Origin of the sequence: Streptomyces mexicanus, from assembly GCF_902506575.1 — a bacterium.
Classification (GTDB): domain Bacteria; phylum Actinomycetota; class Actinomycetes; order Streptomycetales; family Streptomycetaceae; genus Streptomyces; species Streptomyces mexicanus.
Genome location: NZ_LR732544.1, coordinates 4778219 through 4835032, shown reverse-complemented (window position 1 = coordinate 4835032; position 56814 = coordinate 4778219). Strand labels below are relative to the sequence as shown.

Annotated in this window: 53 protein-coding genes, 1 tRNA gene and 1 riboswitch; of the genes, 23 read left to right on the top strand and 31 right to left on the bottom strand. The window is 72.2% G+C overall.

Annotated elements, in window-relative coordinates; translation table 11 throughout:
• Positions 1-57: 57 nt before the first annotated feature.
• Positions 58-1650 (bottom strand): Na+/H+ antiporter, encoded by a 1593-nt coding sequence (locus GV126_RS21755; protein WP_159669439.1) that lies wholly within the window; start codon positions 1648-1650, stop codon positions 58-60.
• A 78-nt stretch (positions 1651-1728) separates the two neighbouring features.
• On the opposite strand from GV126_RS21755, the gene GV126_RS21750 reads away from it, so the two are divergent.
• The 3 genes from GV126_RS21750 (at position 1729) to GV126_RS21740 (ending at position 3973) form a co-directional block, all read left to right on the top strand.
• Positions 1729-1989: a UBP-type zinc finger domain-containing protein gene (locus tag GV126_RS21750; RefSeq protein ID WP_159669437.1), complete on the top strand. Its 261-nt coding sequence runs from the start codon at positions 1729-1731 to the stop codon at positions 1987-1989.
• 248 nt (positions 1990-2237) lie between these two features.
• Positions 2238-2654, top strand: coding sequence for an ATP-binding protein (locus GV126_RS21745; protein WP_159673963.1), 417 nt, complete (start codon positions 2238-2240; stop codon positions 2652-2654).
• Between the two features lie 17 nt (positions 2655-2671).
• Positions 2672-3973, top strand: a complete 1302-nt coding sequence (locus GV126_RS21740) for an RNA polymerase sigma factor SigF (RefSeq protein WP_419796074.1) — start codon at positions 2672-2674, stop codon at positions 3971-3973.
• Between the two features lie 65 nt (positions 3974-4038).
• Here GV126_RS21740 and GV126_RS21735 read toward each other — a convergent pair whose 3' ends face one another.
• Entirely contained in the window at positions 4039-4497 is a 459-nt protein-coding gene (locus tag GV126_RS21735) for a hypothetical protein (protein ID WP_159669436.1), read from the bottom strand.
• Between the two features lie 117 nt (positions 4498-4614).
• On the opposite strand from GV126_RS21735, the gene GV126_RS21730 reads away from it, so the two are divergent.
• Both GV126_RS21730 and GV126_RS21725 read left to right on the top strand, forming a co-directional pair.
• Positions 4615-5583 (top strand): diacylglycerol/lipid kinase family protein, encoded by a 969-nt coding sequence (locus GV126_RS21730; protein WP_159669434.1) that lies wholly within the window; start codon positions 4615-4617, stop codon positions 5581-5583.
• Positions 5584-5902: 319 nt separating this feature from the next.
• Positions 5903-6160, top strand: coding sequence for a WhiB family transcriptional regulator (locus GV126_RS21725; protein WP_003992873.1), 258 nt, complete (start codon positions 5903-5905; stop codon positions 6158-6160).
• A 242-nt stretch (positions 6161-6402) separates the two neighbouring features.
• On the opposite strand, the gene GV126_RS21720 is transcribed toward GV126_RS21725, so the two are convergent.
• Both GV126_RS21720 and GV126_RS21715 read right to left on the bottom strand, forming a co-directional pair.
• A complete protein-coding gene (locus GV126_RS21720) occupies positions 6403-7869 on the bottom strand; it encodes a PAS domain-containing sensor histidine kinase (protein ID WP_185948036.1) in 1467 nt (488 codons plus the stop codon).
• Between the two features lie 517 nt (positions 7870-8386).
• Complete coding sequence (locus GV126_RS21715; RefSeq protein ID WP_159669430.1) at positions 8387-9049, bottom strand: TetR/AcrR family transcriptional regulator; 663 nt, start codon at positions 9047-9049, stop codon at positions 8387-8389.
• A 93-nt stretch (positions 9050-9142) separates the two neighbouring features.
• On the opposite strand from GV126_RS21715, the gene GV126_RS21710 reads away from it, so the two are divergent.
• Positions 9143-9925, top strand: coding sequence for an SDR family oxidoreductase (locus GV126_RS21710; protein ID WP_159669428.1), 783 nt, complete (start codon positions 9143-9145; stop codon positions 9923-9925).
• A gap of 169 nt (positions 9926-10094) precedes the next feature.
• Positions 10095-10880, top strand: coding sequence for a glucosamine-6-phosphate deaminase (gene nagB, locus GV126_RS21705; protein WP_159669426.1), 786 nt, complete (start codon positions 10095-10097; stop codon positions 10878-10880).
• A 256-nt stretch (positions 10881-11136) separates the two neighbouring features.
• On the opposite strand, the gene GV126_RS21700 is transcribed toward nagB, so the two are convergent.
• The 4 genes from GV126_RS21700 to GV126_RS21685 all read right to left on the bottom strand — a co-directional run bounded on the left by GV126_RS21700 (position 11137) and on the right by GV126_RS21685 (position 15926).
• Positions 11137-12645, bottom strand: a complete 1509-nt coding sequence (locus tag GV126_RS21700) for a glycoside hydrolase family 3 protein (protein WP_159669424.1) — start codon at positions 12643-12645, stop codon at positions 11137-11139.
• 9 nt (positions 12646-12654) lie between these two features.
• Positions 12655-13539 (bottom strand): carbohydrate ABC transporter permease, encoded by an 885-nt coding sequence (locus GV126_RS21695; RefSeq protein ID WP_236570062.1) that lies wholly within the window; start codon positions 13537-13539, stop codon positions 12655-12657.
• A 5-nt stretch (positions 13540-13544) separates the two neighbouring features.
• Positions 13545-14531, bottom strand: a complete 987-nt coding sequence (locus tag GV126_RS21690) for a carbohydrate ABC transporter permease (RefSeq protein WP_159669421.1) — start codon at positions 14529-14531, stop codon at positions 13545-13547.
• 111 nt (positions 14532-14642) lie between these two features.
• Positions 14643-15926: an extracellular solute-binding protein gene (locus GV126_RS21685; RefSeq protein WP_159669418.1), complete on the bottom strand. Its 1284-nt coding sequence runs from the start codon at positions 15924-15926 to the stop codon at positions 14643-14645.
• A 464-nt stretch (positions 15927-16390) separates the two neighbouring features.
• On the opposite strand from GV126_RS21685, the gene GV126_RS21680 reads away from it, so the two are divergent.
• From GV126_RS21680 to GV126_RS21655, 6 genes are all read left to right on the top strand, one after another.
• Positions 16391-17155, top strand: coding sequence for a GntR family transcriptional regulator (locus GV126_RS21680; RefSeq protein ID WP_028420368.1), 765 nt, complete (start codon positions 16391-16393; stop codon positions 17153-17155).
• A 184-nt stretch (positions 17156-17339) separates the two neighbouring features.
• On the top strand, positions 17340-17621 hold the full coding sequence (locus GV126_RS21675; protein WP_185947995.1) for a DUF3311 domain-containing protein: 282 nt from the start codon (positions 17340-17342) through the stop codon (positions 17619-17621).
• Positions 17618-19228 (top strand): monocarboxylate uptake permease MctP, encoded by a 1611-nt coding sequence (gene mctP, locus GV126_RS21670; protein WP_159669412.1) that lies wholly within the window; start codon positions 17618-17620, stop codon positions 19226-19228. The genes GV126_RS21675 and mctP overlap by 4 nt, the downstream gene beginning before the upstream one ends.
• A gap of 76 nt (positions 19229-19304) precedes the next feature.
• Complete coding sequence (locus GV126_RS21665; RefSeq protein ID WP_159669409.1) at positions 19305-19811, top strand: GNAT family N-acetyltransferase; 507 nt, start codon at positions 19305-19307, stop codon at positions 19809-19811.
• A gap of 81 nt (positions 19812-19892) precedes the next feature.
• A riboswitch (cobalamin riboswitch) is annotated at positions 19893-20053 on the top strand.
• Positions 20054-20174: 121 nt separating this feature from the next.
• Positions 20175-22538: a ribonucleoside-diphosphate reductase subunit alpha gene (locus GV126_RS21660; RefSeq protein ID WP_159669406.1), complete on the top strand. Its 2364-nt coding sequence runs from the start codon at positions 20175-20177 to the stop codon at positions 22536-22538.
• Complete coding sequence (locus GV126_RS21655; RefSeq protein WP_159669403.1) at positions 22538-23563, top strand: ribonucleotide-diphosphate reductase subunit beta; 1026 nt, start codon at positions 22538-22540, stop codon at positions 23561-23563. The genes GV126_RS21660 and GV126_RS21655 overlap by 1 nt, the downstream gene beginning before the upstream one ends.
• On the opposite strand, the gene GV126_RS21650 is transcribed toward GV126_RS21655, so the two are convergent.
• Positions 23476-23748: a hypothetical protein gene (locus tag GV126_RS21650; RefSeq protein WP_159669400.1), complete on the bottom strand. Its 273-nt coding sequence runs from the start codon at positions 23746-23748 to the stop codon at positions 23476-23478. The two genes, GV126_RS21655 and GV126_RS21650, sit on opposite strands and share 88 nt — an antisense overlap.
• 93 nt (positions 23749-23841) lie before the next feature.
• Between GV126_RS21650 and GV126_RS21645 the strand changes: the two genes are divergently transcribed.
• Positions 23842-24807: a GlxA family transcriptional regulator gene (locus GV126_RS21645; RefSeq protein WP_159669397.1), complete on the top strand. Its 966-nt coding sequence runs from the start codon at positions 23842-23844 to the stop codon at positions 24805-24807.
• Positions 24808-24826: 19 nt separating this feature from the next.
• Here GV126_RS21645 and GV126_RS21640 read toward each other — a convergent pair whose 3' ends face one another.
• From GV126_RS21640 to GV126_RS21595, 10 genes are all read right to left on the bottom strand, one after another.
• A complete protein-coding gene (locus GV126_RS21640) occupies positions 24827-26203 on the bottom strand; it encodes a bifunctional albaflavenone monooxygenase/terpene synthase (protein WP_159669394.1) in 1377 nt (458 codons plus the stop codon).
• Positions 26200-27285, bottom strand: coding sequence for an epi-isozizaene synthase (gene cyc1 / locus GV126_RS21635; protein ID WP_159669391.1), 1086 nt, complete (start codon positions 27283-27285; stop codon positions 26200-26202). Before cyc1 ends, GV126_RS21640 begins: the two co-directional genes overlap by 4 nt.
• Positions 27286-27583: 298 nt before the next feature.
• Entirely contained in the window at positions 27584-28234 is a 651-nt protein-coding gene (gene def, locus GV126_RS21630) for a peptide deformylase (protein WP_028420377.1), read from the bottom strand.
• A gap of 109 nt (positions 28235-28343) precedes the next feature.
• Positions 28344-29324: a tetratricopeptide repeat protein gene (locus tag GV126_RS21625; RefSeq protein ID WP_028420378.1), complete on the bottom strand. Its 981-nt coding sequence runs from the start codon at positions 29322-29324 to the stop codon at positions 28344-28346.
• 103 nt (positions 29325-29427) lie between these two features.
• Positions 29428-30684: an HD-GYP domain-containing protein gene (locus GV126_RS21620; protein WP_159669389.1), complete on the bottom strand. Its 1257-nt coding sequence runs from the start codon at positions 30682-30684 to the stop codon at positions 29428-29430.
• Entirely contained in the window at positions 30681-32195 is a 1515-nt protein-coding gene (locus GV126_RS21615; protein WP_159669386.1) for an HD-GYP domain-containing protein, read from the bottom strand. The genes GV126_RS21620 and GV126_RS21615 overlap by 4 nt, the downstream gene beginning before the upstream one ends.
• 164 nt (positions 32196-32359) lie before the next feature.
• On the bottom strand, positions 32360-32695 hold the full coding sequence (gene rsrA / locus GV126_RS21610; protein ID WP_028420380.1) for a mycothiol system anti-sigma-R factor: 336 nt from the start codon (positions 32693-32695) through the stop codon (positions 32360-32362).
• The gene (locus tag GV126_RS21605) at positions 32692-33375 is read right to left on the bottom strand and encodes a sigma-70 family RNA polymerase sigma factor (RefSeq protein WP_201299863.1); all 684 of its coding nucleotides are present in this window, start codon (positions 33373-33375) and stop codon (positions 32692-32694) included. The genes rsrA and GV126_RS21605 overlap by 4 nt, the downstream gene beginning before the upstream one ends.
• Before the next feature lie 256 nt (positions 33376-33631).
• On the bottom strand, positions 33632-34285 hold the full coding sequence (locus GV126_RS21600) for an alpha/beta hydrolase family protein (RefSeq protein ID WP_159669382.1): 654 nt from the start codon (positions 34283-34285) through the stop codon (positions 33632-33634).
• A gap of 1 nt (position 34286) precedes the next feature.
• On the bottom strand, positions 34287-35102 hold the full coding sequence (locus GV126_RS21595) for an SOS response-associated peptidase (RefSeq protein WP_159669380.1): 816 nt from the start codon (positions 35100-35102) through the stop codon (positions 34287-34289).
• A 50-nt stretch (positions 35103-35152) separates the two neighbouring features.
• Here GV126_RS21595 and GV126_RS21590 point away from each other — a divergent pair, with 50 nt between their 5' ends.
• The 4 genes from GV126_RS21590 to GV126_RS21575 all read left to right on the top strand — a co-directional run bounded on the left by GV126_RS21590 (position 35153) and on the right by GV126_RS21575 (position 38872).
• Positions 35153-35875 (top strand): M50 family metallopeptidase, encoded by a 723-nt coding sequence (locus GV126_RS21590; protein WP_159669378.1) that lies wholly within the window; start codon positions 35153-35155, stop codon positions 35873-35875.
• 191 nt (positions 35876-36066) lie between these two features.
• Positions 36067-37395, top strand: a complete 1329-nt coding sequence (aroA, locus tag GV126_RS21585; RefSeq protein WP_159669376.1) for a 3-phosphoshikimate 1-carboxyvinyltransferase — start codon at positions 36067-36069, stop codon at positions 37393-37395.
• Positions 37396-37412: 17 nt separating this feature from the next.
• Positions 37413-38423, top strand: a complete 1011-nt coding sequence (gene rsgA / locus GV126_RS21580) for a ribosome small subunit-dependent GTPase A (protein ID WP_159669374.1) — start codon at positions 37413-37415, stop codon at positions 38421-38423.
• A 125-nt stretch (positions 38424-38548) separates the two neighbouring features.
• A complete protein-coding gene (locus GV126_RS21575) occupies positions 38549-38872 on the top strand; it encodes a DMT family transporter (RefSeq protein ID WP_159669372.1) in 324 nt (107 codons plus the stop codon).
• Between the two features lie 37 nt (positions 38873-38909).
• Here the strand turns inward: GV126_RS21575 and GV126_RS21570 are convergent, their stop codons facing one another.
• Positions 38910-39518: a TetR/AcrR family transcriptional regulator gene (locus GV126_RS21570; protein WP_185947998.1), complete on the bottom strand. Its 609-nt coding sequence runs from the start codon at positions 39516-39518 to the stop codon at positions 38910-38912.
• Between the two features lie 199 nt (positions 39519-39717).
• Between GV126_RS21570 and hisN the strand changes: the two genes are divergently transcribed.
• Positions 39718-40518, top strand: a complete 801-nt coding sequence (hisN, locus tag GV126_RS21565; protein ID WP_159669368.1) for a histidinol-phosphatase — start codon at positions 39718-39720, stop codon at positions 40516-40518.
• Positions 40519-40904: 386 nt separating this feature from the next.
• Here hisN and GV126_RS21555 read toward each other — a convergent pair whose 3' ends face one another.
• Complete coding sequence (locus GV126_RS21555) at positions 40905-42356, bottom strand: catalase (protein ID WP_159669366.1); 1452 nt, start codon at positions 42354-42356, stop codon at positions 40905-40907.
• A 143-nt stretch (positions 42357-42499) separates the two neighbouring features.
• Here GV126_RS21555 and GV126_RS21550 point away from each other — a divergent pair, with 143 nt between their 5' ends.
• Positions 42500-42916: a Fur family transcriptional regulator gene (locus GV126_RS21550; protein WP_028420391.1), complete on the top strand. Its 417-nt coding sequence runs from the start codon at positions 42500-42502 to the stop codon at positions 42914-42916.
• A 183-nt stretch (positions 42917-43099) separates the two neighbouring features.
• Here GV126_RS21550 and GV126_RS21545 read toward each other — a convergent pair.
• The 3 genes from GV126_RS21545 to GV126_RS21535 all read right to left on the bottom strand — a co-directional run bounded on the left by GV126_RS21545 (position 43100) and on the right by GV126_RS21535 (position 48221).
• Positions 43100-43173, bottom strand: a tRNA-Met gene (locus GV126_RS21545).
• A 60-nt stretch (positions 43174-43233) separates the two neighbouring features.
• Positions 43234-45060, bottom strand: coding sequence for a tetratricopeptide repeat protein (locus tag GV126_RS21540; protein ID WP_201299862.1), 1827 nt, complete (start codon positions 45058-45060; stop codon positions 43234-43236).
• Between the two features lie 230 nt (positions 45061-45290).
• Positions 45291-48221: a UPF0182 family membrane protein gene (locus GV126_RS21535; protein ID WP_159673957.1), complete on the bottom strand. Its 2931-nt coding sequence runs from the start codon at positions 48219-48221 to the stop codon at positions 45291-45293.
• Between the two features lie 196 nt (positions 48222-48417).
• Between GV126_RS21535 and GV126_RS21530 the strand changes: the two genes are divergently transcribed.
• Entirely contained in the window at positions 48418-48960 is a 543-nt protein-coding gene (locus GV126_RS21530; protein ID WP_159669362.1) for a PPA1309 family protein, read from the top strand.
• Between the two features lie 163 nt (positions 48961-49123).
• Here GV126_RS21530 and GV126_RS21525 read toward each other — a convergent pair whose 3' ends face one another.
• The 4 genes from GV126_RS21525 to GV126_RS21515 form a co-directional block, all read right to left on the bottom strand.
• A complete protein-coding gene (locus tag GV126_RS21525) occupies positions 49124-50215 on the bottom strand; it encodes a YlbL family protein (RefSeq protein ID WP_159669339.1) in 1092 nt (363 codons plus the stop codon).
• A gap of 63 nt (positions 50216-50278) precedes the next feature.
• Complete coding sequence (locus tag GV126_RS37210) at positions 50279-50410, bottom strand: hypothetical protein (RefSeq protein ID WP_268977508.1); 132 nt, start codon at positions 50408-50410, stop codon at positions 50279-50281.
• Between the two features lie 208 nt (positions 50411-50618).
• Complete coding sequence (locus GV126_RS21520; protein ID WP_028420396.1) at positions 50619-51080, bottom strand: molybdenum cofactor biosynthesis protein MoaE; 462 nt, start codon at positions 51078-51080, stop codon at positions 50619-50621.
• Between the two features lie 138 nt (positions 51081-51218).
• Positions 51219-52331 (bottom strand): SDR family oxidoreductase, encoded by a 1113-nt coding sequence (locus tag GV126_RS21515; RefSeq protein ID WP_159669336.1) that lies wholly within the window; start codon positions 52329-52331, stop codon positions 51219-51221.
• 192 nt (positions 52332-52523) lie between these two features.
• Here GV126_RS21515 and GV126_RS21510 point away from each other — a divergent pair, with 192 nt between their 5' ends.
• A complete protein-coding gene (locus GV126_RS21510) occupies positions 52524-53999 on the top strand; it encodes a zinc-dependent metalloprotease (protein WP_159669333.1) in 1476 nt (491 codons plus the stop codon).
• Entirely contained in the window at positions 53996-54511 is a 516-nt protein-coding gene (locus GV126_RS21505) for an NUDIX hydrolase (RefSeq protein ID WP_159669329.1), read from the top strand. Before GV126_RS21510 ends, GV126_RS21505 begins: the two co-directional genes overlap by 4 nt.
• A 74-nt stretch (positions 54512-54585) precedes the next feature.
• On the opposite strand, the gene GV126_RS21500 is transcribed toward GV126_RS21505, so the two are convergent.
• The 3 genes from GV126_RS21500 to GV126_RS21490 form a co-directional block, all read right to left on the bottom strand.
• A complete protein-coding gene (locus GV126_RS21500; protein ID WP_159669326.1) occupies positions 54586-55341 on the bottom strand; it encodes an AIM24 family protein in 756 nt (251 codons plus the stop codon).
• Positions 55342-55359: 18 nt separating this feature from the next.
• Positions 55360-56040 carry an AIM24 family protein gene (locus GV126_RS21495; protein WP_159669323.1) on the bottom strand — a complete coding sequence of 227 codons (681 nt, stop codon included), beginning with the start codon at positions 56038-56040 and terminating at the stop codon, positions 55360-55362.
• Positions 56041-56052: 12 nt separating this feature from the next.
• Positions 56053-56814, bottom strand: a 762-nt coding sequence (locus tag GV126_RS21490) for an AIM24 family protein (protein WP_201299861.1), incomplete at its 5' end; no start/stop codon positions are given.

Genomic DNA, 56814 nt, shown 5'->3' with positions numbered 1-56814 from the left:
CTGCCGGCACCGGACCGGCAGGCCCCGCCCGTGCCGCTCAGGCGCCCCCCGTGCCCCTCAGGCGGCCTCCCGGTAGGCGGCCGCTTCCTCCAGGTCCAGCCGGCGCAGCAGGGTGCGCAGCATCTCGTCGTCGATGTAGCGGCCGTCCCGCAGGCGCACGAAGACGGCGCGCTCGGCGCTGATCATGTCCCGTGACAGGCGGCGGTAGGTGTCGTCCACCGACTCGCCGGTGACCGGGTTGGTCTGCCCCAGGCGCTCCCAGACGGCGTTGCGGCGGCGCTCCAGGACCGCGCGGAGCCGGTCGGCCAGCGGCGGGGGCAGCGCGGTGCGCCCGTCGGCGAGGGGTTCCTCCAGGGGCCGTTCGGCGGCCGGGGAGGCCTGCGCCTGGGCGTTGGCCTCGGCGAGCGTGGCGGCCCGCGGGTCGCGGCCGGGGAACTTCAGGAAGCGGATCAGCGGCGGCAGGGTCAGCCCCTGCACCACCAGGGTGCCGATGACCGTGGTGAAGGTCAGGAACAGGATCATGTTGCGCTGCGGGAACGGCGCCCCGCCGTGCACCGTCAGCGGGATCGAGAAGGCGATCGCCAGCGACACCACGCCCCGCATCCCGGCCCACGCGGTCACCATCGCGCCCCGCCAGGTGGGGTTCTCCTCCCGCTCCCGGACCCGGCGCAGGAGCCGGGGCACGAACGCCGACGGGTACACCCACACGAACCGCACCGCCACGACCACCAGGAAGACGACGATCGCGTACCAGGCGGCATCGGTGCCCCGGTAGGCGCCCAGCCCCCGCAGCACCACCGGCAGCTGCAGGCCGATCAGCGCGAACACCGCCGACTCCAGGACGAAGGCGACCATCTTCCACACCGCCTCCTCCTGGAGCCGGGTGGCGAAGTCGACCTCCCAGGCGCGGTGCCCGAGGTAGAGGGCGACCGTGACGACCGCGAGCACCCCGGAGGCGTGCAGCTGCTCGGCGACGCCGTAGGCGACGAACGGGATCAGCAGCGAGAGCGTGTTCTGCAGCAGCGCCTCCTTCAGGTGGGTGCGCAGCCAGTGCAGCGGTGCCATCAGCACCAGGCCGACGCCCACCCCGCCGAACGCGGCGACGAGGAACTCCTGCACTCCCCCGGCCCAGGTCGCGCCCTCGCCGACGGCCGCGGCCAGCGCGACCTTGTAGGCGGTGATCGCGGTGGCGTCGTTGAGCAGCGACTCGCCCTGCAGGATCGTGGTGATCCGCGAGGGCAGCCCCACCCGGCGGGCCACCGCCGTCGCCGCGACCGCGTCCGGCGGCGCCACCACGGCGCCCAGCACCAGCGCCGCCGTCAGGGGCAGTCCCGGCACGATCAGGTAGGCGGCCCAGCCGACCGCGAAGGTCGCGAACAGCACGTACCCGACCGACAGCAGCGCCACGGGTCGCAGTTGCGCGCGCAGGTCCAGGTAGGAGCTGTCCACGGCCGAGGTGTACAGCAGCGGGGGCAGCAGCAGCGGCAGCACCACGTGCGGGTCGAGCGTGTAGTCGGGGACCCCGGGGAGGTAGGCGACCGCCAGGCCGACGGCCACCAGCAGCAGCGGCGCCGGCACCGGGGTGCGCCGGGCCGCCCCGGCCACCGCGGCGCTGCCCGCCACCAGCAACAGCAGCGGCATCACGTCCATCGTCCTCGCCCACCCATCGTCGCTCTCCACCCCGCTCGACCACGCACCGAGCCGTGCGCGCGTCGTAACCTGGCAATCATGAAACAGTGCACGCACGCCGGCACGCTGCCGCACCCGGAACCCGATCCGCGCAGCGAGACGTGCCTGCAGTGCCTGGCCGACGGCACGCATCCGGTGCAACTGCGGCTGTGTCTGACCTGTGGCAAGGTGGGGTGCTGCGACTCCTCCCCGGGGCGGCACGCGACCCGGCACCACGAGGAGACCGGACACCCGGTGATGCGGAGCTTCGAGCCCGGCGAGGACTGGCGCTGGTGCTTCGTGGACCACGTCCTGGTGTGAGCCCGCACCGGGACGGTTCGACCCGCTGACGTCCGGGTACGTCAACCCGGCACGCGCTGTTCCCATTTGGGCCCGCCGAACCTCTAGCCACGGAGCGTATCCGTGTGTTTACCATGAGTGACAGAGCAGGGTTGGGGTCCCGGGACAGGAATGCCGGGAGCGCGGTAGCGTCACCGCTGAACCACGCATCGCGTGACCCGGGGGGTGACCCTCGGCCCCGAGAAGCTTGTACCACCTTGGAGGTGAGGGTGTCCCAGATCGACGGCGAACCCGCGGCGAACCAGGACTTCGTGGAAGTCCGGCTGCCGGCTGCGGGTGCCTACCTGTCGGTGCTGCGGACGGCCACGGCCGGCCTCGCGGCCCGTTTGGACTTCACCCTCGACGAGATCGAGGACCTGCGCATCGCGGTCGACGAGGCCTGCGCGATCCTGCTGCAGCAGGCCGTGCCCGGCTCGGTGCTCAGTTGTGTCTTCCGACTGGTCGACGACTCGCTCGAGGTCACCGTCTCGGCTCCGACCACGGACGGTCACGCCCCCTCGCGGGACACCTTCGCATGGACCGTCCTGTCCGCCCTCGCGGGCAAGGTCTCCTCCGCCGTGGACGAGGACAAGACCGTGTCGATCAGCCTCTACAAACAGCGCGGCGCCGGACCCGGTCCGGCGTGAGGAACGGGGACGGGCCGGTGCGGGACGAAGAACACGGCACACGGGAACTGCCGACGGAGGGCGCCATCCCGCCCTGTGCGGACGGGGCCGGGAGCCGGGGCCAGGACGGCCCGACCGGTCCGGGCGACCCCAGGGGCAGGGGTGACACGGCCCGCCGCGGTGGCACGGCGAACCGCGCCGGTGCCGCCGCCGCGGCGGGACAGGCAGGCACGACAGGGCAGGCCGGTCCCGGCGGGCCGGGCGGGGACGGCAGGCCGCCGCACCCTGCGGGCGGCATCGAGGGCATCCCCGAACAGGCCAGGCCGCACCCGGACGACGACCCGCTGAAGCTCGCTCTTCCGGGCGAGACACGGCAGGGACGCGACACCGTGCGGGGCACGCCGGCACCGGCGCGCGGCGGCGTCCGCGCCGGCCATGGGGGACCTCCCCCTCCGGACGGGCCCGGCACGGGGGAGGAGGCGAGGGCTCGGGGAAGGGCGACGGGCGGGACGATGAGCGAGCACGAGCGACACTCCGAGGACGCCGCGCAGAGCGTCCCGAGCGTGCCCGGTACGCGGCACGACTCCCATGACCGCAGTGGCGCACGCGCGCTGTTCGTCCGGCTGCGCACCCTCGACCAGGGCAGCGAGGAGTACGCCGAGCTGCGCAACCAGCTGGTCCGCATGCACCTGCCGCTCGTCGAGCACCTTGCGCGCCGCTTCCGCAACCGCGGGGAGCCGCTGGACGACCTCACCCAGGTGGCCACCATCGGGCTGATCAAGTCCGTGGACCGCTTCGACCCCGATCGCGGTGTGGAGTTCTCCACGTACGCGACGCCGACGGTGGTCGGCGAGATCAAACGGCACTTCCGGGACAAGGGCTGGGCGGTGCGGGTGCCGCGCCGGCTGCAGGAGCTGCGCCTGTCGCTCACCACGGCGACGGCCGAGCTGTCCCAGCTGCACGGCCGCTCCCCCACGGTGCACGAGTTGGCCGAGAAGCTGTCGATTTCCGAGGAGGAGGTCCTGGAGGGCCTGGAGTCGGCCAACGCCTACTCCACGCTGTCCCTGGACGTCCCGGACACGGACGACGAGTCCCCGGCGGTCGCCGACACCCTGGGCGCGGAGGACGAGGCGCTGGAGGGCGTCGAGTACCGCGAGTCGCTCAAGCCGCTGCTGGAGGACCTTCCGCCGCGTGAGAAGCGCATCCTGCTGCTGCGGTTCTTCGGCAACATGACCCAGTCCCAGATCGCGCAGGAGGTCGGCATCTCGCAGATGCACGTCTCCCGTCTGCTCGCCCGCACCCTCGCCCAGCTGCGGGAGAAACTGCTGGTGGAGGAGTAGGGCGGCACCGAAGACCCGCCGTGCGGGCGCACCGGAGGGCCTGCGGAGCGTGCCGGCCAGAGCGGCTAGCGCTGCTCGCCCTCCCGGGCGCGGCCCGGGCCCTTGATGCCCAGCGCCCGGGTCGTGGCCGGGTTGACCAGGAGGACCAGGGCAGCCACCGCCACGGCCGTGAGCGCGATGCCCGCCGGGACGGCCGCGCCGTCGGCGTGCAGCAGGCTGTAGGCCACGGGCAGCGCCATGATCTGGGTGATCACCGCCGGGCCGCGGCTCCAGCCGCGCCGCAGCAGCAGCCCCCGCGCGGCCAGCAGCGGCAGCAGCGCGAGCAGCAGCACGGTGATCCCGCCGGTGACGGCCTGCTGCCGGTCGCCACCGTCACCGGTGACACCGAGGACGAGCATCCACAGGCCGCCGACGAGCAGCGCGAGCGCCTCCAGCGCGCACAGCGCCGCCGCGTACGTCAGCCGCCGCGGCCGCACTCCGGTGGCGTCCGTGGTCTCGGGGGTGGGGTTCTGCTCACTGCTCACCCCATGAAGGGTAGCCCTCGCGCCGCGGCGTTCCGTGTCCAGGCTCACGGCCGCCGCTCTTACCGGATCCCTACCTCGCCCTGGGCTCGGTACTGCCCGGTAGGTACGCTGCACCTCATGCGTGCACTTCTCGTGGTCAATCCGGCGGCAACCACCACAAGCGCACGTACGCGCGATGTCCTGATCCACGCGCTGGCCAGTGAGATGAAGCTGGAGGCGGTCACCACCGAGTACCGGGGCCACGCCCGCGACCTGGCCCGGCAGGCCGCGGACGGCCGGGACGTGGACCTGGTGGTGGCGCTCGGCGGCGACGGCACGGTCAACGAGGTGGTCAACGGCCTGCTGCACCGGGGCCCGGACCCCGAGCGCCTGCCCCGCCTGGCGGTGGTGCCGGGCGGCTCCACCAATGTCTTCGCCCGCGCGCTGGGGCTGCCCAACGACGCCGTGGAGGCCACCGGCGCGATCCTGGACGCCCTGCGCGAGGGCAGCGAGCGCACGGTCGGACTGGGCCTGGCCTCCGGTACGCCCGGCAGCGCCGACGCCGCGGTCCCCGAGCGCTGGTTCACCTTCAACGCCGGGCTCGGCTTCGACGCGGGCGTGGTCGGCCGGGTGGAGCAGCAGCGCGAGCGCGGCAAGAAGTCCACGCACGCCCTGTACGTGCGGCAGGTGGTCCGCCAGTTCCTCGGCGAGCCCAGCCGGCGGCGCGGCTCGATCGCGCTGGAGCGGCCCGGCGAGGACCCGGTCACGGATCTGGTGGTGGCGATAGTGTCGAACACCTCACCGTGGACCTATCTGGGCAATCGCCCCATGTACACCTCACCCAAGGCCTCCTTCGACACCGGGCTCGACGTGCTGGGTCTCAGCCGGCTGTCCACGGCCGCGGTTGCCCGGTATGGCACCCAGTTGCTCACTTCGTCCCCGGAGCGCGGCCCCCAGGGCAGACACGCCGTCTCACTGCACGACCTGAGCACGTTCACCTTGCATTCGAAGGTGCCGCTGCCGCTTCAGATGGACGGCGACCACCTGGGACTGCGTACGAGCGTGACGTTCACAGGCGTACGCCGTGCACTGCGTGTGATTGTGTGAGTGGAAGGGGCAAAAGTCCTTTCACTCGAACGTTTAGGCCAGGATCCACCCCATGGAAGTACGGCTGTGACCTAGTCGACACCGAGGAATCAAAAAAAACTTCCCGGAAGGGGTTGTATCCGCCGCCGAGGTTTGCGAGTCTCTACGTGGCGATCAGGACGGCGCCCTCATCGGGCCCCGGAGATCGCCGGAACCCCTCTTCAATCCACAGGACCACGCCAGGGCAACCTGACGGTAGGCCCTTCACTTGTTGAGGGATTCGTGAAAGCGTTCACATTCACAAGCAACGAGCACGTAACACCAAGGAGAGGTAGCAGCCATGGACTGGCGTCACAACGCCGTTTGCCGCGAGGAAGACCCCGAGCTCTTCTTCCCCATCGGCAACACCGGTCCTGCGCTGCTGCAGATCGAGGAAGCCAAGGCCGTCTGCCGTCGCTGCCCGGTTATCGAGCAGTGCCTGCAGTGGGCGCTCGAGTCCGGCCAGGACTCCGGCGTCTGGGGTGGTCTCAGCGAGGACGAGCGCCGCGCGATGAAGCGCCGCGCCGCCCGCAACCGGGCCCGTCAGGCCTCCGCCTGACCACGGCCACCCCGCTGACAGCCTGAGCTTGGCGGCGCGTACAGCGAGTACGCATCTCCCGCCCCCGAGCCGCAGCGCGCAGTACCCCCGATGCTCCCCCGAGCTCTTCCAGCAGGGGGTACCCCCACCCAGGTGGGCAGCACGAGCGACTAGCCCCGGACCATCGAGGTCCGGGGCTCTTTGCTGTGTGCGCCCGGCCGGCACACCGCCGGGCCGCCCGATGAACGGGCGGATCCCGTGGACTACTTGTGCGTGGGCACCGGAAGATCGAGGATCACCCGGGTGCCCCGCTCGGGAGCGGGAACCATGTCGAACGTCCCGCCCAGCTCGCCCTCGACCAGGGTGCGCACGATCTGCAGGCCGAGATTGCCGGAGCGGTGCGGGTCGAAGTCCTCGGGCAGGCCCACGCCGTCGTCCTGGACGGTGACCAGCAGCCGCGCCTCGCGCGAGGTGCCGCCGCGGATCGCGGAGACCTCGACCGTGCCGGTGTCGCCCTGCCGGAAGCCGTGCTCCAGGGCGTTCTGCAGGATCTCGGTCAGGACCATCGACAGAGGGGTGGCCACCTCGGCCTCCAGGATCCCGAACCGGCCGGTGCGCCGGCCGGTCACCTTGCCCGGTGAGATCTCGGCGACCATCGCCAGCACCCGGTCGGCGATCTCGTCGAACTCCACGCGCTCGTCCAGGTTCTGGGACAGCGTCTCATGGACGATCGCGATGGACCCCACCCGGCGCACCGCCTCCTCCAGGGCCTCCCGGCCGCGCTGGGAGTCGATGCGCCGGGCCTGCAGGCGCAGCAGGGCGGCGACCGTCTGGAGATTGTTCTTGACCCGGTGGTGGATCTCCCGGATCGTCGCGTCCTTGGTGATCAACTCGCGCTCGCGGCGGCGCAGTTCGGTGACGTCCCGCAGCAGCACCAGGGAACCGATGCGGGTGCCCTTGGGTTTGAGCGGGATGGCCCGGAACTGGATCACCCCGTCGCTGGCCTCGATCTCGAACTCGCGCGGCGCCCAGCCGCTGGCCAGCTTCACCAGCGCCTCGTCCACGGGGACGCGGGACGGGGCGAGTTCGGCCGTGGCCTCACCGAGGTGCTGGCCGACGAGGTCGGCGGCCAGACCGAGGCGGTGGTAGGCGGACAGCGCGTTCGGCGAGGCGTACTGGACGATGCCGTCCGCGTCCAGCCGGATCAGGCCGTCGCCGACGCGCGGGGACGCGTCCATGTCGACCTGCTGGTCCGGGAACGGGAAGGAGCCGGCGGCGATCATCTGCGCCAGGTCGGAGGCGCTCTGCAGATACGTCAGCTCCAGCCGGCTCGGGGTGCGCACGGTCAGCAGGTTGGTGTTGCGCGCGATGACACCGAGGACCCGGCCCTCGCGCCGCACCGGGATGGACTCGACGCGGACCGGGACCTCCTCGCGCCACTCCGGGTCGCCCTCCCGTACGATCCGCCCCTCGTCGAGCGCGGCGTCCAGCATCGGGCGGCGGCCGCGCGGGACGAGGTGGCCGACCATGTCGTCCTGGTAGGAGGTCGGGCCGGTGTTGGGCCGCATCTGGGCGACGGAGACGTAGCGGGTGCCGTCCCGGGTGGGCACCCACAGCACCAGGTCGGCGAAGGACAGGTCGGAGAGCAGCTGCCACTCCGAGACCAGCAGATGGAGCCACTCGAGGTCGGAGTCGTCGAGCGCGGTGTGCTGGCGTACGAGTTCGTTCATGGAGGGCACGTCTGTGAGCGTACCTGCACGTTTGTACGGTGCTGAAATGTACGCGTGCCCGGCCCGGCCGCGCGCGGGGCGCCGGGCCTCACGGGCCCTTGAGACACCCGCGGGCCGCGGCGCCTGGGAGGGACCCTCAACCCTCCCGGCACCGCAGCCCGGAGCATCATCGGCCGTGGGGTGTGCGGTCCCGGTCGGCCGAAGGTGAGGAGCCGGGCAGTCAGGGCAGAGAGCACCGGTTCCTCGGTCCGTCCTCCTGTGCGGGGGAGGACGGATGCTGTGCGTGCGCGTCGTGCGCGGACGGGCCGCGCGGTCGGCTGTCGGAGGCTTCCCCGTCAGGGGCTTCCCCTCGATTCTGGACTAGACCAGTCGGACCTGTCCATGAGCGGGAAGGTCTTCGTCGCGGTTTTTCCACCGGCCGTCCGCGCCGGTGCGGGGCTGCCCCCGCGAACCGTCCCGGACCGGCCGGCCGCTCCGCGTCCCGGCCCGCATCATGCAGCAGCCTAGCCCGCCCGGCTCAGCCGCGGGGCCAGACGGCCATGGAGATCTCCGCCAGCGCCTGCAGTTCCTCCCGGCCGGCGCCGTCGCGCGCCTGCTGCGACATGCCCTGGATCAGGGCGCCGACATACCGCGCGAGCGCCCCGGCGTCGGTGTCCGCGGGCAGCTCCCCGGAGGCGATGTCCGCTCTTATGCGGCGCTCGAAGGCGGCGATGTTGGCGTTGCGCCGCTCCCGGAGCAGCTCCTCGACCTCGGGAGTCGTGCAGTTGGTGGCGGCGTGGACGACCAGGCAGCCGTGGGGGTGGCCCGGCGCGGTGTAGGTGACGGCGGCCTCCCGCAGGATCCGCTCGACGGCGGCCCGGGCGGTGGGCTCCTCGGCCAGGGCCCGGTCCCCGAACGAGCCGTAGCGCTCGCCGTACTCGCGCACCACCTCGGCGAACAGCGACTGCTTGTCGCCGAAGGCCGCGTAGAGACTGGGGGCTCCGATGCCCATGACCCGGGTGAGGTCGGAGACCGAGGTGGCCTCGTAGCCGTGCTCCCAGAAGGCCATCAGGGCCTTCTCCAGCGCGGTGGCCCGGTCGAACGACCGGGGGCGGCCACGGCGCCGCACTCTCCCGGACTCACCCGCCGCACCCGCTTCGCCTGCCGCGACCTGCTCGTCCGTCTCCTGCTCGGCCACCATGGGGTGATTTTATAGCGGGCACTAGAGAAATGACAGCGGACCGGTGTACGGTTTTTTTGTAGCGACCGCTAGGAAAATACGTGGGGGTTGGACATGCACGCACACACGAGCACGGCCGACAGCGGCAAGCCGCTCGCCGGCAGGACCGCCCTGGTCACCGGGGCGAGCCGGGGCATCGGGCGGGGCATCGCCGAGCGACTGGCCCGCGACGGGGCACGGGTGGCCGTGCACTACGGCCGCAACGAGGCGGCGGCGAAGGGGGTGGTCGCGGCGATCGAGGCGGCCGGCGGCTCGGCGTTCGCGATCGGTGTCGAACTGGGGCTCCCCGGGGACGCCGAGGCGCTGTGGGAGCAGTTCGACCGGCACGCGGACGGGCTGGACATCCTGGTGAACAACGCGGGGATCGGTACGGCCCCGCCCCTGGAGGAGATCACCGAGGAGGAGTACGACCGGGTCTTCGCGGTCAATGTGAAGGCGCCGTTCTTCCTCGTCCGGCAGGGGCTGGGGCGGCTGCGCGACGGCGGGCGGGTCATCAACGTCTCCTCCGGCCTGGCCCGCACCGCCGTCATGCCGGACAAGGTGGCCTACGCCATGACCAAGGGGGCACTCGACGTCTTCACCCGCGACCTGTCCAAGACGCTGGGGCCGCGCGGCATCACGGTCAACTCGGTGGCGCCGGGGATCATCGAGACCGACAACACCGCCGGGTGGCTGCACGGCACACCGGACGGCTGGGACACGGCGGCGTCGATATCGGCGCTCGGCCGGGTGGGCACGCCGGCCGACGTGGCGGACGTGGTGGCGTTCCTCGCCTCGGACGCGGGGCGCTGGGTGACGGGCAGCTGGGTGGACGCCACGGGAGGCTCGCTGACGTAGGGATTCACCGCCGCGCAGGCGCCGAGCATGGGCGCTCTCGCGGGGCCGGCGGAGGGTGTCGTACCGAGGTGGCGCGAGGGGCCGTTCTGCTAGATTGGTCTAAACCACATGGCCCCTCGTTACCGGGTCCAGTCCTCATCTCGGCTCTCCTCAGATCGGCAGGCCCAAGGTGGAAGTTGTCATCGTTCCGGACGCCAGGGCGGGCGGCGAACTCATCGCCGAGGCCATGGCGCAGCTGCTGCGACGCAAGCCCGACGCCCTCCTGGGCGTCGCCACGGGTTCCACCCCGCTGCCCGTCTACGAGGCACTGGCGGCCAAGGTGCGCTCCGGTGCCGTGGACACCTCGCGGGCCCGGATCGCCCAGCTCGACGAGTACGTGGGGCTGCCCCCGGACCACCCCGAGTCCTACCGCTCGGTGCTGCGGCGCGAGGTGCTCGAACCGCTCGGGATCGGGATGGAGGCGTTCCTCGGCCCGGACGGCACCGCCGAGGACGTGCAGGCAGCGTGCGAGGCGTACGACAGGGCGCTGGCCGAGGCCGGCGGGGTCGATCTGCAGCTGCTCGGGATCGGCACCGACGGGCACATCGGGTTCAACGAGCCGTGTTCCTCGCTCGCCTCGCGGACGCGCATCAAGACGCTGACCGAGCAGACCCGGGTGGACAACGCGCGCTTCTTCGACGGCGACGTCGACCAGGTGCCGCACCACGTCATCACCCAGGGCATCGGCACGATCCTGGAGGCCCGGCACCTGGTGCTGCTCGCCACGGGCGAGGGGAAGGCCGACGCGGTGGCCGCGAGTGTGGAGGGGCCGGTGGCCTCCTTCTGCCCCGCCTCCGCGCTGCAGCTCCACCCGCACGCCACGGTCGTCGTCGACGAGCCGGCCGCCTCGAAGCTGAAGCTCGCCGACTACTTCCGCCACACCTACGCCCACAAGCCGCAGTGGCAGGGACTGTAGCCCCCGCCTGCCCACGCCGAAGGCGCCGGCCGCCCCGGAAGGGGTGACCGGCGCCTTGCCGTCCGGGCCACGGCCACGCCCGACGCGGGCGCGCGGGCCGCGGCCATGCCCGACGCCGGCGCGCGGGCCACGGCCGTGCCGGGCGTCGGGCGCCCGCGGGGCGGGCACGCCCGGCTGTGGGCGCGTGCCCGGTGTGGGCCTCGGTTCACGCCGGACCGGCCCTCAGCCGGGCGCTCGCGCGGTGGGGTCGCCGGGGCTACGGCTCCGCGACGGCCTCCGTTGCCGCGATGGCCTCCGCCGCCGCCCGGCCGCAGACGCGGGCCGCGCCGTGGGTGGCGAGGTGAAGGGCGCCGCGGGGCGGTGCCTGCGGGAGGCCCATCTCGACGACGACCGTGTCGGGACGGGCCGCGAGCAGGGTGTCCAGGGCCGCCGCCATCCAGGGGTGGCGGTGCTCGTCGCGGACGACGGCCACCACACGGCGCTCGCCGGCCGCCGCCAGGGCCGCACGGCCCGCGTCCTCGCCGGTGAAGCTGCCGGTCGCGGTGCCGGGCAGCAGGCGGGCCAGTTCCGCGGCCACGCCCCAGGGCGTCTCCACGCCGACCGCGATGTTGGCGACCGGGGTGAAGACGGCGACGTAGGGCGGTGCGGTGAGCGGGGTGAAGGTGTCGGAGACGGTGGCCCGCAGGGCGCGGCGGGCGGCGCGCAGCCCGACCTCGGGGTCGGCGGGGGCGGCGTCCGGGCCGGTCCGCGCGGCGCCGGCGGTCCAGCGGGCGAGGGCGCGCACCCGCTGCGCGGCGTCCGCGAGGCGTTCCTCGGGCAGTTCGCCGGAGCGGACCGCCGCGACCAGGGCGTCGCGCAGGCCGCGGATCGTCTCGTCGTCGGCGAGGCCGCCGCCCACGCAGATCGCGTCGGCGCCGGCGGCGATGGCGAGCACGCTGCCGCGCCGGATGCCGTAGGTGTCGGCGATGGCCCGCATCTCCATGCCGTCGGTGACGATCAGGCCCTCGTAGCCCAGTTCGCCGCGCAGCAGGTCCGTCAGCACCGGGCGGGACAGGGTGCCCGGCCGGTCCGGGTCCAGGGCGGGCACGAGGATGTGGGCGCTCATCACCGCCTTGGTGCCGGCGGCGATCGCCGCGCGGAAGGGGGCGAGTTCGCGGGCCCGCACCGCCTCGGCGTCCACGTCGATGCGGGGCAGGGCGTGGTGGGAGTCGACCGCGGTGTCGCCGTGCCCGGGGAAGTGCTTGGTGCAGGCGGCCACGCCCGCGGACTGCAGGCCGGTGACGTAGGCGGCGGTGTGGCGGGCGACCAGGTCGGTGGCGGCGCCGAAGGAGCGGACGCCGATGACCGGGTTGTCCGGGTTGGAGTTGATGTCGGCGGAGGGGGCCCAGTTGAAGTTCACCCCGCACTCGGCCAGGCGGCGGCCCAGTTCGCGGGCCACGGCCCGGGTCAGCTCCACGTCGTCCACGGCGCCGAGCGCGTGGTTGCCGGGGAAGCTGGACCCGGTGCGCACCTCCAGGCGCGTGACGTCGCCGCCCTCCTCGTCGATGGCGACCAGCACGTCCTCGCGTTCGGCGCGCAGTTGGGCGGTCAGGGCGGCGAGCTGTTCGGGCGAGGCGATGTTACGGCCGAACAGGCCCACGGAGGCCAGGCCCTCCCCCAGCCGCCGCAGCAGCCAGGTGGGGGCGCTGGTGCCGGTGAAGCCGGGCTGGAGGACCGTCAGCGCGTCCCGTGTCAGGGTGTCGGTGCCCCGGGCGAATGTGGTCATCGGGTGGTGTCATCCCTTCACGGCGCCCGCGGTCAGACCCGCGGCCATCTTGCGCTGGACGAGCAGGAAGAGCACGACGATCGGCACGGCCATCATCGTGGCGCCGGCCATCATGGGGGCGTACTCGGTGCCGTGCTTGGTGGTGAAGTTGCCGAGCCAGACGGTGGCGGTCTGATGCTCCTGGCTCATCAGCATCAGGGCGTACAGGTACTCGTTCCAGGCCTGGATGAAGCCGTACACGGAGGTGGCGACCATGCCGGGGGCGAGCAGCGGGAGGACGACGCGCAGGAAGGCGCCCGTGCGGGAGCAGCCGTCGACCATGGCCGCCTCCTCCAGTTCCCGGGGGATGTTGACGATGAAGCCGCGCAGCGTCCACACCGTGAAGGGGAGGATGAAGGTCAGGTAGGTGACGATGAGGCCGGTGAGCTTGTCGTACTGGCCGAGGTCGTTCAGCAGCAGGAAGACCGGGATGATCATGGCGACCAGCGGGACCATCTGCACCGCCAGGATGCCCACGATCACGATCTTGCGGCCGCGGAAGGCGAACCGGGAGATGGCGAGCGCGGCCAGCATGCCGACCACCATGCCGATCACCACCACCGACAGCGACACCACGAGGCTGCGTCCGACCGGGCCCCAGAAGTCGGCGATGTCGAGCGCCCGTTTGAAGTTGGCGAGCGTCAGGCCGGTCGGCAGCAGGCTCGGGTCCGGGTCGATGGCGTCCTTGGCCGGCTTGAACGCGGTGTCGAGCATCCAGTACAGGGGGAAGCCCAGGACGAGGAAGACCACCAGGCCGAGCAGGTTCCAGCCCAGCTTCGGCGTCCGGCGGCGCCCCGGAGCGACGGCCGTGCCGCCCACGCCGCTCGGGCCGCCCACGCTGCTCGTACTGCTCATCCCGCTCACTCGACGTCCCCGATCTTCAGCATCTGGCGCATGTACACGGCGACCACGCCCAGCAGCAGCACCACGGTGAGCAGGGCGATCGCCGAGCCCTGGGCGTAGTCGTTGACCTGGAAGGCACGGTCGTAGGAGTAGGTGTTGAGGACCTGGAACTCCGCCTCGGGGTGACCGCCGCGCATGACGAACACCTGCGGGAAGACGCCCATGTCCCAGATCACCGACAGGGTCGTGAGCATCACGATGATCGGCTTGAGGATCGGCAGGGTGACGTAGCGGAAGACGCCCCAGGCGCCGGCGCCGTCCAGCCGCGCCGCCTCCTCCAGCTCCTTGGGCACCTGGGTCAGGCCGGCGCCGAGCGTGATGACGACGAACGGCACGGCGCCCCACACCACCAGCAGCATGATGACGGCGAGGCCCTGGGGGCCGCTGGCGAACCAGTTGTGGCCGATCATGTGGACGCCGGGCAGCTTGCTCAGCAGCGCGTTGAGGATGCCGTAGTCGGAGTCGAAGAGCCACTTGAAGACGGTGGTGGCCACGATGACCGGCATGCCCCAGCTGGCCACCAGCACGATGTTGACGAGGGTCTTCATCCAAGGGGACACCCGCTGCAGCAGCAGCGCGACCGCCATGCCGAGGACCATGGTCAGCAAGACCGCGCCGGCGGCGAAGACGAGCGTGCGCAGCACCACCGCCCAGAACTCGCCGTCGCCGAGCACCGCGCGGAAGTTGGCGAAGCCGACCCACGTCGCCCCTTGGAACCCCCACAGTTGGGGCTGGCCGAACTTCTGGAACGACAAGGTGACCAGCCGCACCAGCGGATAGGCCATGACCAGGGCCAGGACCAGCAGGCAGGGCGCGAGCAGCAGCCAGGGCGTCGCGGCGCCACCCGAGCCGCGCGGTCTGCGGGGCCGGTCCCAGGCGGCCGGTGGCGGCGCCTGCCGCGGTGGCGGCACCTTGGCAGGGGTGGTCGTGTCTGCGGCACTCATCGCGCGCTCCTCAGCGGTCCCTCACGGTCCAACGAGAGGTCGTACGGGCCGGGCAGGGGCGCGTACGACGGCCGGCAGGGCCCCGCGCGGCGGCGGGACCCTGCGCCCGGGTCACTTGGTGTTGATCACCTTGTCGATCGCGGCGTCCGCCTCCTTGGCGGCCGCCTCGACCGACTTCTTGCCGGTGCCGATGCTCTGCAGCATGGTCTGCAGCACCTGGGCCTTCTCGACCTGGCCCCAGCCCGGGGCCATCGGGACGAACCAGTTGGACTCGGCCGCGGTGGCCGGGACCGCGGTCTTCGGGTCGTTCTTCAGCGTCGCGAGGTCGGTCTTGTTGTTGGGCAGGTTGCCCTTGGCCATCAGGCCCTTCTGGCCGGACGGACCGGTGAAGGCGTTGATCCACTCGGCGGCGAGGGCCTGCGCCTTGGACTTCACGGGGATGGCGAGGTCCGAGCCGCCGAGGAAGACCGGCATGTTCTTGCCGGACGGGCCGGGCATCACGAAGTTCTCGATCTTGTCGGCGAGCTTGCCGACCTTGTCGTTCTTCGGATCGGCGGCGGTCGCGCCCTCCCAGGCGGCGGCGAAGATCATGCCGGACTTGCCCTGGCCGTAGACGATCGGCCGGTCGGCCTCGTCCTTGGTCTTGTCCCCGTGCATGTACGTGTCGAGGACCGCCTTGTAGGCGTTCAGGCCCTTGAGGGACTCCGGCGAGGACAGGTTGGCCTTCCACTGGCCGCCCTCCTCCTTGGCGATGGACCCACCGGCGTCGTAGACGAAGGACATGGCCGCGTACCAGTCGCGGCTGGGCTGGTACCAGGCGCTGAACTTGTCGCCCTTCTTCTTCTGCACCTTGTCCAGGTCGGCGGTCAGCTCCTGGTAGGTCTTCGGCGTCGACTTCACACCGGCCTCGGCGAAGACGTCCTTGCGCCAGTTGGCGACGCGGCCGCCCGCGTAGTAGGGGACGCCGTAGGTCTTGCCCTCGTAGGTCACGGACGCCTTCAGGCCGTCCAGCCAGGCCGAGGAGCCCGTGAACTTCGCCGCGTCCACCGGGGCGAAGGCGCCCTTGACCATGTAACCGAGCATCTCGGTGTTGCCCATCTCGACCACGTCGGGGGCCTTGTCGGTGGCGAGGACGGCGTCGAGCTTGGCGTTCTTGTCGGGCCAGCCGTAGTACTCGTGCTTGATCTTCAGCCCCGGGTGCTTCTTGGTCACCGCGTCGTCGGCGGCCTTGACCAGCTCGGGCCAGTTGTTCTGGGCGTCCACGGTGAGCCAGACGGTCAGTTCCTTGGCGTCCGCGCCCTTGCCCGAGCCCCCGCCCTTGTCGTCGCTCCCGCACGCCGCGATGGAGACCATCATGCCCGCGATACCGATCGCGGCAACCAGCTTGCGCTTCACGCCACCCTCCTCAGGGATGCCACAAACCCCCCTGCCTCCCCGCGGCTGGCGACGGTCGAGCGTCGGCGCACACCGCCCATGGGGCCGGGACTGGACCAATGGTGTAGACCAGTACGGGGGAGCTTGGCCCAGACCAATAGGGCTGTCAAGGGTGCGCCGACCCGCTCAGGTGGTCCGTTACGCGACCGCGATATGCAGGGACCTTTCATTGCTCATCCGGTCAAACGGGCGCCCGCGCCGCACCGGACCACTCGCGGCCATCTCCCCTGCCGTGCCCGCCGGTTCGCGTGGGACCGCGCCCACACGACGGCTGCTGGACTAGACCAGCAGGGGTCACGACGGTATACAGAGGAGATCACGGAGCGTGCGGGTGAGGACCCGGCACAGCGAGCCGTGCCACGATGTGAGCCGTGGCCGATGGGATGTCGTCGGTCGCTTCGGCACTGGAGCCGGGAAGGCAGAGCATGAGCACCGACGTCAGCAGTGCGGAGAACGAGGGTGGGGCGAGTGTCCGTACCGCGCGCGTGCCCAAGTACTACCGCCTGAAGAAGCACCTGCTCGACATGACCCGGACGCAGGCGCCCGGGACGCCCGTCCCGCCCGAGCGGACGCTGGCGGCCGAGTTCGACACCTCGCGCACCACGGTGCGCCAGGCGCTGCAGGAGCTGGTGGTCGAGGGCCGGCTGGAGCGCATCCAGGGCAAGGGCACCTTCGTCGCCAAGCCGAAGGTCTCCCAGGCGCTGCAGTTGACCTCCTACACCGAGGACATGCGCGCCCAGGGCCTGGAGCCCACCTCGCAGCTGCTCGACATCGGCTACATCACCGCCGACGACCGCCTCGCGGGCCTGCTCGACATCACCGCCGGCGGCCGGGTGCTGCGCATCGAGCGGCTGCGCATGGCCAACGGCGAGCCCATGGCCATCGAGACCACCCACCTGTCGGCCAAGCGCTTCCCGGCGCTGCGCCGCAGCCTGGCGAAGTACACCTCGCTCTACACCGCCCTCGCCGAGGTCTACGACGTCCACCTCGCCGAGGCCGAGGAGACCATCGAGACCTCGCTGGCCACCCCGCGCGAGGCGGGCCTGCTCGGCACCGACGTGGGCCTGCCGATGCTGCTGCTCTCCCGGCACTCGCTGGACCGCACCGGCCGGCCGGTGGAGTGGGTGCGCTCGGTCTACCGCGGCGACCGCTACAAGTTCGTCGCCCGCCTCAAGCGGCCGGTGGACTGACGCCGGGCGGCCCGTGGCCGAGCGAGCGACGTCGAACACATGGGCGAACCCGAACCGTTATCCGCTCGGGTAACCGATATACGGACAAGGGGTTCCGTTCCCTCGGCACGTGACCTAGATTGCCTGCGCATTACACAGGTGATCAGGAACGATCACGGTGCTCAGCGAGGGGACGGAGCCACACATGTCAGATGCCCCAGAAGTCGGCAGAGGGGTGGTGACACCCGTGCGGGTGGTCATCGGCCTCTGTCTCGTCGCGCCGTTCGTGGCGATGCTGTGGGTCGGGTCGTACGCCAAGAGCGACCCCACGTTCATCGGCATCCCGTTCTTCTACTGGTACCAGATGCTCTGGGTGCTCATCTCCACGGCGCTGACGATGATCGCGTACCGGCTGTGGCAGCGTGACCAGCGCGCCCGCGCGTCCCGGGGGACCGGCGCGGCGGCGAAGGGCGGTGCGGCGAAGTGAAGGACGGCGTCAACGGCGTCGCGCTCGGCGTCTTCATCCTCTTCTTCCTGCTCGTCACCGTCATGGGCTTCCTGGCCGCCCGCTGGCGCAAGGCCGAGAACGAGCACAGCCTCGACGAATGGGGCCTGGGCGGCCGGTCGTTCGGCACCTGGATCACCTGGTTCCTGCTCGGCGGCGACCTGTACACGGCGTACACCTTCGTCGCGGTGCCCGCGGCGATCTACGCCACCGGCGCGGCCGGGTTCTTCGCGGTGCCGTACACGATCCTGGTCTACCCGCTGATCTTCACGTTCCTGCCGCGCCTGTGGTCGGTCTCGCACCGGCACGGGTACGTCACCACCTCGGACTTCGTGCGCGGCCGGTTCGGCTCCAAGGGCCTGTCGCTGGCCGTGGCGGTCACCGGCATCCTCGCCACCATGCCGTACATCGCGCTCCAACTCGTCGGCATCCAGGCGGTGCTGGACGTGATGGGCGTGGGCGGCGGCGAGAACACCAACTGGTTCGTGAAGGACCTGCCGCTGCTGATCGCCTTCGGCGTGCTGGCCGCGTACACCTACTCGTCCGGTCTGCGCGCCCCGGCACTGATCGCGTTCGTGAAGGATGCGCTCATCTACATCGTCATCGCGGTCGCGATCATCTACATCCCGATCAAGCTCGGCGGGTTCGACGACATCTTCGCCAAGGCGGGCGAGAAGTTCGCCAAGACGGGCGCGGGCGCCGTCACCCCGCCGCACGGCGCGCAGTGGACGTACGCGACGCTCGCGCTCGGCTCCGCGCTGGCGCTGTTCATGTACCCGCACTCCATCACCGCGACGCTGTCCTCGCGCAGCCGTGAGGTGATCCGCCGCAACACCACGATCCTGCCGCTGTACTCGCTGATGCTGGGCCTGCTGGCGCTGCTGGGCTTCATGGCGATCGCGGACGGGATCACCGTGAAGAACGGCCAGCTGGCCATCCCGCAGCTGTTCGAGAACATGTTCCCGGACTGGTTCTCCGGGGTCGCCTTCGCGGCCATCGGCATCGGCGCGCTGGTGCCCGCGGCCATCATGTCGATCGCGGCCGCGAACCTGTTCACCCGCAACATCTACAAGGACTTCATCAAGCCGGACGCCACGGCCGCGCAGGAGACCCGCGTCTCCAAGATCGTCTCGCTGCTGGTGAAGGTGGGCGCGCTGGTCTTCGTCCTGACCATGGACAAGACGGTCGCCATCAACTTCCAGCTGCTGGGCGGCATCTGGATCCTGCAGACCTTCCCGGCCCTGGTCGGCGGCCTGTTCACCCGCTGGTTCCACCGCTGGGCGCTGCTCGTCGGCTGGGCGGTCGGCATGGTCTACGGCACGGTCGCCGCCTACGGGGTGGCCTCGCCGACGCAGAAGCACTTCGGCGGCTCGGCCAAGGAGATCCCCGGCATCGGCGAGATCGGCTACATCGGCACGACGGCGTTCGTGCTGAACGTCGTCGTCGCCGTGATCCTCACCTTCGTCCTGCGGGCGGTCAAGGCGCCCGACGGCGTCGACGAGACCCGGCCCGAGGACTACACCAAGGACGCCGGCGACCCGGGCGTCCAGGTCGAACTGCCGCCGGCCACGGCGGGTTCCGCCCACTGAGCCCTGCGCCGCCGACCACGGGCCGCCGGAGGATTCCGGCGGCCCGTGGTCGTACCCGTGCGGCACACTCGGGCCCATGGACATCGTGATCAGGGCGGCCGAGCCCGGCGAGTACGGCATCCTCGGGGAGATCACCGCCGAGGCCTATCTGCGCGACGGACTGCTCGACTTCGGGGAGAGCGACGCGTACCTGGAGGAGCTGAGGGACGTGGCCAAGCGCGCGGCCGCCGCCGAGGTGCTGGTGGCCGCGGCGGACGGGAAGGTGCTCGGCGGCGTCACCTTCGTGCCCTCGGGCGGGCCCATGGCCGACATCGCCGGGCCCGGTGAGGCCGAGATACGGATGCTGGCGGTCGCACGCGAGGCGCGCGGCCGGGGCGCCGGGGAGGCTCTGGTGCGGGCCTGCGTGGAGCGCGCCCGCGCCGTGCCCGGCTGTGTCCGCCTGGTGCTGTCCACCCAGCCCACCATGCACGCCGCCCACCGCCTCTACGAGCGCCTGCGTTTCGTACGGGTGCCCGAGCGCGACTGGAACCCGCTGCCGGACCTGGACGACATCACGCTGCTCGCCTACGCGCTGACGCTCTGATCCGCACCCCCGCGGCGCACGCACCACGACACACCGCGGACACAACATATGGGGGTGGCTTCCTCACCCGGCACTAGATGTATGCTCATGCTCGCTGTCGCCGCAGGGGAATCCGGTGCGAATCCGGAACTGTCCCGCAACGGTGTACTCGTCCACGTATGCCCGCATGCCGCCGCCCGAGGCCGCCCGCGCGCCCACGTCACGAGCTCAGTCCGAGGACCTGCCGACAGTGCGCCCGGCCGTCCGGTCCGGGTGCCCGACGTCCGGGCCTCGTGGAATGGGCCGGTGGACGCGGCGCCGCCGTGCGCCCGTGGCTGCCCGCTGCCCTCGCCGAGGTTCCGAGCCGAGCGAGGGAGAGCCCACGTGACCATCGCGCCAGCCGATCCGGCCTCAGCCACAGCGCCGGAGAGCGACGCTCCCGGTGCCGCGCTGCTGCGCACCCTGACCGAGCTGACCGCCGACCTCCCCGACACCGACCCCGGACGGGTGGCCGCCGCCGCGCTGCGCGGCCGCTCGGCCCGCGCCGACGAGGCGGAGCTGCGGGAGCTGGCCTGCGAGGCGGCCGCCGGGCTCATCTCCGAGGACCCCGCCTACTCGCGGCTCGCGGCCCGGCTGCTGACCCTCTCCCTGCGCGCCGAGGCCGCCTCGCAGGGCGTCACCTCCTTCACCGAGTCCGTCGCCGTCGGCCACCGCGAGGGGCTGATCGCCGACCGGACCGCCGCGTTCGTACGCCGGCACGCCGCGCGCCTGGACGCGACCGTGGACCCGGCCGCCGACGACCGGTTCGGCTACTTCGGGCTGCGCACCCTGCACAGCCGCTACCTGCTGCGGCACCCGCTCACCCGCAAGGTGATCGAGACGCCCCAGCACTTCCTGCTGCGGGTCGCCGCCGGCCTCGCCGAGGACGACACCGACCGGGCCGTGGACGCCGTCGCCGCGCTGTACGGGCTGATGAGCCGCCTGGACTACCTGCCCTCCTCCCCCACGCTGTTCAACTCCGGCACCCGGCACGCCCAGATGTCGTCCTGCTACCTGCTGGACTCCCCCCGGGACGAACTGGACGGCATCTACGAGCGCTACCACCAGGTCGCCCGCCTGTCCAAGCACGCCGGCGGCATCGGCATCGCCTACTCCCGCATCCGCGCCCGCGGTTCGCTGATCCGCGGCACCAACGGGCACTCGGGCGGCATCGTGCCGTTCCTGAAGACCCTGGACGCCTCGGTGGCGGCCGTGAACCAGGGCGGCCGGCGCAAGGGCGCGGCCGCGGTCTACCTGGAGACCTGGCACGCGGACATCGAGGAGTTCCTGGAGCTGCGGGACAACACCGGCGAGGACGCCCGCCGCACCCACAACCTCAACCTGGCGCACTGGATCCCCGACGAGTTCATGCGCCGTGTGAACGCCGACGAGCAGTGGTCGCTGTTCTCCCCCGCCGACGTGCCGGAGCTGGTCGATCTGTGGGGCGAGGAGTTCGACGCCGCCTACCGGGCGGCGGAGGCGAAGGGCCTGGCGAGGAAGACGCTGCCCGCCCGCGACCTGTACGGCCGCATGATGCGCACCCTCGCCCAGACCGGCAACGGCTGGATGACCTTCAAGGACACCGCCAACCGCACCGCCAACCAGACCGCCGAGCCGGGCCACGTCATCCACTCCTCCAACCTCTGCACGGAGATCCTGGAGGTCACCGACGACGGCGAGACGGCGGTGTGCAACCTCGGCTCGGTCAACCTGGGCGCGTTCGTGCGCGAGGGGGACATCGACTGGGAGCGGCTGGACGCCACCGTCCGCACCGCCGTCACCTTCCTCGACCGCGTGGTCGACATCAACTACTACCCGACCGAGCAGGCGGCCCGGTCGAACGCGCGGTGGCGGCCGGTGGGCCTGGGCGCGATGGGCCTGCAGGACGTCTTCTTCCGGCTGCGGCTGCCGTTCGACTCCCCCGAGGCCAAGGCCCTGTCCACGAAGATCGCCGAGCGGATCATGCTCGCCGCCTACGAGGCCTCCGCCGACCTCGCCGAGCGGCACGGCCGGCTGCCCGCCTGGGACAAGACCCGTACCGCCCGGGGTGTGCTGCACCCGGACCACTACGAGGTGTCCCTCGCCTGGCCCGAGCGCTGGGCGGCCCTGCGGGAGCGGATCGCCGCCGTGGGCCTGCGCAACTCCCTGCTGCTGGCCATCGCGCCGACGGCCACCATCGCCTCCATCGCGGGCGTCTACGAGTGCGTCGAGCCGCAGGTGTCCAACCTGTTCAAGCGCGAGACCCTCTCCGGCGAGTTCCTCCAGGTCAACTCCTACCTGGTGCGGGAGTTGAAGGAACTGGGCGTGTGGGACGCGCGCACCCGGGAGGCGCTGCGCGAGGCGAACGGCTCGGTGCAGGGCCTGACCTGGCTGCCGGAGGACGTACGGCGGCTGTACCGCACGGCGTGGGAGATCCCGCAGCGCGCGCTGATCGACATGGCCGCCGCCCGCACCCCGTTCCTGGACCAGGGGCAGTCGCTGAACCTGTTCCTGGAGACGCCGACCATCGGCAAGCTCTCCTCGATGTACGCCTACGCCTGGAAGTCGGGCCTGAAGACGACGTACTACCTGCGCTCCCGCCCGGCGACCCGGATCGCCCGCGCGGCCCGGGCGCAGACCCCCGCCACCGTCCCCGCGCAGTCCGCCGCCGATCCCGAGGCGGTCGCCTGCTCCCTTGAGAACCCCGAGTCCTGCGAGGCCTGCCAGTGATGACCCAGCCCACCCCCGCCCGTCCCCGGAACCTCCTCGACCCGGGCTTCGAGCTGACCCTGCGCCCCATGCGCTACCCGGACTTCTACGAGCGCTACCGGGACGCCATCAAGAACACCTGGACCGTGGAGGAGGTCGACCTCCACTCCGACGTCGCCGACCTGGCGAAGCTGAGCCCGGGCGAGCAGCACCTCATCGGGCGGCTGGTGGCGTTCTTCGCGACCGGCGACTCGATCGTCGCCAACAACCTGGTGCTCACGCTCTACAAGCACATCAACTCCCCCGAGGCGCGCCTGTACCTGAGCCGGCAGCTGTTCGAGGAGGCCGTGCACGTCCAGTTCTATCTGACGCTGCTGGACACCTACCTGCCCGACCCGGACGACCGGGCGGCGGCCTTCGCGGCGGTGGAGCACATCCCCTCCATCCGGGAGAAGGCCGAGTTCTGCTTCAAGTGGATCGACTCGGTGGAGGAGATCGACCGGCTGGAGACGAAGGCGGACCGCCGGCGTTTCCTGCTGAACCTGATCTGCTTCGCCGCCTGCATCGAGGGCCTGTTCTTCTACGGTGCCTTCGCCTACGTCTACTGGTTCCGCAGCCGCGGCCTGCTGCACGGCCTGGCCACCGGCACCAACTGGGTGTTCCGGGACGAGACGATGCACATGTCGTTCGCGTTCGACGTGGTGGACACCGTCCGCAAGGAGGAGCCGGACCTCTTCGACGAGGAGCTGGGCCGGCAGGTCACCGCCATGCTCCGGGAGGCCGTCGAGGCCGAGCTGCAGTTCGCGCGCGACCTGTGCGGGGACGGCCTCCCGGGGATGAACACCGACTCGATGCGGCAGTACCTGGAGTGCGTCGCCGACCAGCGCCTGGCGCGGCTCGGCTTCGCCCCGCTGTACGGCTCGGAGAACCCCTTCTCCTTCATGGAGCTGCAGGGGGTTCAGGAGTTGACCAACTTCTTCGAGCGGCGTCCCTCGGCGTACCAGGTGGCGGTGGAGGGCACCGTCGACCTGGACGAGGACTTCTGAGCCTCCTCACGTTCCCTTCGTACCCGACGGGTCTCCTGGTCCGCGTGTCCCTCCTGCGCCCGGCGGATCCGGCGGTCGATGCGCGCCTCGCGCACGGCGCCGATCGCCGACGGCAGGATCATCAGGATCAGGAGCCCGAGGGTCGCCAGCAGTCCGATCAGTCCTTGTACCTGGTCTGCGTTCATGGACACCACTGTCGCGCCGGACGCCCCTGACCGTCAGTGGCAGGACTGCCGCACACCTTCAAATTCCTGCCACCCATGGGGCACACTGGCGGCATGCTGCAGAACGTGGCCGCCGTGCTGCTGAACGGCGTGCACCCCTTCGAGCTGGGCGTCGTCTGCGAGGTCTTCGGCATCGACCGCAGCGACGAGGGGCTGCCGGTGTACGACTTCGCCGTGGTCTCCGCCGAGGGGCCGGCGCTGGGCACCCATGTCGGCGGCCTGGGCGTGACCACCCCGTACGGGCTGGACCGGCTCCAGGAGGCCGACCTGATCGCCGTGCCCGCCGGGGAGGAGTTCACGCGCCGGGAGTACCCGCCCGACCTGCTGGACGCCCTGCGCCGGGCGGTGGACCGCGGGACGCGGGTGCTGAGCGTGTGCTCCGGCGTCTTCGTGCTGGGCGCCGCCGGGCTGCTGGACGGCCGGCGCTGCGCGGTGCACTGGCACCACGCGGCCGAGCTGGCCCGGCAATACCCGCGCGCGGTCGTCGAACCGGACGTGCTCTACGTCGACGAGGACCCGGTGATCACCTCCGCCGGCACGGCCGCCGGCATCGACGCCTGCCTGCACATCGTGCGCAAGGAGCAGGGACCGCAGGTCGCCAACAAGATCGCCCGGCGCGTGGTGGTGCCGCCGCACCGGGACGGCGGTCAGGCGCAGTACATCGAACGGCCGCTGCCGCGCTCGCGCTGCGACACCGTCGGGGAGGTACTGGCCTGGATGGAGGAGCACCTGGACCGGGAGATCACCGTGGACCAGCTCGCCGCCCGCGCGCACATGTCACCGCGCACCTTCGCCCGCCGCTTCCAGCAGGAGACGGGGACGACGCCGTACCGCTGGCTCCTGCGCCAGCGGGTGCTGCTGGCGCAGGAGCTGCTGGAGGCGACCGACGAGACCATGGACGCGATCGCCGACCGGGCCGGGTTCGGCACGGCGGCGGCGCTGCGCCACCAGTTCCTGCGGGCGCTGGGCACCACCCCGCACGCCTACCGGCGCGCGTTCCGCGGCCCGCGCGCCGCCTGAGCGCGCGGGCGTCGCCCGCTCAGCGCGGCAGGGCCCGCAGCCGCAGGTCGCGCGGGCGCAGGGTGATGCCGATGCGCGGCCTGGGGTCGGAGCCGGGGGCCTGCTCGAAGCGGTAGGCGGAGGCGATCGCGGCGGTCAGCAGCGTCAGCTCGGCCATCGAGAAGTGGTCGCTGGGGCACTTGCGGTTGCCCACGCTGAACGGGACCATCGCGAACTTCGGGACCTGCTTCGCGCGTTCGGGCTGCCAGCGCTCGGGGTCGAACTCCGTGTGCCGGTCGTAGGAGCGCGGGTCGCGCTGAACGGCGTACGGGCTGTAGATGACGTCCGCGCCCTTGGGAATGCGGTAGCCGCCGAGTTCGGTTTCGGCCACCGTCCGGCGCGTCAGAATCCATACGGCGGGATAAAGGCGCATCGTCTCGACGACGACATGCGCGGTGTAGGTCAGTTTTCGGACGTCCTCGAATGCGACCGGCCGGTCGCCCACGACGGTTTTCACCTCGTCGCGGATCTTGTCGCCCAGCTCCGGGTGCTCGGCGAGAACCAGCAACAGGGACATCATCGTGGAACCGACGGTTTCGCTTCCCGGGGTGAGGATGGCGATGACCTGATCGTGGATCTCCTGTTCCCCGATGGGCTCGCCATTGTCGTCCTTCGCCTCCAGCAAAGCCGTCAGCAGATCGTCCGGTTTTTGACCGCTCGCCCGGCGGTCGGCGACGATCTCGTCGACCAGGAGATGCAAATCGGCCAGCGCCCGGTTGAATTCGCGGTTGGCCTTGAACGGCACCTTGTAGAGGGGACCGAGCGGGACGACCATGCGCTGGTACATGCCGCTGAACAGGGTGGCGAGCGCGGAGCATATGCGGTCGGCGCGGGCGTCCATGTAACTGCCGCGCATCAGGCAGCGGGCGGCGACGCGGACGGCCACCCGGAAGGACTCCGCGGTGACGTCGAGCACCTCGCCCGAGCGCCAGCGCTCCACCAGCGCGTGCGCCTCCTCGGCCATGATCGGCCCGTACTCGGGGATGACGTCGAGCCGGAAGGCGGGCTGGATGGTGCGCCGCTGGCGGCGGTGCAGCGACCCGTTGGCGGTGGCCACGCCCTGCTTGCCGAGCAGGCTCTCCAGCGACTCCCACAGCGGCCCGGCGATGATGTAGTCGGGGCTGAGCGCGAGCGCGCCGGTCAGCTCGGGAGCGGTGACGGCGTACACCGTCTTCGGGCCGAGCCTGAGGCGGACGATGTCGCCGTGGTCGCGCAGCTGCGCCATGAAGGCGAGCGGGTCGCGCACCAGTTTCAGCCCGTGGCCGAGGACGGGGACGGCGCCGCCGGCCAGCGGCGGCTCGCCGTTGTGGCGGCCGCCTTCCGTACGGGTCCCTGGTTTCACCGACTCGACGGTCATTTCTCACCTGCCGTTTCGTTGTTGACGTACGGGGGCGTGGACCGGTCGTCCCAGCTGTCGACCCGGTACCGGCCGGATTCGTGGTGGAACCAGTAGACGGAGCTGAACCAGTTGCGCATATTGCCCAGGCAGGCCCGGACGGCGGTGCTCACTTCCTTTCCCCGTAGCGTCCCGTCCTCCAGCGCGTCGGCGAACCGTAACCCTTCCTGTTCCGCCACCAGGAATTGGGATATGCATTCCTCGACGCGCCTGCGAAGGTCCGCGATCGCCTGTTCGAGGGTCATTTTCTCGTGTGTGACGAGACTGATCCCGAGATTGTGGACCTCGTCGCCCGCGATTTCCTTGGGCAGGGAGCACAGGTCGTTGTACCAGGCGGCGAATTCCTGGCTGAGCAGGGCCGGGCGCCGGTATGCGGGGTGTTTCCGCACGGCGTCGGGGAGTTCCAGTCCGGCGCTCGGCTCCAGCAGGTCGGTCCAGATCCAGTGGGCGAAGGTGAGCCTGCGCAGCGCCAGGTACTCCTCGACGGTGGGCACCACGCCCTCGGTGCGGTTGCGGAACTCCCGGTCGTAGGCCTCGATCACCGCGTGGAAGTGGCGGGCGAAGCGCGCGTTCCACGTCTGCGGCAGGAACGAGTACAGCCGCAGCACACTGTCGGCGAACCCCGCGACCAGGGTGTCCTGGTGGTGCAGGTGGTCCCGGGGGGAGTCCAGCGCCGTGTGCAGCGCGCGGCGCAGCCGCCGCCAGGCGACGGGCCGGCCGTGCACGATGTCGCGGTCGTGGCGGTCGTCCCAGACGAAGAACCAGGCGCTGTAGTCCGCGATCGCCTGCAGCACCTCGTCGGGGGCGCCCAGGTAGTAGCCCGCCATCAGGTCGGTGTAGCGCAGCCCGTCGACGTGTTCGGCGACCTTGTCCGCCGGCATCAGCCGCATTTCCAGCAGCCAGCGGCGGGTGTTCTCCTGCAGCCGGGGCCAATAGGCGTGCAGTTGCCTGGGAAACTCCGCCTCGATCACCGGCAGAGCGAGCGATGGTGGTACGGCGACCGCTGTCGATGTCGGTGTGGTGCTGTATGGGAAAGCTGGCACGGACAAACCCCTCTCAGCCGCCTGCGGCGCCCGCCCCTTCGCTGTGCCCGGCGCACGCCGTCGCGTATCCCCGCCCTCCCATTCAGCACCACAACTGACCGGTCTGGGAACGGATTTGCTCCACTCACCACCTCGGATGCCGAGAATATCCCCTTGTGTGACTGATTCTGAATGGATGGCACTGCATGACGGATCGATTCTGCGTGCACACAGGTACGGCGCCCGACCGGTCGCGGGTCGGGCGCCGTGCGCACGGTGCCTCGCTCCGGGCGGCGGGCCCGGGGCCGTCGAGGGGACGTCAGTCGTTGGCCACCACGGGGTAGCGCGGCTCGTTCTCGGCCATCTGCCGCAGCGCGTCCTTGCGTTCCCGCTTGGAGAGCCGGTCGATGTACAGGTAGCCGTAGAGGTGGTCCGTCTCGTGCTGCAGGCAGCGGGCGAAGTAGCCGGTGCCGCGCACCTTGATCGGGTTGCCCCGCTCGTCCTGGCCGGTCACCTCGGCGTAGTCGGGGCGGGCCAGCGGCGCGTAGGCGGTCGGCACGGACAGGCAGCCCTCGTTGCTGTCGTCCAGGCGGCGGCGCTCGGCGGGCAGCTCGACCAGCTTGGGGTTGCAGACCACGCCCACGTGCCGCACGCCCGCGTCGTCCGCGCAGTCGTAGACGAACACCTTCAGATCGACGCCGATCTGGTTGGCGGCCAGGCCCACGCCCTCGGCGGTGCGCTGGCTGGCGAACATGTCCGCGACCAGCTGCTGCAGTTCCTCGCCGAACTCGGTGACGTCCTTGCACTCCTTGTGCAGCACCGGGTTGCCGACCACCGTGATCGGCCGCGAGGTCCCGCGCTCGCGCCAGGCCCGCTCGCGCTCCTCGCAGTCCTGCGTGTCGACGACGTACCCCTCGTCGTCGACGGGGAGCACGCCCGCGTGCTGCTGATCGGTGTCCTGCTGCGCCATGACCGACGTACGCCTTCCTGCAAGCCTGAGAGATGTAGCGGATACAGCCTAAAGGGGCCGGGGCCGCTCGCTTTGCCCGTGTCGGGCGCTCGGGGCCCGGCCGACGGGCTCAGCAGACCTCTTCCAGGTCCCGCCAGTCCCGCGAGTCCGGGCTGTCCGCCACCCAGCCGTCCAGCAGCCCCCGCACCAGCGAGGCCGGCGCGGCCACCCCGCACTCGCGCTCCGGTACCCACAGCTGCCCGTCGGTGCGGTGGCCCAGCGGACCGGGATGACCCGGCTCGCTGTGGTCGTGCGGGTCGAGGTGCACGCCGTCGCCCTCGTCGGAGGGCATCCGCGACTCCGAGCAGGTCCGGCACAGCAGCCGCACGGACGACGACCAGTCCTCGGCGGCGAACCCGGCGTCCGCGGCGAGCTGCTCCAGCGCGTCCCGGTCGGCCTCGGTGGCCGCCTCCAGGAGCACCACCCAGGTGGGCACCGGCGAGGGCGCCCACAGCTCGATCTCGTCGAACACGGGGAAGCTGTGCCCGTCCCCGGTGGTGCGCTCGCCGTGGGGCACGCCGTCGTGCAGCACCACCTCGCCCCAGCGCCGTCCCGAGGACGGCAGCGGGATGGACAGCACCTCGATCCGGGCCGGGTCCAGGCGCCGGCCCCACACCACCTCGGCCTCGCCCTCGGGCGACAGCCGCACCGCCGCGCTGCCCAGCTCCATGCCCACCGGCTCCCCGGCCGCGGTCGCCCCACCGGGCACCTTCAGGCCGTAGGCCTGCCAGGCCCGGCGGGCCAGCGGCCAGTCCTGCAGGGCGGTGGCGGCGATGCCGACGTTCCACCAGTCCGGCGCCCCGGTCTCCTTCTCCAGCAGCGCCACCGCCCGCAGACCCGCCGTTCTGGCCTGCTCCCAGTCGTGGCGGAACTTGTGCAGCAGGGCCAGGTTGAACCAGGACTCCGCCAGCCAGGGCTCCAGATCGGCGGCGCGCGTGAGCAGCGCGCCCGCGTCCTCGTACCGACCGTCACCGATCAGGGTGAACGCGCGGTCGGTGGCCTGCCGCCACGAGGCGGAGGGCCGGTGCCGTCCCTTGCCGAAGATCCTCACGATTCCGCCTGCCAGTTCCGTCGAGTGGGCTGGCCTCGCCCCCGGACACCCTTTCCTTCGCATCCAACCACGGACGCCTTCGAGGGCGCTCATTACCCATGGGTTACCCAGCGACGGGCAGGGTCAGACCGTCCCTCGCCAGCACCCGGGCCAGCGCGGCCAGCACCTCGGGCGCGTAGTCGTCGGCACCCGCCAGGCGCAGCTCCTCCAGTGCCTTCAGCGGTCCGCCGGGGCCGGCGTCGCGGGCCTTTTCGTCGTAGGCGTTCACGGCCCGCACGATCCGTGCGGGCAGCGGCTGCTCCGGGCACGGGTCGGCCTGCCGCTCCACCACCACCGCGACCTCGCGGTCCACCCCGGTCTGCCGCACCACCGCCCCACCGAGCAGGGCGATGCGCCGCTGCTCGGCGGCGGGCAGGTCGGCCGTCGCGCCCGCGGGCACCGGGTCGACCAGGCTGAGCTGCCCGATGTCGTGCATGAGGGCCGCGTACTCCAGCACGGTCAGCTCCGGCTCGCTCAGGCCCATCTCCCGGCCCACGGCCCGGCTGAGCACGGCGACCCGCCGGGCGTGCCCGGCCGGGGTGTACCCGGCGACCTCGGTGGCCCGGGCCAGCGAGGCGATCGTCTGCCGGTAGACGTCGCGCACGGCCGCGTACCGGCGGAAGGACAGCTGGGCGAGCAGCAGCGGCAGCGCGAACACCGGCAGCGCCCACAGCCCGGCGACGGCGACCCCCAGGGCCATCACCGCGCCCGTCGCGCACACCGCCGAGCCGATCCCGAGCAGACCGCGCAGCTCCTCCCGCAGCAGCGGGCCGAACGGCCACCGGGTACGGCAGTGGACCGGCACGGCGGCCAGCACCGCGCCGCACAGCGCGGTCAGCACCAGCAGCGCGAGCAGCACCAGGGCGTACGCCGGCCCGCCCCACCGCCCCAGCACCCCGGTGGCGTACAGCGGCTGGAAGCAGACGGCGGCGAAGAAGACGGTCAGCACCCGCCGGGCCAGGTGGTCCAGGGTGTCGCCGCGCCCCCGCGCGATGTGCGGCACGCTGCCCAGCAGGCTCGCGGCGAGCACCACGGCCCCCGCCTGGAAGGCGCCGTGGTGACTGGCCCGGCCCGCGTCCTCGCCGAGCAGCGCGTACGACAGCGCCCCGGCGGCGCCGAGCGGCGCGGGCTCGCGGACCTCGGGGCCGGCCGCGCCCGGCGTCCCCGACCACCGGGTCAGCTCCCCCACGAGGACGAGCACGCCGAAGGCGAGCGCGGCACCGCGCTCGGCGGGCCCGCTGTGCGCGGTGACGGCGAGCGAGACCAGCCCGACGAGGAGGGCGGCCCCGCGGACGAGGACGATCGCAAGCGGCCGCTTCATCGGCGGGCGGAACCTCCCGGGCGGGCCGCCGCACCGGACTCCGGCGGGACGGCGGCGCCCGAAGTCCCCGGACGGGCCGCGGCACCCTCGGCGGCCTCCGGTGGTACGGCCGCCCCGTCTTCCTCGGCTGCCCCGCCGGCTCCCGCCGCCCCGCCGGTCCCCCGCGCTCCGCCGTCCTCCGGCGAACGGGCCGGCGTGTGCGCCTCGGGCGGGGCCGCCGGTGCCGGTGTCCTGTCGTCGTCGGCGGTGACCGCCGGGTGCCAGCCGTGGCGGGCGAGGGCGCGGACCAGGGCCGTGACCATGCGCGGGGCGAACTGGGCGCCGGCGCAGCGGCGCAGTTCCCGCAGGGCCTCGGGCACCGGGCGGGGCCGCCGGTAGGACCGGGAGGACGTCATCGCGTCGAAGGCGTCGGCGACGGCGACCACCCGCGCGCACTCGGGGATCCGGTCGCCGCTGAGCCCGTAGGGGTAACCGCTGCCGTCCAGCCGTTCGTGGTGGTGCAGGATCGCCGCGCGGGCCTCGCCGAGGAAGGAGATGCCGCGGACCATCTCGTGGCCGTACTCGGGGTGCAGCTCGATCACCCGCCGCTCCTCGGGGGTGAGCGGGCCGTCCTTGCGCAGCAGCCGGGTGGGCACGCCCAGCTTCCCGATGTCGTGGAGGATGCCGGCGAAGCGCAGCACCTCGACGCGTTCGTCGTCCATGCCCAGCTCGCGGGCGATCATCATGGAGGCACGGCCGACCCGTTCGCTGTGCCCGCGGGTGTAGCCGTCCTTGAGGTCGACGGCCTGCACCAGCGCGCGGATCGTCGCCCGGTGCGCGGCCCGTTCGCGGTCGTACTGGGCGTACGCCCACCAGGACGCGCCCATCGGCAGCAGCACCAGCAGCGCGGCGACCGGCCCGTAGGGGCTGCGCCACAGCACGGCCATCATCAGCCCGGCCAGCCCGTGCACCGCCACCGGGGCCAGCGTGCGGGCGAACAGGCCGCGCCAGGCCCGGCGGAGCGGGACGTGCGCGCAGGTGGCGCGGATCCCGCCGTCCAGCGCGGTCAGCACCAGGCTGAAGGCCACCGCGGCGGCCCCGGCACAGCCGAGCGCGGCGGGGAAGCGGCACGCGGCGACCGTGTCGTGGCCGCCCAGTGCCGTGTGCGCGCGGGCGGCGGCCCACACGGCGAGGGCCAGCTGGGAGGCGCGCCAGGCACGGCGCAGCGGGTCGCTGTGCCGCCCGGCCCGTGCGAGCAGCGCGCCGGGCAGCGCGACGAGCGCGGCGGCGGACGGCGGCAGCAGGAAGGCGGCGGCCAGCAGCACGGGGTAGCCGGTGCCGGCGAAGCGGCGCCGGGCGAGCTGCTCGCAGCCGGCGTACAGCGCGGCCAGCGGGAGGACGGCCGCCCAGGGCGTACCGGTGCCCGGCGCAGCCGTCAGGGGAAGGGCCGGGAGCACGGGCAGCACGCAGGGCAGGGCGCCGAGGACGACGCAGGCGACGTACACACGGGCCCGTCGCGGCACCGCCTCCATGTCGCCCCTCCCCGTCCGGCCGCATCCCTGTCAGGGCCGCGAGCCTAGGGCGGGTCGGCGCTCCGCGGGCCAAGGGCCCGCGGATTGGCACGTACGGGTGAGGGGTGTTCGAGTGGCGTGCGCCCGGCCGGGCGCGCCGCGGCGCCTTCGGCGGTGCGGGCCGGTCAGGACTCCTGCGGGGTCGCCCGAGTCGTGCTCACGTCACGTTCAGGGGCGGCGGTCAGGTCGCGTTCGGAGACGACCTGACCGGAGCGGATCAGCTCGATCCGCCCCATGACCTTGGCGCGCAGGTCGGCGGGGACGTCGTCATGCCCGCAGCACCGCTTGACCAGCTTCTTCACGGCCTGCTCCAGGCCGTACTTCTCCAGGCACGGCGAGCATTCCTCGAAGTGGTGCTCGAACTTGGTGCGATCGACGTCCGGCATCTCACTGTCGAGGAACTCGTACAGATGGTCGAGTACCTCACCGCAGTCCGTCTCGTGCGGCTCTCCGCAGCTCATGAGCCCGAGCCTTTCGCTTCGTTCGACTCTCCGGCGCCGGCCGGGACGAGCCCGCGGTCACGGGCGTAGTCCTCCAGCATGCCGCGCAGCTGACGGCGGCCCCGGTGCAGCCGGGACATCACCGTACCGATGGGTGTCCCCATGATGTCCGCGATCTCCTTGTAGGCAAACCCCTCGACATCCGCCAGATACACGGCGATGCGGAATTCCTCGGGGATCGCCTGGAGCGCTTCCTTCACGTCCGAGTCGGGCAGGTGGTCGAGCGCCTGCGACTCGGCGGAGCGCAGACCCGTCGACATGTGCGACTCGGCGCGGGCGAGCTGCCAGTCCTCGATCTCCTCCGCGGCGCTGCGCTGGGGCTCGCGCTGCTTCTTGCGGTAGGAGTTGATGAAGGTGTTGGTGAGAATCCGGTACAGCCACGCCTTGAGGTTCGTGCCCTCACGGAACTGATGGAAGGACGCGTACGCCTTGGCGTACGTCTCCTGCACCAGGTCCTCGGCGTCGGCCGGGTTGCGCGTCATGCGCAGCGCGGCCGAGTACATCTGGTCGAGGAACTCGAGCGCATCCCGCTCGAAGCGCGCACTGCGCTCGGCGGACGACTCCGCGGACGCGTTCACGTCCGTGCCCTGGCCCTCGGGCAGCTCCGCCTGGCCGTTGTCGGTCCCAGTGACCGGACCCACCTCCTCAAGTTCCCGGGCGGAACCGAGACCGGTCCCACTCGACTCGGAGGATAGAACACGACCCGTGCCTGCCGCCGCTCGAAAAGGAGCGGTCCTGGCCGCGTGCAGCACCGTCCAGTCCAGGTCGGCGCTGCGCTTGCGGCTCGGGCAGATGGTCGAACCCATGCGGCGGACTTCCTCTCTACGACTTCGGTGCCGAGGCCTCAGCACTTCCGTCCGCTCACAACAGTGGTCCGCCCCGCGGCATTCCCGCCCGTCACGCGAGTGGCGCAGTCCACTGCACCACCGCGTCGGCGATGATCTCCAGCGCCCGCTCCTGGCTGATCTCCGCCTTCTTCGGCACGGCGAACCCGTGATCGCCGTACGGGACCTCGACCAGACGGAAGTCGCCGTCGGGGAACTCCTGAGGCCTGCCGAAGGGGTCCTTGCCGCCCTGGACGACGAGTGTGGGAACCCCGGTGCCCAGCAGTTCCTCGGCGCGGGACTTCTCCGGCCTGCCCGGCGGGTGCAGCGGGAAGCTCAGCGCGAGCACGGCGTGCGCGCCCAGCTCACGCGCCGTGCGGCAGGCGACCCGCGCCCCGGCGCTGCGCCCGGCGGAGACCACCGGCAGGCCGGGCGCGGCCAGCACGGGCCACACCCCGCGCCATCCGGCGTCCAGGGTCTTCGGCGCGGGCGCCACCTTCTTCCCGGCCACCCGCCAGGGCTGCTCGACCAGGGCCACGCTCACGCCGTGCGCGGGCAGGACGCGGGCGAGGGCCTGCAGGTCGCGGGCCTCGATGCCGCCGCCGGCGCCGTGGCCGGCGGCCAGCACCAGCCGCGCCTTCCGCGCCGGGTGCCAGGTGACACGGGCGGTCCCGGCCCCGGTCTCGACCGTCTCGGTCCCGACCGTCTCGGGCTTGCTGGAGATCATGTCAGAAGAGTGTGCCCTCTTCCGGGGCGGGAAGCTCCTTCAACAGCTCCGGGCCGTTGTTGCGGACGTTGCTGACGGCGGTGGAGACCGGATAGGCGCGCAGCAGGCCGGGCGGCGGCGGGGTGAGCAGGCCGCGCAGCTCCTCCAGGTCCGTGCGGTGCGGGTCCAGCCACGCGTCCCAGCGGTCGGGGGTGAGCATCAGCGGCATGCGCGGGTGGATGTCGGCCAGCGAGCGCGGCCCCTCGGCCGGGGCCACCGCGAGCGGGGTGGTCTCCGCCTCGGTGGTGATCACCGAGCAGGTCACCCACCAGGCCCGCGGATGGTCGTCGGGCAGCGTGCGGTCCCGCCAGAACTCGTACAGCCCGGCCATCGCGAACACCGACCCGTCGGCCGGGGTGACGAAGTACGGCTGCTTGCGCGGCCGCTTCCGCTTCCCCTCGACCTCCAGCTCCCGCTCCTGGACGCCGGTGACCCACTCGTAGTAGCCGTCGGCGGGCACGATGCAGCGGCGGGCGGCGAAGGCCCGCCGGTAGGACGGCTTCTCGTGCACGGTCTCCGCGCGCGCGTTGATCATCCGGGCGGCGCCCTCCGGCGACTTCGCCCAGGAGGGCACGAGCCCCCAGGTCAGCTTGCGCAGCTGCCGAACCGGACGCGGGTCCTCGGCGTCTTTCAGGGGGCGGTCCAGGACGACGTGGACCTCCTTGGTCGGGGCCACGTTGTAGTCGGGCGCCAGGGTCTCCTCCGGCTCCCACTTCTCCACTTCAAAGATTCCTGCGAGATCCTCGGCTCCGCGACTCGCTGCATACCGTCCGCACATGCGTGCCACACTGCCAGACTCCGTACCACCCGAGGGAGCCACCCGCGACCATGGCCAGCACCGCCGCCACCGCGCTGCCCGACCTCTGGGACCGGCTCACCGGTACCCAGCCCGACCCCGAGCTGTGGGTGGTGGTCGCCACCGCGCTCGCCGCGCTGGCCGTCGTGGTCCCGCACACCCTGTGGCGCGTGGCACGCAACGCCATCACCATCGCCCACGAGGGCGGGCACGGCCTGGTGGCGCTGCTCACCGGCCGCACGCTCACCGGCATACAGCTGCACTCCGACACCAGCGGCCTGACCGTCAGCCGCGGCAAGCCCTACGGCCTCGGCATGATCCTCACCGCCGCCGCCGGCTACACCGCTCCGCCGCTGCTGGGCCTGGGCGGCGCGGCGCTGCTGGCCGCCGGGCGGATCACGCTGCTGCTGTGGGCGGCCACGGCGCTGCTGCTGGCCATGCTGGTGATGATCCGCAACGCCTACGGCGTGCTCACGGTGGTCCTCACCGGCGGCACGTTCCTGCTGGTGTCGTGGCTGGCCGGCTCCCAGGTGCAGGCCGCGTTCGCGTACGCCGTGGTGTGGTTCCTGCTGCTGGGCGGGGTGCGGCCGGCCTTCGAGCTGCAGGCCAAGCGGTCCCGGGGCGGGGCCGGGGACTCCGACGCGGACCAGCTGGCGCGGCTGACGCACGTGCCGGCCGGGCTGTGGCTGTTCCTCTTCCACGCGGTGTCGCTGTGCTCGCTGATGGGCGGGGGGCGCTGGCTGCTCGGCGGGTGATCCCCACCGAGTCCGCCGCCGCGCTGCGCCCACCGATGCCGCCGCCGCGGCCCCGGACGCCCACCGTCCGAGGGGTCGGCCGACCGCCGCGTCCGGGCCGGCCGGGGAAGCCGACTGCCGTGGTCCGGCGGGCCGTCGGGACGGCGTACCGAACGGCGGTCCCGTTCACCGCCTCCTTATAGAGTGACCCCATGGCCCCGAACGACACGCACACCGCCCTTTGGCCCGCCCCGCACGCGAGCGGAGCCGTCGACGCGACGGTCCACGTGCCCGGGTCCAAGTCCGTCACCAACCGCGCCCTGGTGCTGGCCGCGCTGGCCTCCGAGCCGGGCTGGCTGCGCCGCCCGCTGCGCTCGCGGGACACGCTGCTGATGGCCGGCGCGCTGCGGGCGATGGGTGTCGGCATCGAGGAGACGGTGTCCTCCGCCACCGGCGCGGGCGCCTCCGGTGAGGCCTGGCGGGTGATCCCGGCGGGCCTGCACGGCCCGGCCACGGTCGACGTGGGCAATGCCGGCACGGTGATGCGGTTCCTGCCGCCGGTGGCCACGCTGGCCGACGGCCCCGTCCGCTTCGACGGCGACCCGCGCTCCTACGAGCGTCCCCTGCACGGCGTGATCGACGCGCTGCGCGCCCTCGGCGCCCGTATCGACGACGACGGCCGCGGCGCGCTGCCGCTGACCGTGCACGGCAGCGGTGCCCTGGACGGCGGCACGGTCGAGATCGACGCCTCCTCGTCCTCCCAGTTCGTCTCCGCCCTGCTGCTGTCCGGCCCGCGCTTCAACCAGGGCGTGGAGGTGCGCCACGTCGGGGCGACGCTGCCGTCCCTGCCGCACATCCGGATGACGGTGGACATGCTGCGCGCGGTCGGCGCCCAGGTCGACACCCCCGAGTCGGGTGGCGAGCCGAACGTGTGGCGGGTGACGCCGGGCGCCCTGCTCGGCCGGGACCTGACCATCGAGCCGGACCTGTCCAACGCGCAGCCGTTCCTGGCGGCGGCCCTGATCACCGGCGGCAAGGTCGTCGTCCCCGACTGGCCGGAGCGCACCACCCAGCCCGGCGACCGGCTGCGGGAGATCTTCACCGAGATGGGCGGCTCCTGCGAACTGACCGACTACGGCCTGGTGTTCACCGGTTCGGGCGCCGTGCACGGCATCGACGTGGACCTGAGCGAGGTCGGCGAGCTGACCCCGGGCATCGCGGCGGTCGCCGCGCTCGCGGACTCCCCCTCGACCCTGCGGGGCGTGGCCCATCTGCGGTTGCACGAGACGGACCGGCTGGCCGCGCTCACCAAGGAGATCAACGAACTCGGCGGCGACGTGACCGAGACGGCCGACGGCCTGCACATCCGCCCGCGCCCGCTGCACGGCGGCGTCTTCCACACCTACGAGGACCACCGCATGGCGACGGCCGGCGCGATCATCGGCCTGGCGGTCGAGGGCGTGAGCATCGAGAACGTGGCGACGACCGCGAAGACCCTGCCGGACTTCCCCGAGCTGTGGGCCGGGATGCTCGGGGCGTAGGACGCGGGGAGCAGGTCATGCGGCGCTACGGCAAGCACACCGACGAGGACGACATCCGCACCCGCCCCGGCCGCCGGGGCACGCGGCCCAGGACGAACATCCGGCCCAAGCACGAGGACGCGGCCCAGGGCATGGTGCTCACCGTGGACCGCGGCCGGCTGACCTGCCTCGTCGACGGCCGCACCGTCATGGCGATGAAGGCCCGCGAGCTGGGCCGCAAGGCGGCCGTCGTGGGCGACCGGGTGGCCCTGGTCGGCGACCTGTCCGGCACGAAGGACACCCTCGCGCGCATCGTCCGCATCGAGAAGCGCACCTCGGTGCTGCGCCGCACGGCCGACGACGACGACCCCTACGAGCGGGTGGTCGTGGCCAACGCCGACCAGCTGGCGATCGTCACCGCGCTCGCCGACCCCGAGCCGCGCCCGCGCCTGATCGACCGCTGCCTGGTGGCCGCGTACGACGGCGGTCTGGAGCCGCTGCTGGTGATGACCAAGTCGGACCTGGCCCCGCCGGACAAGCTCCTGGAGCTGTACGGGGCGCTGGACATCCCCTACGTGGTCACCAGCCGCGAGGAACTGGAGAGCGGCGCGGCGGTCCGGCGGGTGTGCGAGCACCTGGACGGGAAGGTCACGGCGTTCGTCGGCCACTCCGGCGTCGGCAAGACGACCCTGGTCAACGCGCTGGTCGCACAGGACAGGCGACGCGAGACGGGCCACGTGAACGCGGTGACCGGCCGTGGCCGGCACACCACCACCTCGGCGCTGGCCCTGCCCCTCGCGGACGGCGGCGGCTGGGTGGTGGACACCCCCGGGGTCCGGTCCTTCGGGCTGGCCCACATCGACCCCTCCCGGGTCATCCACGCCTTCCCCGACCTGGAGCCCGGCACGCAGGGCTGCCCGCGCGCGTGCAGTCACGACGAGCCGGACTGCGCGCTGGACGCGTGGGTGGCCGAGGGGCACGCGGACCCGGCCCGGCTGTACTCGTTGCGCCGGCTGCTGGCCACCCGGGAGCCAAGGGAGGGCGACTGACGGGGAATCAGGGGCCCGGGCCCCACCGTTGACCTCAGCGTTGTGTGCCCCGGCGGAGGTCAGGTAAGTGCATAATCGCACCGAGCCGGGGCGGCCACGGGGACGGACACACGGGAGGACAGCACATGGCGTGGCTGCTGGTCATCGTCGCGGGAATGCTCGAGACCGGCTTCGCGGTGTGCCTGAAACTCTCCCACGGCTTCACCCGCCTGTGGCCGACCGTCGCCTTCGCCAGTTTCGCCCTCGGCAGCTTCGGCCTGCTGACGCTGTCGCTGCGCCGGCTCGACGTGGGCCCGGCGTACGCGGTGTGGACCGGGATCGGGGCGGCGGGCACCGCGATCTACGGCATGGTGTTCCTCGGGGACCTGGTGTCGACGCTGAAGATCGTGTCGATCACCTTCGTCATCATCGGGGTGATCGGGCTGCAGCTGTCCGGTTCCGCGCACTGACCCGCGGGCCGCTCGCGCCCGTGGACGCCGGACCGGCTCAGGCGGGCCGGTGCCCGGGCAGCACGGCGCGCACCAGCTCGCCCACGCCCCGCTCGCCCGGCGGCGCCGCCACGCAGGACAGCGCCAGGCGGACCACCAGCTCGCAGGCGCCCGCCAGGTCCGCGGTGTCCACCGGGGGCCGGCCGGGGGCGGACAGGGCGGCCACGGCACGGTCGCGGACGAGCGCCAGCAGGTCGGCGGGCGACGGCAGCGGACCGTCGGCCCTGCGCTGCGCGGGCACGGCGGAGACGGACCGCGCCGCGGCCGGCGCCGGGGCCGGCAGCCACTCGCTCCAGCACCCGGTGAGCAGGGCCTTGACCAGCGCGTTGTCCCGGGCCGCCACGATGGTCCACTCGGCGACGGCGGTGAGCCGCTCGTGCGGGTCGCCGGCGGCGGCCAGGGCGCGGTCCACCCCGGCGAGGAAGCCGTCCGCCTCCCTTCTGACCAGCGCCCGCGCCAGACCGTCCTTGCCGCCGAACTCGTTGTAGAGCGTCTGCCGCGAGATGCCGGCCGCGGCGGCGACGTCCACCATCCGTACCGCGGACCACGGCCGACGGGCCAGCGCCGTGTACGCGGCCTCCAGCAGGGATTCCCGCGCTGCAGGCATCATCGCCTCCCCGGGGCGAGCGACTCTGCCGGACAGGTTTGACGCGCCCCGCGGCACTGTCAAGGGTGTGCGCGGCGCACCCGCGGCAGCGCGCTCCGGCGGCGCGGCGCACCCCGGCACTGCGCGCTCCGGGTGTTCGCCGCCGACGCACCCGGCCCCCTGTGGCCCCGGGCGTCCCGGGAGGGCTACCGTTCACTGCATGCCGGACTACCTCGACGACCTGCGCCTGGCCCACGTCCTCGCCGACGCGGCCGACGCCGCCACGATGGACCGCTTCAAGGCTCTCGACCTGAAGGTCGAGACGAAACCGGACATGACGCCGGTGAGCGAGGCGGACAAGGCGGCGGAGGAGCTGATCCGCGGCCAGTTGCAGCGCGCCCGCCCGCGCGACGCGATCCTGGGCGAGGAGTACGGCGTCGAGGGCACCGGCCCGCGCCGCTGGGTGATCGACCCGATCGACGGCACCAAGAACTACGTGCGCGGCGTGCCGGTGTGGGCCACGCTCATCTCCCTGATGGAGGCGGGCGAGGGCGGCTACCAGCCGGTCGTCGGCGTGGTCTCCGCGCCCGCGCTGGGCCGCCGCTGGTGGGCGGCGAAGGGCCACGGGGCGTTCTCCGGGCGCAGCCTGTCGCAGGCCACCCGGCTGCAGGTCTCCCGCGTGGCGAAGCTCGCGGACGCCTCCTTCGCGTACTCCTCGCTCAGCGGCTGGGAGGAGCAGGGGCGCCTGGCGGGCTTCCTGGACCTGACCCGCCAGGTGTGGCGCACCCGCGCCTACGGTGACTTCTGGCCCTACATGATGGTCGCCGAGGGCTCGATCGACCTGTGCGCCGAGCCGGAGCTGTCGCTGTGGGACATGGCCGCGAACGCGATCGTGGTGACCGAGGCGGGCGGCACCTTCACCGGCCTGGACGGCCGCCCCGGCCCGCACAGCGGCAACGCGGTCGCCTCCAACGGCCTGCTGCACGACGAGCTGCTGGAGTACCTCAACCGGCGGCCGTGAGCCGCCGCCCGGCACCCGAGAGCCGTCGTCGAGCCGCCCTTATCTGCCGTACTCGTCGAGCCCTCCTCACCTGCCCTACCTGCCGGGCACCGGCCCCGTGCCCGCCTGAGCGCATGCGGGCGGGCCCGCCCCCCCCCCCCCGCCCCCCCCCCCCCCCCCCCCCCCCGGCCCCCCCCCCGCGCCCCCCCCCCCCGCGCGCCCGCCCCCCCCCCCGCCGCCTCGCCCACCCCGGCGCCCCCGCCCCGGCCCCCCCGCCCCCCCCGCCCCCCCCCCCCCCCCCCCCCCCGCCGGCCCCCCCCCCCCCCCCCGCGGGGGGGGGGGGGGGCGGGCGGGCCGCGGGGGGGGCCCCCGCCCCGCCGCTTCCGGCAAGGGTCCAGTGCCGGAGATCAGCCGCGCAGGGCCTCGACCGCGGCCTGCAGCCGCTTGCCGAAGTCGGCGTCCGCCTGGCGGAAGTTGTTGACCGCGCGCTCGATGATGTCCTCGCGCGTGACCTGGGAGAGGGCACCCGCCAGGTTGTCGATCAGGCGGTCCTTCTCCTCGTCCGTCATCAGCCGGTAGAGGTTGCCGGCCTGGACGAAGTCGTCGTCCTCGGCGTGCAGCGGCGCCCGGTGGTCGCCGGTGACGCCGGAGACCGGGATCGGCTGCCACAGCGCCCGGTCGGTCTGGGCCGGGCCGCCGAAGCTGTTCGGCTCGTAGTTCTTCGCGCCGCCGTGCCGGCCGTCGTAGAGGAAGCCGTCGCGGGAGTAGGTGCGCGCCTCGGTGGCGTGCGGACGGTTCACCGGCAGGTGGTCGGCGTTGATGCCGACGCGGTAGCGGTGGGCGTCGCCGTAGGCGAACAGGCGGCCCTGGAGCATCTTGTCCGGGGACGGGCCGATGCCGGGCACGAAGTGCGCCGGGGAGAAGATCGACTGCTCGACCTCGGCGAAGATGTTCTGCGGGTTGCGGTTCAGCTCCAGCTTGCCGATCTCGACCAGCGGGTAGTCGCCGTGCGGCCAGACCTTGGTCAGGTCGAACGGGTTGAAGCGGTAGGTCGCCGCCTCGGCCGCGGGCATGATCTGGACGTAGACGGTCCAGGAGGGGTACTCCCCGCGCTCGATCGCCTCGCGCAGGTCGCGCTGGTGGGAGTCGGGGTCCTCACCGGCGAGCTTGTTGGCCTCCTGCTGGGTGAGGCACTTGATGCCCTGGTCGGTCTTGAAGTGGTACTTGACCCAGAAGACCTCGCCGGCCTCGTTGTTCCACTGGAAGGTGTGCGAGCCGAAGCCGTCCATGTGGCGGTACGACGCCGGAATGCCGCGGTCACCGAACAGCCAGGTCACCTGGTGCGTGGACTCCGGCGACAGGCTCCAGAAGTCCCAGACGTTGTCCGGCTCGGTGGAGCCGGTGTACGGGTCGCGCTTCTGGGTGTGGATGAAGTCGGGGAACTTGATCGCGTCCCGGATGAAGAACACCGGGGTGTTGTTGCCGACGAGGTCGTAGTTGCCCTCCTCGGTGTAGAACTTCACCGCGAAGCCGCGCGGGTCGCGCACCGCGTCCGCCGCACCGAGGTTGCCGGCCACGGTCGAGAAGCGCAGGAAGACCTCGGTCTGCTTGCCGACCTCGGAGAGGAACTTCGCCCGGGTGTACGGGGTGACGTCGGCGGTGACGGTGAAGGTGCCGTAGGCGCCGGCGCCGCGGGCGTGCACCACGCGCTCCGGAATGCGCTCGCGGTTGAAGTGGGCGAGCTTCTCCAGCAGGAGCTGGTCCTGGACGAGAACCGGGCCGCCCGCGCCCGCGGTCTCGCTGTTCTGGTTGTCGGCCACCGGTGCACCGGCTTCCGTAGTGAGCGGTCCCTGCGTCACGTCGCCTCCTGCGGCATACCTGTCTGATCCTGTCGCTTGGCCAAAGCCGTTCTCGATCCTACAATAGACAATGTCTAAGTCAAGCAGAGCTCCAAAGTCACACTTGTTCGGGATCTATTCCCCTGGCTGCTAGGCTGGTGCGTATGAGCGACCTTCTGGAACGGCTGCGCGGACGCGGATGGCGGATGACCGCGCAGCGACGCGTCGTGGCCGAGGTCCTGGACGGCGAGCACGTCCACCTCACCGCCGACGAGGTCCATGCGCGGGCGGTGGCCAAGCTGCCCGAGATCTCCCGCGCCACCGTCTACAACACGCTGGGCGAGCTGGTCTCCCTCGGCGAGGTCATCGAGGTCACCACCGACAAGCGCGCCAAGCGGTACGACCCGAACGCCCACCGGCCGCACCACCACCTGGTCTGCGCCGGCTGCGGCGCGATCCGCGACGTCCATCCGAGCGGCAACCCGCTGGCCGACCTGCCCGACTCGGAGCGCTTCGGGTTCACGGTCTCCGACGTCGAGGTGACCTACCGCGGCCTCTGCCCGAACTGCGCCTCGGCGTGACGCACGCCTGACAGCCCCGGCACCGCAGGGTGCCGGGGCTTTGTGCTGCCCGAGCGCGGGCGGGTGCCAAGCTCATGCACACGTGGGCGCGCTGCCCGTGCCCAGGGCAGAGCGAGGAGCCGACCGGACCCGAAAACACCGAGGGCCGGAATCCTTGATCGGATTCCGGCCCTCGGCCTTCAGTAGCGGGGACAGGATTTGAACCTGCGACCTCTGGGTTATGAGCCCAGCGAGCTACCGAGCTGCTCCACCCCGCGTCGGTGAATAGAACACTACGTGACGGACGGGGAAAGAAGCAAATCGCTTCTCCCGGAGCGTCACGCCGACAGCTCCTCCCGCAGCGCGTCCCGCAGCCGCGCCGCCCGCTGAGCGACCTCTCTGGGCCCGAGCGCCGCCGCCCGGTCCGCCCACCGCTGCCCCTCCGACAGCTCGCCGCGGCGCGCGTGGACGAGGGCCAGCCGCAGCGCCGCCCGCCCGTGCCCGGCCTCGGCGGCCCGCGTCCACCACACCACCGCCTCCGGCTCGCTGCCCTCGCGCGCGAGCAGCAGCCCCAGGTTGAAGGCGCCGTTGCGGGAGCCGGCCTCCGCGGCGGCCCGGTACCAGCGGGCCGCCTCCACCACGTCGCCGCGGGCCGCGGCCAGCATGCCCACCCGCACCTGCGCCCGACGGTGCCCCTGGCCGGCCGCCCGCTCGTACCACTCCTCGCACTCGGTCTTCTCCTGCACCGGCGCCCCCAGCTCGTGGGCCGGCGCCGGCGGCCGCCGCGCGTCGAGCAGGGTCGCCAGCCGGTACGCGGCCTCCGCGCTGCCGCCGCCGGCCGCGCACCGCAGGTGCCGCTCGGCCGCCTGCTCGTCGCCGGCCCGCAGCCGGGCCATCCCCACCTGCAGGGCCGCCTCGGTGTGCCCGGCGGCGGCCGCCCGCTCGTACCACCGCAGGGCCTCCTGCTCCTGGCCGCGCCCGGAGTAGAGGATGCCGAGGTTGAACGCGGCGTCCACGCTGCCGCCCTCCGCGGCCTTGGAGAACCACGGCTCGGCACCGCTCGTGTCCCCGCCCTGGAGCAGCAGCACGGCCAGCGCGTTCGCCGCCTCCCGGTGGCCGGCGTAGGCCGCGCGCCGGTACCACTGCTCGGCCTGCGCGGTGCGCCCCTGCTCGGCGCAGAGCAGGCCGAGGTTGTAGGCGCCGTTGATGTCGCCGGCGTCCAGCGCCGCCCGGTACCAGCGCTCGGCGGTCTGCGGCTCGCCGCGCTCGGCGTGCAGCGCGCCCAGGGCGTTGGCGGCGTTGCCGTCGCCGTCCTGGGCGGCCCGCAGCCACCACATGGCCGCGCTCTCGGTGTCCCCGGCGTCCCGCAGCAGGAACCCCAGCGCGCAGGCGGCGCGCGCCTCGCCGTCCTTGGCGGAGGTCAGGTACCAGCGGCCGGCCTCCTTCAGCTCGCCGCGCTTCTCCAGGATCGCGCCCAGGTGCAGCGCGGCCCGGCGGTGGCCGCGTGCGGCGGCCTGCCGGTACCACTGTTCGGCCTCGGCCTGCGGCCCGTCGGCGCCGTCCGCGGCGGACTCGCGGGCCGCGCGCTGGTCCAGTGCGCGGGCCAGCCGGTAGGCCGCCTCGCGGTGCCCGTGCTCGGCGGCGACCCGCATCCAGCGCTCGGCACCGGCGTCCCCGCGGTGCTCCAGCAGGTCGGCGAGCGCGTAGGCGCCGAGGACGTGGCCCTGCTCGGCGGACTGGCGCAGCCAGTACTCGGCGGCGGGCTCGTCGCCGCGCTCGCGGTGGTACCGGCCGAGCGCGTGCGCCGCCGCGGCGGAGCCGGCGACGGCGGCGATCCGCCACCAGCCGGCCGCCTCGTCGGCGTATCCGCGCTGGTGGAGGAGGACTCCCAGGTTGTTGGCGGCGGCCCGGTCACCGGCCGCGGTGGCGGCGCGCAGATGGGGTTCGGCTCCGTCCAGGTCGCCGCGGCGCAGCAGCATCGCGCCGAGGACGCTCATCGCCTCGACGTCACCGGCCTCGGCGGCCAGGCGCCGGCGTGCCAGCTCGGCGACCTCGTCGGCGGCGGCACCGGTCTCGTCCGGGGTGGTGCTGGTGATCTCCTCCGGTGCGGCCTGCGCAAATCGCCCTGTCTCGAACAGAGTTACCTTGTCCCCCATAACGTTCATCGTCGCACCACCTGCAACCCGGGTACACCTGGTATACCGCAGCCAGTGAGGTCACTTCAGCGTTTTGTCGACATGCCCACAGAGAGATAAGTCAAACACAGATCGCCCAACTCCCCACGGCGGCACGGCGGTACCACACGGCGGCACATGCGTTCGCACGTCACCGTGCGCACACGGCGAAGGCCCGGGTCCCGCCGGAGGGACCCGGGCCTCGCTCGCGTCCGCGGCGGTCAGCCGCCGCTCTTCTCGCCGGTCTTGGCGCCCTTGTCGCCGTTCTTGCCGCTGCCGCTGCTCTGCCGCTGGGCCTGCGCGTCCTCGGCCTTCTTGAGCGCTTCCTGCAACGCCTTCTGGGCCCTGCCGTAGGCCTCCCAGTCGATCGGCGACTTCTGCAGAGCGGCCTGGCCGTCGTCATAGGCCTTCTGGGCGTCCTTCAGGGCCTGTTCGACCGTCGGGTCGCCCGCTCCCGCACCCGGCGGGTTCGTGGTGCCGGTGTCGGGCGGGGGCGCCGAGCCGGGCGCTCCGAAGACCTTGTCCAGCGCCTGGTCGAGGCTGTTCTCGAAGGCGGTGGTGCCACCGTAGGTGACCAGGACCTTCCGCATCAGCGGGTACTTGAGCTGACCGCCGCGTACGTAGACCGGCTCCACGTAGAGCAGTCCTCCGTCGAGCGGGATGGTCAGCAGATTGCCGTACTCGATCTCCGAGTCGCCGTTTCTGACCTGCCGGACGAAATCGGTGATGTTCTCCTGCGAGTTGGAGTTGAACTGGCTCTGGACCTGCTTGGGGCCGTCGGCCGTCGTGCTCGTGCGCAGTTTCAGGATTCTGATCTGGCCGTAGTCGGGTGTGCCCGCCTGCGAGTCGACCGCCATGAAGGCGCTGAGGTTGTCCCGGCCGTTCGGCGTGAACGTCGTCGTCAGCGAGAACGCCTGGGACTTCTGGTCGGGCATCTTCATCGTCAGGTAGTACGGCGGCACCGCGCTGCCCGACTTGTTCGTCGGGTCGTCCGGCACCTGCCACACCTCGCTGCCGCTGAGGAAGGTCTGCGCGTCCTGCACGTGGTAGCGGGTGAGCAGCTCGCGCTGCACCTTGAACAGGTCCTGCGGGTAGCGCAGATGGGACATCAGGTCCGAGGAGATGGCCGACTTCGGCTCCACCGTGCCGGGGAACGCCTTCATCCAGGTCTTCAGGACCGGGTCCTCGGTGTCCCACTGGTACAGCTTGACCTCGCCGGTGTAGGCGTCCACGGTCGCCTTCACCGAGTTGCGGATGTAGTTGACCTGGTTCTGCTGGGCCACCACCGAGCGCGAGTCGTTGGCGGCGGTGAGCGAGTCCGCCGTCGTGTCGCCGAGGGTCGTACGGGAGGCGTACGGGTAGCCGTTCGTGGTGGTGTAGGCGTCGACGATCCACTGGATGCGGTGGTTCACCACCGCCGGGTAGGCGTCGCCGTCGATGGTCAGCCAGGGCGCCACCGCCTCGACGCGCTCCTTGGGCGTGCGGTTGTACAGGATCCGCGAGCCGTCGCCGATGGCGCCGGAGTAGAGGATCTGCGGTTCGCCGAACGCCAGCGCGTAGGCGGCCCGGTTGAGCGGGCTGGACAGGCTGACGCCGCTCTTGCCCCGGTAACTGGTGGTCTTCTCGCCGTCGTTGTCGGAGTAGTCGATCTCCTTCTGGGGACCGCCGACGATCGAGTACGTGGTGGTCTTCTCGCCGTAGTACACCCGCTGCTGGTACGTCCCGAGGTCGCCGGAGGGCGGCAGGTCGGACTCGGTGAACACCGGCTCGCCGTTGTCGGCGGCGGTGCCCTTGGCGGCGACGACGCCGAAGCCGTGGGTGTAGCGGAAGTGGTTGTTGATCCAGTTCTTCTTCGGGATGCCGGCCAGGTTCAGCTCGCGCAGGCCGACGACCGTGTCCTGGACCGTGCCGTCCTTGGCGGGGTAGCGGTCGACGTCCAGGTTGTTGGGGAACGTGTAGTAGTTCCGGATCTGCTGGAGCTGCTGGAACGTCGGCGAGACGATGTTCGGGTCGAGGATGCGGATGCTCGCGGTCTTGTCGACATCGTCGCGCAGCGTCGACTTGTCCTTGGTGGTGCTGGTGCCGGCGTAGTCCGTCACCTTCGCGTCGTCGATGCCGTACGCCGCGCGCGTCGCCTCGATGTTCTTGGCGACGTACGGGGCCTCCTTGGCCTGCTCGTTGGGCTGGACCTGGAACTTCTGCACGATCGCCGGGTACAGGCCGCCGATGAGGATCGCGGAGAGCACCATCAGGCCGAAGCCGATGACGGGCAGCTGCCAGGTGCGCCGCCACAGGGTGGCGAAGAACAGCAGCGCGCAGATGACCGCGATGCAGAACAGGATCGTCTTTGCGGGCAGATAGGCGTTGGCGTCGACGTAGCGCAGGCCGGTCCAGTTGCCCGTGGCCTTGAAGTCGCTGGACTTCACCGCCAGGCCGTACCGGTCCAGCCAGTACGCGACGGCCTTGAGAGCGACGAACACGCCGAGCAGCACCGACAGGTGACCGGTCGCCGCGGCGGTGGCGCGGGTGCCGGGCGAGGTCAGGCGCAGCCCGCCGTAGAGGTAGTGGGTGAGCGCGGCGGCGATCAGGGACAGCACCGCCGCGGCGAAGCCGAAGCCGAGCAGGAACCGGTACCAGGGCAGGTCGAAGGCGTAGAAGGAGACGTCGAGGTGGAACTGCGGGTCCTTCTGGTGGAACGGCACGGCGTTGACCCACATCAGCCAGGTCCGCCACTGGCCGGCCGCGGAGGCACCCGCGATCAGGCCCACCAGGGCGGTGATCCCGCACAGCAGCCACTTCTTGTACGGCGCGACCCCCATCCGGTAGCGGTCGAGGTTCTGCTGCTCCGTGGACATGGCGCTGAGCGGGGGCCGCAGCCGGTGCGCGAGCCAGACGTTGAAGCCGACGGCCGCCGCCATGAGCAGGCCGAAGACGAAGAACAGCCCGATCTTGGTCCACAGCGTGGTGGTGAACACCGACGAGTAGTGCACCGACCGGTACCACAACCAGTCCGTCCAGAAGCCGGCGAACATCGTGAACACCATGCCGAGCACGGCCAGCGCGCCCAGCGTCATCAGCAGGGCGCGGGCGCGCCGGGACGGGCGGCCGACTCTCATCCGCGGCCCGGACGGGCCCGACCCGCGGTCCGGCATCTGGAAAGCCAAGGGTGCACCTCGAAGTTCGCTGTTGATTCGCTGGCTGGTTCGCTGTCGGTTCGCCGGACCGCCTCAGGCCCCTGTGGCCGCGGACCGTGCGGTGGGCCCGGTCGTCGCCGGCCCACACCTATGCAACTTACTCACGGCATACGCGGTTCCCGGTTCCGGGCAGGAACGAGGCAGGATTGTGACCATGTCCAACACTCCCATGGCAGCGAGCCCGCTCACCCGGGCCGTACTCGAGATCGACGAGTACGCCTCCGGCCTCGGCTGGGACCAGCCCGCTCGCCTCTTCGCCCTCGTAGACACCGCGCGGCTGCGGACCCAGGAACCCGCCCTCGCGGCCCAGCTCGGCCTGGAGGACGAGCAGCAGACCTCCGGTCTCACCCCGATCGAGCAGGACGAGATCCCGTCGGACCAGCCGCTCGACGAGTTCCTCGCCACGATCGCCTGGCCCGACGCGGTGACCGGGTGCGCGCTGACCGTGGAGCGCCTGATGCTGCCGCCGTCCGCGGAGGCCGAGGTTCCGCAGGACCTGGGCGAGGCGGAGCTGGCGAAGTGGGTGGCCGGCCACCCCGAGCGCCAGGAGGTCCGCATGACGGTGGCGGTCCTGCGGGACGGCGCCCGCGAGTCGGCGCTGCGGCTGCGCGAGAAGGACTCCCCCACGGAGGTCCTCACGGGCTCCGATCTGGTGCCGGGCCTGGCGGAGGCGCTGGCGGCGACCTTCGAGGACTGAGCGGCGCCCGCCGCGGACCCGCGGCGCTCCGGCGCCGGGACGCGCACCGGCCGCGCGCGCCGCTCGGATCCGCGCGGCCGGTGCGCCCGGAGCCGGGTCCGTCCGGCCGGGGCGCACGGCCGGGTGCGGCGCGCGGCCGGGTGCGGCGCGCGGCCGGATGCGGCTATCGCGTGCACTTCGGCAGGGCGCCGGTGTTCCCCGAGCGGATGTCCTTCAGGGCGGCGAGGGCGTCGTGGATCGTGCCGACCTTGACCAGGGTGAGCCCCGAGGGGGTGTCCTTGGCGGCGGCCGCGCAGTTGTCGGCGGGGGTGAGGAAGTACCGGGCGCCCTGGTCGCGCGCGCCGACGGTCTTCATCTCCACGCCGCCGATCGGGCCGACCTTCCCGTCGTCGTCGATCGTCCCGGTGCCGGCCACGAACTTCCCGCCGGTCAGGCTGCCCGGGGTGAGCTTGTCGTAGATGCCCAGGGCGAACATCAGTCCGGCGCTGGGTCCGCCGACGTCGGCGAGCTTGATGTCGATGTCGAACGGGAACGTGTGATCGGTTCCGGCGGAGATCCCGACGACGGCGCGCTCGGCGCCGGTGTCGTGGGACCGCGCGGTCGTGATCGTGACGTCCTTGGTCGCCGTCGCCGTCCTGTGCTGCTTCTCCGCGGCGGCCTGGTCCTTGGCGGGGACGATGGTGAAGACGACGTCCTGGCCGGGCTTGTGCCGGGTGACCAGCTTGGCGACGTCCGAGGGCTGCTTGACCGCGGTGCCGTCCACGGCCTTGATCACGTCACCGGCGTGCAGCCTGCCCTGGGCTGGGCTGCCCTTGACGACGGTGGAGACGATCACCCACGACGTCACCGGGATGCCGAGTTCCTTCAGGGCCGCGACCTTGGCGCTCTCCTGGGACTGGCTGAACTCCTCGGCGTTCTCCTGGCTGGACTGCTCCTCGGTCTGGCCGTCGGGGTAGAGCGTGTCGTGCGGGACGACCTTGTCGTCGTGCGCCAGCCAGCCGTAGACCGCCTCGACCAGGTTCATCCGGTAGTCGGCGCTGGTCACCCGGACCGTCGTCATGTTCAGATGACCGTCGGTCGGGTAGGTCCGATGCCCGGAGATCTGCAGGACCGGCTCGCCACCGTGCTCACCCAGCGTGTTGACCGTCGGCCCCGGAGACATCTCCGCGTAGGGCACGGGGAGGAACACCCCCGCGCACAGGAGCGCGATCAGCATCAGGGTGGAGGCGAGCATCGTCGCGGTGCGGCGTGGCATGTCTCGACAGTACGGGACGGGTGTGTCGGCCCACCGTCAGGGCCGCTCGTCCGTCCACCGGTCTCATGTGCGGGACGTGGAGCGCTCCATGGCCTCGCGGAAGCGGGCGTAGCCGTCCAGCTCGGGGCCGTCGCCGCGCACCGTGCGGGTGCGGTTGGCCCATATCCCCCACAGTCCGGCGCCTATCGCAGCCATCAGCGGAATCAGCAACCAGGCGAGCGCCGCCATGCCGTCCTCCCAGCCCCATGCGAGCCCCTTCGGGCGACCGCAACCGAGTGATCAGCAGATTAACCATCCGCAGTGACAACGGTCCGGTCAGGGGGGCGGTTACGCAACCGCAAAAGCGGCGGGAGGGCGCCGCGTGGGGCGGACCGGCGGGCTCGACGCCGCTCGGCGCCGGAACTCAGCAGGCTCCGACCCATTCCTCCGTCCCGTCGGAGAACCTCTGGTGCTTCCAGATCGGCACCTCGTGCTTGAGGTCGTCGATCAGCTTGCGGCAGGCCGCGAACGCCTCCGCGCGGTGCGGGCAGGACACTCCCACGACGACCGCGAGGTCCCCGACCCGCAGATCCCCCACACGGTGCACGGCGGCCAGCGCCCGCACGGGGTACTCCGCGACCACCTTCTCGGCGATCCGCCGCATCTCGGCCTCCGCGCTGGGGTGGCAGGAGTACCCCAGTGCGTCGACGTCGGCGCCCCCGTCGTGGTTGCGCACCGTGCCCACGAAGAGCGCGGTGCCGCCGGCGGCGTCGTCCCCGACGGCCTGGAAGACCTCGTCCAGCGACAGCGCGGTCTCCCGGACCGCGATCAGCTTGATGGGATCGTCGGCGGTGCGCTCGCCGGGGTGATCGTTGGTGGGTGCCATACGCCCATCGTGCCGCACGCCCCTACGGGCGCGGAATAGCGTCATCGCCCGGCACGCGCGCGTGCGCGTTTGGAGCCTCCTACAGGAGACCGCCCGCGCCGCCCGGCGGTTCCCCGGCAGCCCGTCCCGGGGCCGCTCTCAGATGCGCCGGCGTGCCTTGCGGGCCCGGCGCACCACGGCCGCCGCGCCCAGCAGCGCGACCGTCGCCCCGGCGGCCCCGGCCGCCGTCGCGTCCTTGCGTCCCAGCCGCCGTCCGGCCACCGTGTGCCGCCCGGCGACCTCCTCCAGCAGCTGGGCCAGCACCTCCTCGTTGGTCCACTTCGGCCGCCATCCCGCGTCGTGCAGGCGGCTGCCGCTGACCACCCACGGGTACATCGTGTAGGCCAGGTCACCGGCCGGGGAGGGGGTGAGCCCGATGCGGTGCAGGCGGGCCGCCGCGCCGAGGGCGACCGCCGACGGCAGTTCCATCCGCCGGATCCCGCTCAGCTCCTCGACCTCCTCCTGCTCCAGCCAGCCGTCGCAGCCGACGGCCAGCTCCCCGTCGACCTTCTCCAGCACGGCGTACTCCAGCGCGCTGCACAGGTCCTCGACGTGGCAGAACTGCCAGGCGGGCCGCGACCCCGCCACGACCAGCAGCCGCGGGGACTCGAAGTACCTGGTCAGCGCCGTGTCGGTGCCGCCGACCAGCACGGCGGGGCGGACCACGGTGACGTTCAGGCCGGGGTGCGCCCGCGGGGCGCGCCGGGCCAGCCGTTCGATCTCCAGCAGGTCGCCCACCCCGGTCGCCTCCGCGGTGGCCCGCAGCTCGGCGTCCTCCGCCAGCGGGAGCTCGTTGTCGGGCAGCGCGCCGTAGACCATCGCGGAGGTGCACAGCACCACCCGGTGCACCCCGGCCGCGGCCGCGGCGGTCAGCACCGTCTGGGTACCGCGGACGTTGTAGGCGCTGCGGGCGGCCGGGTCGGTCTCCAGGTCCAGGTCGAGCGCCAGGTGGACGACGACGTCGGCGCCGCGCAGCCTGTCGGCGATCGCCGGGTCCCGCACGTCCAGGACGTGCCAGCGCGCCGCCGCGCACTCCCCGCGCCGCTCGTCGATGGCGACGACCTGCCCGACCTCGTCACTGGCGGCCAGTCGCTCGGTGAGCAGCGCGCCGACGCCGCTCGCGGCTCCGGTGACCGCGACGACGGGCCCGCGCACGGCGGAGGTGCTTTCATGGTTTCGCGCTGCGCGAACCTGCGGATCTGGGGAACTCACCGGGCGTCTCCAGCGGTTGTCTTCCATACGGGCGCGAATGACGCGTACGTACCAGGTGGCATCCATCCTGCCGCAGGCGCTGTGTCGGCGAAGCACCGAGGCCCTATCGGGCCGGGGTGTCTACGCTGGGTGGTGTTGTCGGGCAGCCGCGCCGCCGGAAAGAACCGGTGGCCTTACCAGCCGAGGAATCCCGTGAGTGACACCCCATTCGGATTCGGCCTTCCGCCGGAGGAGCCGGAGAACGGCGACGAGGGCAAGAAGAAGGACCAGCAGAGCGGTGGTGGGCAGGGACCGGCCAATCCGTTCGGCTTCGGCGGCCTGCCCGGAGCCGGAGGCTTTGGCGGCCCCGGCGCCGACAATCCGCTCGCTGCCATGTTCGGGTCGCTGAACCCCACCGACCTGGGAGCGGCCTTCCAGCAGCTCGGCCAGATGCTCTCCTACGAGGGCGGCCCGGTGAACTGGGACATGGCCAAGCAGATCGCCCGCCAGACGGTCGCCCAGGGCACCTCGGACGGCACCAAGGACGCCAGCGTCGGCCCCGCCGAGCGCACGGCCGTCCAGGACGCCGTCCGCCTGGCGGACCTGTGGCTGGACGACGTGACGTCCCTGCCGTCCGGCGCCGCCTCCGCGGTGGCGTGGTCCCGGGCGGAGTGGGTCGAGGCGACCCTGCCCGCCTGGCAGGAGCTGGTCGACCCGGTCGCCGAGCGGGTCGGCACCGCCATGGGCGAGGTGCTGCCCGAGGAGATGCAGGCCATGGCCGGCCCGCTGATCGGCATGATGCGCTCCATGGGCGGCGCCATGTTCGGCACGCAGATCGGCCAGGCCGTCGGCGTGCTGGCCGGCGAGGTCGTCGGCTCCACCGACATCGGCCTGCCGCTCGGCCCGGCCGGCAAGGCCGCGCTGCTGCCGGTGAACATCGAGGCGTTCGGCAAGGACCTGGGCGTGCCGCAGGAGGAGGTGCGGCTGTACCTCGCCCTGCGCGAGGCCGCCCACCAGCGCCTGTTCGCGCACGTGCCGTGGCTGCGCTCGCACCTGTTCGGCGCGGTCGACGGGTACGCGCGCGGGATCAAGGTCGACACCGCCAAGCTGGAGGACGTGGTCGGCCGGTTCGACCCGCAGAACCCCGAGCAGCTGCAGGACGCGCTGCAGCAGGGCATGTTCCAGCCGGAGGACACCCCGGAGCAGAAGGCGGCCCTGGCCCGTCTGGAGACCGCTCTGGCGCTCGTCGAGGGCTGGGTGGACGCGGTGGTGCACGCCGCCGCCAAGCCGCGTCTGTCGTCCGCGGACGCGCTGCGCGAGACGCTGCGCCGCCGGCGGGCCTCCGGTGGCCCGGCCGAGCAGACGTTCGCGACGCTGATCGGTCTGGAGCTGCGCCCGCGCCGTCTGCGGGACGCCTCCCGGCTGTGGGCCTCGCTGGCCGACGCGCGCGGGGTCGAGGGCCGCGACGGCCTGTGGGCGCACCCGGACATGCTGCCCACGGCCGCGGACCTGGACGACCCGGACGGCTTCGTGCACCGCGAGCAGCTGGACTTCTCCGAGCTGGACAAGATGCTCGGCGAGGCGGCGCGCGGCTCCGCGCCGAAGCCGGACCTGCACAAGCACGACGAGCGCGAGCAGGGCGAACGCGACGAGAAGGACGGCGACGGCAAGGGCGACGGCGCCGAGTGAGCCTTCACGACGACGCGGTCCTCGTCCTGAAGGGGTACGGGGACCAGGAGGAGCTGCGCGGGACCTATCTGGAGCACCTGGCGGCGCATCCGGACGGCCTGTGGAAGTCCTGCGCCGAGGGGCACATCACCGCCAGCGCCCTGGTGGTCGATCCCGAGCGCGGCCGGGTGCTGCTGACCCTGCACCGGAAGCTGCGCATGTGGCTGCAGATGGGCGGCCACTGCGAGCGGCAGGACGCCACACTGGCACAGGCCGCGTTGCGCGAGGCGACGGAGGAGTCGGGCATCGCGGGGCTGACCCTGCTGCCCGGTGGCCCGGTCCGCCTGGACCGGCACCACACGCCGTGCGCCTGGCACCTGGACGTGCAGTACGCCGCCGTCGCCCCGCCCGGGGCCGTGGAGGCCATCAGCGACGAGTCGCTGGACCTGCGCTGGTTCGCCTACGACGAGGTGCCCGGCGTGGCGGACAAGTCGGTCGTGCGGCTGACGGAGGCCACGCGCGCCAGGCTGTGACGAGGTGACCGGTAAGGGGCGACCGCAAGGGCGGCCGCCCCTTACGCGTGCTCGGCTCCGGACGGTGCCCGGCCTCAGCTCCAGACGTTGCCCTGGTTCTGGCCCCGCGCCCCCTGCGCGCCCATGCCGAACTGCGCGGCCAGGCCCTGGCCGATCACCGCGTTCTGCGGCGGCAGCAGCTCGCTGGGTTGAACGAGCGCGTAGCCGCTGCCCATGAAGCTCAGCTCCCAGCCCTCACCGGTGCTGCCCCGGCGCCGCCACACCCCCGAGGAGTGCGTCTGGGCCTGCATCTGCACCCGCAGGCCGGTCGACCAGGCGACGATCGCATCGGCGTCGCAGCTGACGTACCTGTCCGGGGTGACCTGCATCAGCAGCGGCGCCCCGGAGGTCATCAGGGCGACCTTGCCGCGTCCGGTGATGTTCAGCTGGTACTTCCCCGAGCCGGAGATGCCGTACATGCTGTCCACGGCGATCACCTCGTGGTGCAGCGAGGAGTCCATCGCCAGCACATAGCCGCTGTCGACGGTCAGGCCGTCCTGTTCCACGTCCATGATGTGGACGTACTGGGCGAGGTTGGCGAGGTAGACGGTGCCCTGCCCGTGGCAGCGCATCAGGTCCAGGCCCTCGCCGGTGCGCGCCCGCGCGTAGGCCTGGCCGGTGCTCTGGTACTCGGCGTCGAACTCGATCAGGCCCTGGTAGGCGACCATGGTGCCCTTGCGGGCGAGGACGTCGTCGTGGCCCTCCAGGGTGACCCGGAGCATCTGCTTGTTCTGCAGGCTCCAGCGCTCCGGCGTCTGGACGTCGTTGAAGGCGAAAAGCGGGCTCTGCATGGTGTCGTCCTCTTCCCCTCAGCCCCGGACCCGCAGGCGGTCGGTGCTGTCCTCGCTGGGCTGCACGACGACGATGCCCTGGCCGGAGAAGGCCATCTGGTACGCCTCGCCGCTGCCCCGGCCGATCAGGGACTGCGCCTTGAAGCTGCGCTTGCCCTTGACCTTCAGGTTCGGGGACCAGGCGACGAGCGCGTCCGGGTCGACGTAGGTCTCGTCCTCGCCGCTGCCGCAGTCGACCACGATCGGCTCACCGCGGGAGGTGAGGGCGACCCAGCCCTGCCCGGAGATCTTCGTGTTCCACAGGCCCTGCCCGGCGAACTTGGCCAGCCCCTTGACCCGTTCGACGCCCCACTGCAGGCTCGCGTCGAAGGCCAGCAGGTTGGTGGCGTTGACCGAGATCGCGTCGCCGCCCAGGTTGACGACGACGACGTTCGCGCCGTAGTCGGCGAGGTAGAGCAGGCCGTCGCCGGAGCACTTCATCAGGGGGGCGCCCTCGCCGGTGATCCAGTCGCGGGCGATCTGGCGCACGGCCGGCGGGTTGGGCTCGTACTGGATGAATCCTTCGTAGGCGACCATCGAGCCCACGCGCGCGTAGAGGTCGTTTCCGGTCTGCAGGGCCACCTTCAGCATGTGGCTGCCGTGGTTCTCCATGCGGGCGGTGACGGGTGCGGGGGCGTAGCCCGCGAGCGGCTGGTTCATGACGGGCTCCCGTTAGACCTCGTAGGGCTGGACGACGACGAAGTTGCCGGGCGCCGCCCGGAACTGCAGGTTGACGCCCTCTCCGGTGTGGCCCGGGTAGGCGTTGCGACGCATGCGCACCTGGCTGGAGACGATGACCTGGGCGGCCGCGGACCAGGCGACGACGGCGTTGGAGTCGACGAACGTCGTCGGGGTCACGGGCAGCACGACGGGCGTGCCGTGCGTCTTGACGACGATGGTGCCGGTGCCCTGGAACTGCAGGGTGAACAGGGCACCGCCGGGGATGCCGTGCCCCTCGATGCGGCGCACCTCGTGGTGCAGGCTCTCGTCGAAGGCGAGCACGCTGTTGGCGGAGACGCAGATCGCGTCACCCTGCAGTTCGATCGGGTGCAGGTGGGTGGCGTCCTCGGCGAGGAACACCTGGCCCTGGCCGGTGCAGCGCATCAGCTGCATCTCCTGGCCGGTGGCGTTGCCCACGACGCGTCCGGCGAAGCCGGCGCCCTTGTAGCTGAAGTCGACCTTGCCCTGGTAGAGCACCATGCTGCCCTGCCGGGCCAGCACGGGCTGCCCGCCCGTGCCGAGGTCGACGCGGATCAGCTTGCTGTTCTGCAGGGTCCAGCGCTGCCCGGTGGGCGTCTCCTTGAACCGCTGCAGCGCGGCGCCCACCCCCGCGCCCTGCGGGGCGCCGTGCGGGACTGCCTGGGGTGCGCCGTAGGGGGCGGCGGCCTGGGGTGCGCCCGGGGCCTGCCCGAACGGCGGCTGCTGCCCGTAGCC

Coding starts and splice junctions, on each gene's coding strand:
- GV126_RS37210 (WP_268977508.1), bottom strand. CDS start 50,410: ATGGCTGCGATAGGCGCCGGACTGTGGGGGATATGGGCCAACCGCACC.
- def (WP_028420377.1), bottom strand. CDS start 28,234: ATGGCGCAGCAGGACACCGATCAGCAGCACGCGGGCGTGCTCCCCGTC.
- GV126_RS21755 (WP_159669439.1), bottom strand. CDS start 1,650: ATGGACGTGATGCCGCTGCTGTTGCTGGTGGCGGGCAGCGCCGCGGTG.
- GV126_RS21690 (WP_159669421.1), bottom strand. CDS start 14,531: ATGAGTGCCGCAGACACGACCACCCCTGCCAAGGTGCCGCCACCGCGG.
- GV126_RS21525 (WP_159669339.1), bottom strand. CDS start 50,215: ATGCCACGCCGCACCGCGACGATGCTCGCCTCCACCCTGATGCTGATC.
- aroA (WP_159669376.1), top strand. CDS start 36,067: ATGGCCCCGAACGACACGCACACCGCCCTTTGGCCCGCCCCGCACGCG.
- GV126_RS21550 (WP_028420391.1), top strand. CDS start 42,500: ATGAGCGACCTTCTGGAACGGCTGCGCGGACGCGGATGGCGGATGACC.
- GV126_RS21695 (WP_236570062.1), bottom strand. CDS start 13,539: ATGAGCAGTACGAGCAGCGTGGGCGGCCCGAGCGGCGTGGGCGGCACG.
- GV126_RS21520 (WP_028420396.1), bottom strand. CDS start 51,080: ATGGCACCCACCAACGATCACCCCGGCGAGCGCACCGCCGACGATCCC.
- GV126_RS21540 (WP_201299862.1), bottom strand. CDS start 45,060: ATGAACGTTATGGGGGACAAGGTAACTCTGTTCGAGACAGGGCGATTT.
- hisN (WP_159669368.1), top strand. CDS start 39,718: ATGCCGGACTACCTCGACGACCTGCGCCTGGCCCACGTCCTCGCCGAC.
- GV126_RS21640 (WP_159669394.1), bottom strand. CDS start 26,203: ATGACCGTCGAGTCGGTGAAACCAGGGACCCGTACGGAAGGCGGCCGC.
- GV126_RS21615 (WP_159669386.1), bottom strand. CDS start 32,195: ATGGAGGCGGTGCCGCGACGGGCCCGTGTGTACGTCGCCTGCGTCGTC.
- GV126_RS21620 (WP_159669389.1), bottom strand. CDS start 30,684: ATGAAGCGGCCGCTTGCGATCGTCCTCGTCCGCGGGGCCGCCCTCCTC.
- GV126_RS21600 (WP_159669382.1), bottom strand. CDS start 34,285: ATGATCTCCAGCAAGCCCGAGACGGTCGGGACCGAGACGGTCGAGACC.
- GV126_RS21645 (WP_159669397.1), top strand. CDS start 23,842: ATGCTGCAGAACGTGGCCGCCGTGCTGCTGAACGGCGTGCACCCCTTC.
- GV126_RS21675 (WP_185947995.1), top strand. CDS start 17,340: ATGTCAGATGCCCCAGAAGTCGGCAGAGGGGTGGTGACACCCGTGCGG.
- GV126_RS21720 (WP_185948036.1), bottom strand. CDS start 7,869: ATGAACGAACTCGTACGCCAGCACACCGCGCTCGACGACTCCGACCTC.
- GV126_RS21535 (WP_159673957.1), bottom strand. CDS start 48,221: ATGCCGGACCGCGGGTCGGGCCCGTCCGGGCCGCGGATGAGAGTCGGC.
- GV126_RS21530 (WP_159669362.1), top strand. CDS start 48,418: ATGTCCAACACTCCCATGGCAGCGAGCCCGCTCACCCGGGCCGTACTC.
- GV126_RS21570 (WP_185947998.1), bottom strand. CDS start 39,518: ATGCCTGCAGCGCGGGAATCCCTGCTGGAGGCCGCGTACACGGCGCTG.
- GV126_RS21710 (WP_159669428.1), top strand. CDS start 9,143: ATGCACGCACACACGAGCACGGCCGACAGCGGCAAGCCGCTCGCCGGC.
- GV126_RS21715 (WP_159669430.1), bottom strand. CDS start 9,049: ATGGTGGCCGAGCAGGAGACGGACGAGCAGGTCGCGGCAGGCGAAGCG.
- rsgA (WP_159669374.1), top strand. CDS start 37,413: ATGCGGCGCTACGGCAAGCACACCGACGAGGACGACATCCGCACCCGC.
- GV126_RS21500 (WP_159669326.1), bottom strand. CDS start 55,341: ATGCAGAGCCCGCTTTTCGCCTTCAACGACGTCCAGACGCCGGAGCGC.
- GV126_RS21575 (WP_159669372.1), top strand. CDS start 38,549: ATGGCGTGGCTGCTGGTCATCGTCGCGGGAATGCTCGAGACCGGCTTC.
- GV126_RS21700 (WP_159669424.1), bottom strand. CDS start 12,645: ATGACCACATTCGCCCGGGGCACCGACACCCTGACACGGGACGCGCTG.
- GV126_RS21725 (WP_003992873.1), top strand. CDS start 5,903: ATGGACTGGCGTCACAACGCCGTTTGCCGCGAGGAAGACCCCGAGCTC.
- GV126_RS21495 (WP_159669323.1), bottom strand. CDS start 56,040: ATGAACCAGCCGCTCGCGGGCTACGCCCCCGCACCCGTCACCGCCCGC.
- GV126_RS21730 (WP_159669434.1), top strand. CDS start 4,615: ATGCGTGCACTTCTCGTGGTCAATCCGGCGGCAACCACCACAAGCGCA.
- GV126_RS21750 (WP_159669437.1), top strand. CDS start 1,729: ATGAAACAGTGCACGCACGCCGGCACGCTGCCGCACCCGGAACCCGAT.
- GV126_RS21650 (WP_159669400.1), bottom strand. CDS start 23,748: ATGAACGCAGACCAGGTACAAGGACTGATCGGACTGCTGGCGACCCTC.
- GV126_RS21590 (WP_159669378.1), top strand. CDS start 35,153: ATGGCCAGCACCGCCGCCACCGCGCTGCCCGACCTCTGGGACCGGCTC.
- GV126_RS21680 (WP_028420368.1), top strand. CDS start 16,391: ATGAGCACCGACGTCAGCAGTGCGGAGAACGAGGGTGGGGCGAGTGTC.
- GV126_RS21665 (WP_159669409.1), top strand. CDS start 19,305: ATGGACATCGTGATCAGGGCGGCCGAGCCCGGCGAGTACGGCATCCTC.
- GV126_RS21655 (WP_159669403.1), top strand. CDS start 22,538: ATGACCCAGCCCACCCCCGCCCGTCCCCGGAACCTCCTCGACCCGGGC.
- rsrA (WP_028420380.1), bottom strand. CDS start 32,695: ATGAGCTGCGGAGAGCCGCACGAGACGGACTGCGGTGAGGTACTCGAC.
- GV126_RS21595 (WP_159669380.1), bottom strand. CDS start 35,102: ATGTGCGGACGGTATGCAGCGAGTCGCGGAGCCGAGGATCTCGCAGGA.